Origin of the sequence: Parasphingomonas halimpatiens (assembly GCF_036663795.1) — a bacterium.
Taxonomy (GTDB): domain Bacteria; phylum Pseudomonadota; class Alphaproteobacteria; order Sphingomonadales; family Sphingomonadaceae; genus Sphingomonas.
On the sequence record NZ_JAXOJP010000032.1, the window covers coordinates 1 to 49663 of the forward strand.

General features: G+C 65.7%; 44 protein-coding genes, 1 tRNA gene and 2 pseudogenes. 18 read left to right on the forward strand and 29 right to left on the reverse strand.

The annotated features are described in order from the left end of the window. The 4 genes and pseudogenes from U1839_RS21795 to U1839_RS21810 all read left to right on the forward strand — a co-directional run. Nucleotides 1-93 (forward strand): annotated as a pseudogene (locus U1839_RS21795) (IS5/IS1182 family transposase); the annotation flags it as partial. A gap of 527 nt (nt 94-620) precedes the next feature. Continuing rightward, on the forward strand, nt 621-845 hold the full coding sequence (locus U1839_RS21800) for a hypothetical protein (protein WP_332805680.1): 225 nt from the start codon (nt 621-623) through the stop codon (nt 843-845). A gap of 412 nt (nt 846-1257) precedes the next feature. Continuing rightward, nucleotides 1258-1461 carry a helix-turn-helix domain-containing protein gene (locus U1839_RS21805; RefSeq protein WP_332805723.1) on the forward strand — a complete coding sequence of 68 codons (204 nt, stop codon included), beginning with the start codon at nt 1258-1260 and terminating at the stop codon, nt 1459-1461. A gap of 187 nt (nt 1462-1648) precedes the next feature. Next, on the forward strand, nt 1649-1837 hold the full coding sequence (locus tag U1839_RS21810) for a hypothetical protein (protein ID WP_332805681.1): 189 nt from the start codon (nt 1649-1651) through the stop codon (nt 1835-1837). 163 nt (nt 1838-2000) lie between these two features. On the opposite strand, the gene U1839_RS21815 is transcribed toward U1839_RS21810, so the two are convergent. The 5 genes from U1839_RS21815 to U1839_RS21835 form a co-directional block, all read right to left on the reverse strand. Next, entirely contained in the window at nt 2001-2276 is a 276-nt protein-coding gene (locus U1839_RS21815; protein WP_332805682.1) for a hypothetical protein, read from the reverse strand. Nucleotides 2277-2579: 303 nt separating this feature from the next. Beyond that, nucleotides 2580-2807 (reverse strand): hypothetical protein, encoded by a 228-nt coding sequence (locus tag U1839_RS21820; RefSeq protein WP_332805683.1) that lies wholly within the window; start codon nt 2805-2807, stop codon nt 2580-2582. Nucleotides 2808-3055: 248 nt separating this feature from the next. After that, entirely contained in the window at nt 3056-3328 is a 273-nt protein-coding gene (locus U1839_RS21825) for a hypothetical protein (protein ID WP_332805684.1), read from the reverse strand. A gap of 210 nt (nt 3329-3538) precedes the next feature. Continuing rightward, entirely contained in the window at nt 3539-5056 is a 1518-nt protein-coding gene (locus U1839_RS21830) for a DUF6538 domain-containing protein (protein WP_332805685.1), read from the reverse strand. A 91-nt stretch (nt 5057-5147) separates the two neighbouring features. Then, nucleotides 5148-5223 (reverse strand) — tRNA-Ala (locus U1839_RS21835). A 202-nt stretch (nt 5224-5425) separates the two neighbouring features. Between U1839_RS21835 and U1839_RS21840 the strand changes: the two genes are divergently transcribed. Beyond that, a complete protein-coding gene (locus U1839_RS21840; RefSeq protein WP_332805686.1) occupies nt 5426-6415 on the forward strand; it encodes an NADP-dependent oxidoreductase in 990 nt (329 codons plus the stop codon). A 21-nt stretch (nt 6416-6436) separates the two neighbouring features. Then, entirely contained in the window at nt 6437-6937 is a 501-nt protein-coding gene (locus U1839_RS21845; protein WP_332805687.1) for a hypothetical protein, read from the forward strand. 1 nt (nt 6938) lies between these two features. Here U1839_RS21845 and U1839_RS21850 read toward each other — a convergent pair whose 3' ends face one another. Both U1839_RS21850 and ypfJ read right to left on the reverse strand, forming a co-directional pair. Continuing rightward, nucleotides 6939-8420, reverse strand: a complete 1482-nt coding sequence (locus U1839_RS21850; RefSeq protein ID WP_332805688.1) for a hypothetical protein — start codon at nt 8418-8420, stop codon at nt 6939-6941. Nucleotides 8421-8428: 8 nt separating this feature from the next. Next, the gene (ypfJ, locus tag U1839_RS21855) at nt 8429-9355 is read right to left on the reverse strand and encodes a KPN_02809 family neutral zinc metallopeptidase (RefSeq protein WP_332805689.1); all 927 of its coding nucleotides are present in this window, start codon (nt 9353-9355) and stop codon (nt 8429-8431) included. 134 nt (nt 9356-9489) lie between these two features. On the opposite strand from ypfJ, the gene U1839_RS21860 reads away from it, so the two are divergent. From U1839_RS21860 to U1839_RS21870, 3 genes are all read left to right on the forward strand, one after another. Continuing rightward, on the forward strand, nt 9490-10674 hold the full coding sequence (locus U1839_RS21860; protein ID WP_332805690.1) for a patatin-like phospholipase family protein: 1185 nt from the start codon (nt 9490-9492) through the stop codon (nt 10672-10674). A gap of 3 nt (nt 10675-10677) precedes the next feature. Next, the gene (locus U1839_RS21865; protein WP_332805691.1) at nt 10678-11463 is read left to right on the forward strand and encodes a 3-hydroxybutyrate dehydrogenase; all 786 of its coding nucleotides are present in this window, start codon (nt 10678-10680) and stop codon (nt 11461-11463) included. A gap of 63 nt (nt 11464-11526) precedes the next feature. Continuing rightward, complete coding sequence (locus U1839_RS21870; RefSeq protein ID WP_332805692.1) at nt 11527-12156, forward strand: DUF4893 domain-containing protein; 630 nt, start codon at nt 11527-11529, stop codon at nt 12154-12156. 12 nt (nt 12157-12168) lie between these two features. On the opposite strand, the gene U1839_RS21875 is transcribed toward U1839_RS21870, so the two are convergent. From U1839_RS21875 to U1839_RS21955, 18 genes and pseudogenes are all read right to left on the reverse strand, one after another. Continuing rightward, nucleotides 12169-13122 carry a cation diffusion facilitator family transporter gene (locus U1839_RS21875; RefSeq protein ID WP_332805693.1) on the reverse strand — a complete coding sequence of 318 codons (954 nt, stop codon included), beginning with the start codon at nt 13120-13122 and terminating at the stop codon, nt 12169-12171. A 118-nt stretch (nt 13123-13240) separates the two neighbouring features. Continuing rightward, nucleotides 13241-13912 carry a hypothetical protein gene (locus tag U1839_RS21880; protein ID WP_332805694.1) on the reverse strand — a complete coding sequence of 224 codons (672 nt, stop codon included), beginning with the start codon at nt 13910-13912 and terminating at the stop codon, nt 13241-13243. Between the two features lie 90 nt (nt 13913-14002). Further along, nucleotides 14003-17500, reverse strand: a complete 3498-nt coding sequence (locus U1839_RS21885) for a hypothetical protein (RefSeq protein WP_332805695.1) — start codon at nt 17498-17500, stop codon at nt 14003-14005. Then, nucleotides 17497-20628, reverse strand: a complete 3132-nt coding sequence (locus U1839_RS21890; protein ID WP_332805696.1) for a hypothetical protein — start codon at nt 20626-20628, stop codon at nt 17497-17499. The genes U1839_RS21885 and U1839_RS21890 overlap by 4 nt, the downstream gene beginning before the upstream one ends. Nucleotides 20629-20757: 129 nt before the next feature. Then, complete coding sequence (locus tag U1839_RS21895) at nt 20758-22170, reverse strand: amino acid permease (RefSeq protein WP_332805697.1); 1413 nt, start codon at nt 22168-22170, stop codon at nt 20758-20760. Nucleotides 22171-22208: 38 nt separating this feature from the next. Further along, nucleotides 22209-22793 (reverse strand): hypothetical protein, encoded by a 585-nt coding sequence (locus tag U1839_RS21900; protein WP_332805698.1) that lies wholly within the window; start codon nt 22791-22793, stop codon nt 22209-22211. An 82-nt stretch (nt 22794-22875) separates the two neighbouring features. Continuing rightward, nucleotides 22876-25782, reverse strand: coding sequence for a TonB-dependent receptor (locus tag U1839_RS21905; protein WP_332805699.1), 2907 nt, complete (start codon nt 25780-25782; stop codon nt 22876-22878). Nucleotides 25783-25871: 89 nt separating this feature from the next. Beyond that, on the reverse strand, nt 25872-26864 hold the full coding sequence (locus tag U1839_RS21910) for a lysylphosphatidylglycerol synthase domain-containing protein (RefSeq protein WP_332805700.1): 993 nt from the start codon (nt 26862-26864) through the stop codon (nt 25872-25874). Next, nucleotides 26861-27064 (reverse strand): hypothetical protein, encoded by a 204-nt coding sequence (locus U1839_RS21915; RefSeq protein WP_332805701.1) that lies wholly within the window; start codon nt 27062-27064, stop codon nt 26861-26863. Before U1839_RS21915 ends, U1839_RS21910 begins: the two co-directional genes overlap by 4 nt. Nucleotides 27065-27071: 7 nt before the next feature. After that, nucleotides 27072-27911 (reverse strand): hopanoid biosynthesis-associated protein HpnK, encoded by an 840-nt coding sequence (gene hpnK, locus U1839_RS21920; protein ID WP_332805702.1) that lies wholly within the window; start codon nt 27909-27911, stop codon nt 27072-27074. An 880-nt stretch (nt 27912-28791) separates the two neighbouring features. Next, nucleotides 28792-30237, reverse strand: coding sequence for a hopanoid biosynthesis associated radical SAM protein HpnJ (gene hpnJ / locus U1839_RS21925; protein ID WP_332805703.1), 1446 nt, complete (start codon nt 30235-30237; stop codon nt 28792-28794). Continuing rightward, nucleotides 30234-31379 carry a bacteriohopanetetrol glucosamine biosynthesis glycosyltransferase HpnI gene (gene hpnI / locus U1839_RS21930; protein ID WP_332805704.1) on the reverse strand — a complete coding sequence of 382 codons (1146 nt, stop codon included), beginning with the start codon at nt 31377-31379 and terminating at the stop codon, nt 30234-30236. Before hpnI ends, hpnJ begins: the two co-directional genes overlap by 4 nt. 162 nt (nt 31380-31541) lie before the next feature. Then, on the reverse strand, nt 31542-32417 hold the full coding sequence (locus U1839_RS21935; RefSeq protein WP_332805705.1) for a hypothetical protein: 876 nt from the start codon (nt 32415-32417) through the stop codon (nt 31542-31544). After that, nucleotides 32414-32890: a hypothetical protein gene (locus U1839_RS21940; RefSeq protein ID WP_332805706.1), complete on the reverse strand. Its 477-nt coding sequence runs from the start codon at nt 32888-32890 to the stop codon at nt 32414-32416. Before U1839_RS21940 ends, U1839_RS21935 begins: the two co-directional genes overlap by 4 nt. A 146-nt stretch (nt 32891-33036) precedes the next feature. Then, on the reverse strand, nt 33037-33381 hold the full coding sequence (locus U1839_RS21945; RefSeq protein WP_332805707.1) for a hypothetical protein: 345 nt from the start codon (nt 33379-33381) through the stop codon (nt 33037-33039). Between the two features lie 178 nt (nt 33382-33559). Then, a complete protein-coding gene (locus tag U1839_RS21950; RefSeq protein WP_332805708.1) occupies nt 33560-33718 on the reverse strand; it encodes a hypothetical protein in 159 nt (52 codons plus the stop codon). Nucleotides 33719-33739: 21 nt separating this feature from the next. Further along, nucleotides 33740-33961 (reverse strand): annotated as a pseudogene (locus U1839_RS26850) (GFA family protein); the annotation flags it as partial. Next, nucleotides 33909-34352 (reverse strand): hypothetical protein, encoded by a 444-nt coding sequence (locus U1839_RS21955; protein WP_332805709.1) that lies wholly within the window; start codon nt 34350-34352, stop codon nt 33909-33911. The gene U1839_RS21955 and the pseudogene U1839_RS26850, both read right to left, overlap by 53 nt. Before the next feature lie 311 nt (nt 34353-34663). On the opposite strand from U1839_RS21955, the gene hpnA reads away from it, so the two are divergent. Genes hpnA through U1839_RS21990 form a run of 7 tightly spaced genes read left to right on the forward strand, consistent with a single transcriptional unit; the run spans nt 34664 to nt 42574 of the window. Further along, nucleotides 34664-35677: a hopanoid-associated sugar epimerase gene (gene hpnA / locus U1839_RS21960; protein ID WP_332805710.1), complete on the forward strand. Its 1014-nt coding sequence runs from the start codon at nt 34664-34666 to the stop codon at nt 35675-35677. Further along, nucleotides 35674-36915: a glycosyltransferase gene (locus U1839_RS21965; protein ID WP_332805711.1), complete on the forward strand. Its 1242-nt coding sequence runs from the start codon at nt 35674-35676 to the stop codon at nt 36913-36915. The genes hpnA and U1839_RS21965 overlap by 4 nt, the downstream gene beginning before the upstream one ends. Beyond that, the gene (gene hpnC, locus U1839_RS21970) at nt 36912-37751 is read left to right on the forward strand and encodes a squalene synthase HpnC (RefSeq protein ID WP_332805712.1); all 840 of its coding nucleotides are present in this window, start codon (nt 36912-36914) and stop codon (nt 37749-37751) included. The genes U1839_RS21965 and hpnC overlap by 4 nt, the downstream gene beginning before the upstream one ends. After that, complete coding sequence (gene hpnD, locus U1839_RS21975) at nt 37748-38587, forward strand: presqualene diphosphate synthase HpnD (protein ID WP_332805713.1); 840 nt, start codon at nt 37748-37750, stop codon at nt 38585-38587. Before hpnC ends, hpnD begins: the two co-directional genes overlap by 4 nt. Further along, on the forward strand, nt 38584-39837 hold the full coding sequence (hpnE, locus tag U1839_RS21980) for a hydroxysqualene dehydroxylase HpnE (protein ID WP_332805714.1): 1254 nt from the start codon (nt 38584-38586) through the stop codon (nt 39835-39837). The genes hpnD and hpnE overlap by 4 nt, the downstream gene beginning before the upstream one ends. A gap of 8 nt (nt 39838-39845) precedes the next feature. Further along, the gene (gene shc / locus U1839_RS21985) at nt 39846-41792 is read left to right on the forward strand and encodes a squalene--hopene cyclase (RefSeq protein ID WP_332805715.1); all 1947 of its coding nucleotides are present in this window, start codon (nt 39846-39848) and stop codon (nt 41790-41792) included. Continuing rightward, nucleotides 41789-42574, forward strand: a complete 786-nt coding sequence (locus U1839_RS21990) for a phosphorylase family protein (RefSeq protein WP_332805716.1) — start codon at nt 41789-41791, stop codon at nt 42572-42574. The genes shc and U1839_RS21990 overlap by 4 nt, the downstream gene beginning before the upstream one ends. Here the strand turns inward: U1839_RS21990 and hpnH are convergent. Both hpnH and ispH read right to left on the reverse strand, forming a co-directional pair. Beyond that, nucleotides 42494-43639: an adenosyl-hopene transferase HpnH gene (gene hpnH / locus U1839_RS21995; RefSeq protein ID WP_332805717.1), complete on the reverse strand. Its 1146-nt coding sequence runs from the start codon at nt 43637-43639 to the stop codon at nt 42494-42496. The genes U1839_RS21990 and hpnH overlap by 81 nt on opposite strands. A 9-nt stretch (nt 43640-43648) precedes the next feature. Beyond that, complete coding sequence (gene ispH / locus U1839_RS22000) at nt 43649-44617, reverse strand: 4-hydroxy-3-methylbut-2-enyl diphosphate reductase (protein WP_332805718.1); 969 nt, start codon at nt 44615-44617, stop codon at nt 43649-43651. A gap of 228 nt (nt 44618-44845) precedes the next feature. On the opposite strand from ispH, the gene U1839_RS22005 reads away from it, so the two are divergent. After that, nucleotides 44846-45451, forward strand: coding sequence for an ABC transporter substrate-binding protein (locus tag U1839_RS22005; protein ID WP_332805719.1), 606 nt, complete (start codon nt 44846-44848; stop codon nt 45449-45451). 77 nt (nt 45452-45528) lie between these two features. Next, nucleotides 45529-46458 carry an MlaA family lipoprotein gene (locus U1839_RS22010; protein WP_332805720.1) on the forward strand — a complete coding sequence of 310 codons (930 nt, stop codon included), beginning with the start codon at nt 45529-45531 and terminating at the stop codon, nt 46456-46458. On the opposite strand, the gene hpnN is transcribed toward U1839_RS22010, so the two are convergent. Beyond that, the gene (hpnN, locus tag U1839_RS22015; RefSeq protein ID WP_332805721.1) at nt 46448-49048 is read right to left on the reverse strand and encodes a hopanoid transporter HpnN; all 2601 of its coding nucleotides are present in this window, start codon (nt 49046-49048) and stop codon (nt 46448-46450) included. The genes U1839_RS22010 and hpnN overlap by 11 nt on opposite strands. 4 nt (nt 49049-49052) lie before the next feature. Next, nucleotides 49053-49490, reverse strand: a complete 438-nt coding sequence (locus U1839_RS22020; protein WP_332805722.1) for a DUF2141 domain-containing protein — start codon at nt 49488-49490, stop codon at nt 49053-49055. Between the last annotated feature and the right edge of the window lie 173 nt (nt 49491-49663).

The window sequence follows — 49663 nt, forward strand, 5'->3', positions numbered from 1 at the left end:
TGGGAACGATCCATCGAAAGCTCGACCGCATGGGCAACCATCGCCAGCATCCGCATGATCACCCGCAGAATCGCAAGAGTCTCAATCAGTTGAGAAACTTTTGAATCAGGCTCTAAGAGATATGCGTTCATACCTGATATTCGCTGAGGAGGCCCCATTATTCCCGGGGGGGCCACGGGACCATAACTAAGAGCCGTAAGCATCGCGCATCCATGAAGCGTATACATGGGGCGAGATTCCCCCGAAAGCAGCCCAATATGACAAACCCGAGCCCCACCACCGGCATCACCACTGACCCGCGTTTTCAGCTTCACCACGTACAGCCAAGGGCGAACAAGCTGGACGCTCAGCAGCGGCGCTTGTGCAACGCTGACGCGGCCTTCAGGGAGGCTCTGCGGGGCCGGGTGCGAAATGCCGATCGCTTCACAGCTTTCCTTGCCGGGGCGACATCATACATCGTCCTGGGCTCCCAGTGCCACCAATGCGGCAGCCTCATGAAGCGCACCCGGGACAGGTCCTGCCATGGCTGCCACTTGAGCCGGGGCAGGCCCAACTTCGAACGGATAAAGGCAGGGGTCCCGCCAATTGTTGCCCGCAATTTGGATAGCCACCTAGACCTTTTGGAACGAGCCAAGGCTGAGCGCGAAGGGGAATTTGCAGAGATGCAATTTGAGGGGCTGACCGCACGCCGCTTACCAATGGGGAGGCTAGCCGTCACCTTCCCCGATGGTCACCATGAGGACGATCTGGGCAAGCTGCGTTATCCCGAGATAATAAACGCCATCGCTGAATTTCCGATGTTGCGGGACGCCTTGCGCTGGGCTGGATGGACCGTGCCCGGGTAGCGTTCCAATGGGATGTCCTCGCGCAACCAATCATGCGGCTGCCGTTTGGTGTGCCACCTTAGTTGCTAGCGGCGCCGCCCACGGCGCTTTGCCCGCTCTATAAGCGCCTCTCGCTCCTTGATGCAGTGGGCAATGACGGCAGGGGCAAAGTTGAGCAAGTCTCCAGCAGTGATGCTATCATAGATGGTGTGCCCGGGCTGAACGCTTGGGCACGCCTTCCCCGTGTACGAGTCCACCATCGGACCGTAGCCCGGGGCACTAATCATCATGAGCAAAGCTGAAATCACGGGGACCTCCGGGTTAGCACCCCGGCCAATCGCCGCAGCCTATCCCCTCCACGCACCCAAAAAGCCAAAATGTCCACTATAGAGGGTGGAAGCGCTAGCGCGCTCCCCGCCAGTCATTGCGGGCAATGGACCTATGCCGTCGATTTGGATTGAACGTGAAGCGGCTGCGAAAGCAGGCTGGGGTGTCGCAAGAGTCCTTCGCGGACACTGCCGAAATCGCTCGCTCGTATATGTCTGACATCGAGCGCGGCGTCCGTAACCCCACGCTTCAAGTGGTTGCCCGTATTGCCCAAGCTTTAGGGGTTAGTCCCGGCAGCCTTCTCGACTAGATATACGTTGCACACGTCCGTGTAGCCGCTGCACTCAACGCCAAGCCATCGGAATTGTTAGGCGCAGCCGGGTTACAGCACGGGCCTTGCGGCTATGGGGGCCGGATGGGCGCCGATAGCGACAAACGGTGGCGGGCGTCGCAACCGCAGCGCCGCGTCAGTCGTTGCCTTCTGCTTAGGGAAAAGCATGGAGCTTTTTGTGAGACCCGAAGAATTGAAGGCTGTCGAAGCAGTGATCCGAGCCGGGATCGCGCCCACCGTTTTTGCCGTTGCTAAGTTGGACAAGGATCCCCACCGCGACTGCCGATTAATCGCGGCATCGGCTTTGGCGTCCCTGTTCAATGCGGGCTTTACGATCGTTCGCCGCGATGCCTAAGCACGCCGGCAATCACCAGCGAACCGATGGCCGCGATCCACCATTGCTTGGAGGTCACTCCGGTTTCTCTAACGGCTTATGCTTCACCAGTTCTTTCATCGCTCAATGCTGGCAGGCAACTGGCAAGTCCGCAAGCAGTAGAGAACGGACATTGCCTGTCGGCTCAATCGACCCTTCGGACGTGACCACGAAGGTCGTTTAGATGAACAACGAGCATGACGATTTGCGTGGCGGCAAACCCAAGCAGTACTGGCACCGCCACTATCCAGAGAGCCGTTACTCGGTAGGGCCCGGAAAGCAGCGAGGCTGGCACGGCAAGCGCCAGCGCGACCAGCACCCAAGGGAGCGCCTCCTTTGAAGAAGCTACATACCATTGTAGCCGAGACAAGCCGGTTGCTCTTCGTTTCAGATAAGCGAGATATCGTCCCAACAGGCTCATTGAACTCGTCTGACCGTTCCACGGAATTTCTGCAAGTGGGCGGCTGCTGCCCGTCCGCTTTCACATTGCACCCAACACGGCGCCACTGGTGGTAACAAAGCGAGGTACGCAATGTCACCCTGCTCAACATCGTCCGAGTAGCGGCTGCACTCAACGCCAAGCCATCGGAGTTGTTAGACGCGGCCGGACTGTAAAATGGGCCTTGCGGCTATGGGGTCCGATGCGCGCCAATGGCAACAAGTGGTGGAAAGCGGTGGCTCGCCAGTCTCTAAAGGTTTGGCGATTGCTTAGTTTACAAACCCCTCATTTTGAAGATTGGAAGTGCTTTTCGAACACTTCGACGACTGCTCGCATGATCCCTTCATCCCAGATCGAAACCCAGTTGTCCGGGTGCACGTCGATCTGGAACGGGAAATCATCATCTAACGTGACTAGCGCCTCACCTCCCGCCGGGATGTCATATTGGTCGCAGTACGGCTCAATGAAGATCGTCAACGGAGTTGGTAAGTAATTTCGGATCGGGATTTTCACTCCGTCATCTCCACCGGGTTATGCTTCACCAGCTTCCCGAGCCGCTCCTTGAGCGCTCCGGGTCATCATCCGATAGGTTGGCATAAGCGGGCATGTCGGGATTACACCATGTTCTGGCGATGGCGGCAACTGGGGCGCCTGCTGCCCGCCTGCTTTCCGTTCCGAAACCTGCCAGTCCGTTTTCAGGGCAGTCGTTTCGATCGATGGCACCGGGACGGCAACACGTGGTGGGAAGCGGACGTTCCGGTCTAGTCCTCCGCATCCATAATCGGCTGTCGATTTCGCAAGCGGCGAACAATGTGGACGCCGGTAAAACTGAACAGGATGATCCCATAGCTTCCACCAAGGAGCACGGCTGCCGCGATCAGCACGGTGGACCAAAACCGGGTCAGTTCAACGCCGACGAAGCGGACGATGAAGGCAGCAGCGAGTATGTAGAGAAACGCCAGTATGATGCCGCTACCTAAGAAGTAGCCCCGCATGCGTCGGCGAGCGCGTTTCAGGCGTGCAGCTTCCATCATCTTGGGTAGGATGCCAGCGCGTTGCAATGTCCGCAACTGGGCGGCTCCTGCCCGTCCGCTTTTCCTCGCGAAACCGCCAACGCGCCGCTGCTGGTGCTGACAAGGGGTTGAACGCAATGTTATCCCGTTCGACATCATCCGGGTAGCCGCTGCACTCAACGCCGAGCCATCGGACCTGTTATGCGCGGCGGGGCTTTAGCGGGAAGCTGCCTATCTGAGGGTAGGTGGCGGCGCGGGCAGCACAAAGCCCGGAACCCGGTAAAGTGCCATTCCCTCAACCAACTGATGAAGCGTGTGGCCGCTGCCATAATCGTCCGCCGAGTCCGAACTGCTGTGGCCCATAAGCTGCCGCTGTACCCCCTCGACGATGCCGACATGCCGGGCATAGTGTTTGAACGTATGCCGGAATGAGTGAAAAACCATGCGCTTATCGGTGATGCCGCATTCCGCCCTCTTATAGAGGCTGAACCACTCGCCCCATTTTGCGGTCACCCGTCCGTAAACGTTGGCCTTTAGGGCTGGGAATAACCGCTCCTGGCCTGCGCTTTTTGCCGCCGCGACGAACCTTAGAAACCCAAGCCGTTCCAATGTCGCATGGACAGGCACGCATCGCTCGCTTGCCGCGTTCTTGATGCGCAAACCCTCGTTCCGATCCTCTTTGATAACGATCACCCATGCGGCTAGCTCTTGGCCGTCGGCATCGGGATACGCGACCTTGTCCACATCGGACGGCCGCAACTGGCCTAACTCTTCAAGCCGCGCACCCGTGAAGATTGCCAGCAAGGGTAGCCAATAGGCGGCTTCGCCCCGCCCCATCGTCGGGCGCGCACCTTCGCTATATACGGGGCTGGCAAACACCGCATTCAACGACGCGAGATCGAACTCCCTACGCTTGTTCCTCGCGGCGTCGGGGTCGAGCATGGTTATGCCCTTTGCCGGATTGTCGCTGGCGTAGTCATTGTCCATTGCCCAGCTTAGCAGCGTGCCGAGGCGAGAGAGCTTCACGCGGATATTAGCCGGAGACTGCCCCTCAGAGACGAGCTTCGCCTTGAACGCGATTACATCCTTACGGGCGATTTTATGGACCGGCTTGGTGCCGACCCGCTCATAGAACCAACGCGCTACGGCGCGGTGTGTATCAATCCCTTTGGGGTCAACCTTTCGCTCAGCTGCCCATAAATCCACAATAACCCCATCGAGCATGGCGGACTGTCCGTTAGGCGCCACCACGTTGGCAAGGGTCCGGGTCAGCCCCGCCACCGCGTTGCCGTCAAGGATGCTCAGCCGCGCCTCTAATTCCGATATCGTGGAGTCGCGCTGCCTCAGGATATCGCGAGCGACCTGTTCGGTTCGGGTCAATTCCCCCGAGCCCCAATCCATTCGCCGACGGAATATGTCACGCTCGGGCTTGCGTGCGAGTCGGCGGGCCTCGGCCTCGCGGATTTGATCGGCCCGGCTATCGAATTCCTCCTGTTGTGCAGGCGTCAAAGCGGGCCGTTGGAATGGGAGGTTGGCATCCGGCAACGATGCCCGCAACGCATCCTCAGCATCTTCGAGGATGCGGCTCGTCCGAACTCCCTCGATTTGAGCCATTCGTTTTGCGGTTGGGTAGTCCTTGGTCCTAAGGCTGTAGGTCCAGCCGATTTGGCCGATGAACCCTTGCAGGGCAGCGGGGATTACACGCCGAAAATAGTAGGTTGAGCCGCGCTGGCTAAGGTAGTCACACATCGGTTTATCTCCGGTTCCGATGTAACACCCTTCTGTCATTAAGCGCTTGTTTTCCCAAGTTTCTAAGCTGAATTAACAGCTTAGCTACCCGTGGTGGAGCTGAGGGGAATCGAACCCCTGACCTCTGCAGTGCGATTGCAGCGCTCTCCCATCTGAGCTACAGCCCCGCTCCACGGCGCAACGGGCACAGCCCGTCGGGAGCGACGCCTCTAGCTTCCCTTTTCGGGTGATGCAACTGGCCTCCCCTGCCACCGCGCAACTTTCCGCACGACCCGAACACACCGCACATTCGCATCGCCGCGCCCTTTGCGTTGCCCGGCGTGTTGCGCCATACCGCTCCCTCGAAAACACCCCGAAGGAGAGTCGCACATGGCACGCGCATGGAGCCTGAAGTCACGCCCGCACGGCATGCCGGTTCATACCGATTTCGCGATGATCGATCTGCCGGTCGCGGCGCTCAACGAGGGCGAGGTACGCATCGCCAATCGCTGGCTCTCGGTCGACCCCTATATGCGCGGCCGCATGAACGACGTGAAGAGCTATGCCCCGCCCTTCGTCCTCGGCGAGGCGATGCAGGGCGGCGCGGTCGGCGAGGTGGTCGAGAGCCGCGCCGAGAACCTGGCGGTCGGCGACATGGTGCTGCACATGGCCGGCTGGCGCGACGAGGCCGTGCTGCCGGGCAACCAGGTACAGAAGTTGCCGCCGCTCGCCGTGCCGCCCCAGGCATTTCTCGGCCAGCTCGGCATGCCCGGCATGACCGCCTATTTCGGCCTGCTGACCGTCGCCGCAGCGAAGGAAGGCGACGTCGTGTTCGTCTCGGCCGCGGCGGGTGCGGTCGGCTCGACCGTGGTACAGGTCGCCAAGGCGCGCGGCATGACGGTGATCGGCTCGGCCGGAGGCGCCGAGAAATGCGCCTGGGTCGCGTCGCTGGGCGCCGACCATGTCATCGACTACAAGGCCCCGGGCAGCATCGTGAAGAAGCTGATGGCCGCCACGCCGGACGGCATCGACGTCTATTTCGACAATGTCGGCGGCGAGCATCTCGACGCCGCACTGGCGACCGCCAATCTCCACGCGCGCTTCGCGATCTGCGGCATGATCGACATCTATAATGACGGCAAGCCGACCGAACTGCGCTATCTCGCCCGGCTGATCGGCATGCGCATCACGATGACCGGCCTGCTCGTCAGCGACCACATGCACCGCGCGGCCGAATTCTATCAGGAAATGGGCGGCTGGCTCGCCGCGGGCAAGCTCAAGAGCGAGGAGACCGTGTTCGATGGCCTCGACGCCATGCCCGATGCGTTTCTCGGCCTGTTCACCGGCGGCAATACCGGCAAGATGCTGGTCAAGGTCTGAACTCTCGAAAGGATGACGCCGATGTTGCTGCTCCTGCTCGCCGCCGCGCTCGGCCTCGACGATCCGCTCGCGCCGGCGGCGGCAGGAAAACTGCAATGTCACTCACCCGATGTTGCCAACAAGACCTGCAAATCGATCGCAAGCTATCAAACCGGCGCCGACGGCGTCATCCGCAACACCGCGCGCCTGCCGCTGGCCAACGAGCCACCCGTCGCCCTCACCCTGGTCTCGACGGTCACCGTGCGCGACGGCGCGGTATGCGGCTTCATTGCGGCGAGCGATTTCGATCGCGGCATCATCGACGCGAACGGTCAGGCACTCGCGGCGGAAAAGGCGCAGCCGATCATCGCCAAGGTCGCGGCGGCGATGGCACCGTTCATCGGCAAGGAAATCTGCACACGTTACACCGCCAACGGTGCCGCGCTCGTAGCGCACGTAACCATCGACGGCGTGGCACAACCGGCCTTCGACCAGCTGGTGATCTGGGTCGATCCCGCCGAAGGGTATCGCGTCAAAGCATAGGCTAACGCCAGGTTTCCGGTAATGGCTCACCGGGGTCGCGTAGCGGGCCGACATACAGTCCATTGGCCTTGCGTCGATCGAGATATTTCTGCCGCCCCGCCGCGTCGCGCGGGAAGATTGAATCCAGCTGCTCGATATTGTGATCAAGGCGCGAACGCGCGATTGCCGCCTGCCAGGCCGTGTCTGTCACGCCATCCGGCTTGCCTCCGTAGAGCGGGGCGCGCCGTTCGAACGATGTTGCGCGTGTCATCAGGTCCCGAAAGGCATCTGGATCGCTACCGGCCCATCCGTTGATTACCGGGCCAAGCGCTGCCGAAAATGCACCGCGCAGCGCGGGATATCCATCGGGCGGGCCAAATTTGGCCCAGGGCGCACTTCTGATTTGCCAGAAATAATACCAGAAGGCGGCATGCATCATATCGCCGCGTCGCATCAGTTTCGAGATGATCAGCGGCAACATCATGGGATTGACCGATTCCGGGTGAATTTCGGTATAGTGAACCGCGTCCTGACTTTGCTCTTCCGACCCGCCCAGCATCAATTCCAGCTGCTTCTCGGTCAGAACGTCGCGATCCGAATATTCATTGCCGATGAAGCGCAGCGAATTCGCAAAGGCCGGCAGCACCCGGTCGACTTCGAGACAATCGGCACCGTTCGGCGACCGAAATTCGTCCAACCGAACGGCATCTGAAAATATCTTCCGGGCAAAGCCGATTAGGTCCTGATCACTGGTAGCGCCGCCGCTTACTGATGCCGGGTAATCCAGCGAGGTCGAAGCAGAACAGCCGACCAGATCGGCTTGTCCGTCACCATCCGAATCCGGTTCGCGCACGAACAGCGCCAAGGGCGCGCCCCCGGCATTTGGCCAACCGATGAACACAGCACGCATCGAACGCGATTTGGAGCGGTAGCCATCGACCACCGCGATCGGTGTGTCGATCCGCTGCGACGCGTCCACCCCCATTGCCAGCCGCATCAGCTTGTCATGACGGGTGGCGACTTCTCGTCGAACCGTTGCGAAATACGCTGCGTCACCGCTCTTTAGCCCAGCGCCGAGGAGCAGAAGCATGTTGCGACGAATCAAGGGCGCCGATGGTTCTGTGCTCGCCGGCGCCAATTGCGCGGCGGCGCCGGTGAAATCTCCCGCAGCAATGCGCAATTCCGCCGACAGCGATCGCAGATTCGCCATTATCGCGGGATTTTCCGCGCACAGGCCAAGCAGATGATCGGTGCTCGCCAACGCGCCTCGAAGGTGGCCCCGGGCAGCGGGCTGGCTCTCGGCGACGCCCTCGCTGGCATCAAATGTCGACAGTCGTGCGGGCGCCGGTTGCTCATGCGGCGCTTCGACCAAGCTCGGCCAGGCTAATGCCACTTCTGCTCGGCACGAAGCAGTCGGCACGCTTGCATGTGGCACTTGCATGGCGTTGGCGCTCGATACGCCGAGCAACGTGACAAGGACCAGAAAGAAGCCGCCCCGCGCCATTACCGCGCTCAAATCCCCCCGCTGAAGGTATCGCACTGCGCCGGATCGCCCGTGTCGAGCCCCTTGCGCAGCCACGCCATGCGCTGCGCCGAGGTGCCGTGGGTGAAGCTGGCTTCCACCACCCGCCCCTGCGCCTCGCGCTGCAGCGTGTCGTCGCCGATCGCATGCGCCGCCGTCATCCCCTCTTCGAGGTCGCCCGGCTCCATCCGGTCGCGGTTCTTCGCCGCCCACACGCCGGCAAAGCAATCCGCCTGCAGCTCGAGCCGCACCGACAAGGCGTTGCCTTCGGTCTCGCTGGCGCGGCGCTGCGCCGAGGCGACCTTGTCCGAGGTGCCCAGTAGGTTCTGGATATGGTGGCCGAATTCGTGCGCGATGACATAATCCTGCGCGAAATCGCCCTTGGCGCCGAAGCGATTGGCCAGTTCGTCGAAGAAGCTCGTGTCGAGATAGATGCCGCGATCCTGCGGGCAGTAGAACGGCCCCATCGCGCTCTGCGCCGCGCCGCAGCCCGACTGGCCTTCGCTGCCGTAGAACACCAGCTTCGGCCGGGTGAAGCTCTCGCCTGATTGCTGGAAGATCGCCGCCCAGGTCTTGTCGGCCGAGCTCAGCGCATTGCACGCCGCCTTGCTCGCCGCGTTGAGCGTGCAGCTCGATTGCGTGTCATGCCCGCCCTGTGCGCCGCCCGGCGCCCCGACCTGCGCGGTCGGGGCCGACAATTGTCCGCCACCACCGCCGAGCAGGTTGAGCCCGCCGCCGAACACCGCAAAGACGATCAACAGCACCGCCACGCCGCCACAGCCAAAGCGGCTGAACACCAGCGGCAACAGCCCGAGCAGCATCCCGCCGCCCCCGCCGCCGCCGCCGAACCCCAGCCCGCCGCCGCGCCCGCGCTGATCCTCCACATCGATATTGGGATCGAAATCGTCGAGCCGCATGGCATCCTCCCCGCAGGATCATTTACCGTCGCGGCATGAATGCGCGGGGCGGCGCGGGGTTGCAAGGCCGCGCGAATGAGTCGGATGACGGCGATTTCACCAAACGCCCGTTGATCGCAGCGCCGCCCGGGGCCATGAGCGAGGCGATGGCCGACATCGATCACCCGTACCATGGACGCAAAGGGCGCAAGGCCGCCGCGCTGCCGCTGCCCGATTGCGTCGCGCTGGTGCTGCAGGGCGGCGGCGCGCTCGGCAGCTACCAGGCCGGGGTGATCGAGGGGCTCGCGGCAAGCGGCATCGAGATCGACTGGGTCGCCGGAATTTCGATCGGCGCGGTCAACGCCGCAATCGTCGCGGGCAACCCGCCCGAGCGTCGCGTCGAGCGGTTGACCTTGTTCTGGGAGAAGCTGTCGAGCTCGCTGCCCAGCTTCCCGATCTTCCCCAATGATCAGTTGCGCGAGTGGCTGCACGAATGGTCGGCGAGCTTCGTCATGGTCGCCGGCGTGCCGGGCTTCTTCACCCCGCGCGTGGTGCCGCCGTTGATGGCCACGCCCGGTTCACCCGGCGCGCTGAGTTTCTACGATTCGGCGCCGCTCGCAAAGACGCTCGACGCATTGATCGACTGGGACCTTCTCAACACCGGGCCGGTGCGGCTTTCGGTCGGCGCGGTCGACGTCGAGAGCGGCAATTTCAGCTATTTCGACACCACTGAAACGCGCATCGATGCGCGGCACATCATGGCCTCAGGGGCGCTGCCGCCGGGCCTGCCGCCGATCGAGATCGACGGGCGGTTGTGGTGGGATGGCGGCCTGGTCTCCAACACGCCGCTGACACATGTGCTCGACCATCAGACCGATCCGCTGCTCGCCTTCCAGGTCGATTTGTTCGCCGCCGCGACCGAGCGACCCAGAACGATCATGGACGTGATGGCGCGCGAGAAGGAAATCCGCTTCTCCAGCCGCACGCGGCAGATTTCCGCGCAGGTGATGAAGCTGCGCCAGGAACGCGAGGCGATCCGCAAGGTCATCGCCAAGCTGCCGCCGGAACTGCGCGACGACGCCGATGTGCGCGCGCTCGCCGCCCGCGCCGCCGAACAACCGGTCAACCTCGTCCAGCTGATCTACCGCGCCAATGCGTGGGAAGGCGGCAGCCGCGACTTCGAATTCTCGGCCCGTACTATGCGCGAGCATTGGGCCGCCGGCCGCCTCGCCGTCGACGAGAGCATGGCCAATGCCGAGCTCGTCGCCAACAATATCGAAACCGGCCACAGCGCGTCGTTCGACCTCGTGCGCCGCCCGCAACCCCTCGTCACGGAGTAGACCATGTTTCTCAAGGGCAAGACCGCCATCGTCACCGGTTCCACCTCGGGCATCGGCCTGGCCTATGCCAAGGCCTTCGCCGCCGAGGGGGCGAGCGTGGTGATCAACGGCTTCGGCGACGCCGCCGCGATCGAGACCGAACGCACCGCGCTCGAAGCAACCAGCGGCGCCAAGGCGCTGTACGACGCCGCCGACATGACCAAGCCCGAGCAGATCCAGGCGATGGTCATGCGCTGCCATGACGAGATCGGCGGCCCCGACATCATCGTCAACAATGCCGGCATCCAGCACGTCGCGCCGATCGAGGATTTCCCGGCCGACAAGTTCGAGGCGATCATCAAGATCAACCTCACTTCGGCCTGGTACCTGATCCAGGCCGCCGTGCCGCTGATGAAGGCGGCGAAATGGGGCCGCATCATCTCGACCGCCTCGGCGCACAGCCTCGTCGCCAGCCCGAACAAGAGCGCCTATGTCATGGCCAAGCACGGCATTGCCGGCCTGACCAAGACGATCGCGCTCGAAACTGCGACCGCCGGGATCACCGTCAACTGCATCTCGCCCGGTTATGTCTGGACGCCGCTGGTCGAGAGCCAGATCCCGGACACGATGAAGACCCGCGGTCTGACGCGCGAGCAGGTGATGAACGACGTGCTGCTCGCCGCGCAGCCGACCAAGGAGTTCGTCACGCCGGAACAGGTCGCCGCGCTCGCGCTGTTCCTGTGCCGCGACGAGGCGAAATCGATCACCGGTGCCAATCTCTCGGTCGATGGAGGGTGGACCGCTGCCTGATCGCCATGGCCAGCGCGCCCGGCACGGCGTAGAGTGCATCACTGCCCAACGAAAAACGGTCGCGTGAACAGATCAGCCCTTACCCTCGCTCTATGCGCCGCCGTGTCGCTCGGCGCGTGCCATCGCCGCGACAGCCATGTCGCAAGCGCGCCGGCACCAGCCGACTGGCACCGCGTCGTCACCGATGCCGATCGCGAGCGCCTGCGCACCTGGCGCGAGAGTTGGGTCACCGCCCTTGCCAAGGCACGCGCCGCCGGACGCGGCGGCCAGATCGACGCGCTCGGCGCGCTGTTCGATCCCGACCGCGCCATGGCCGATGGCCCGATTCCGCCGCCCGGCCATTATCATTGCAAGGTCTACAAGATCGGCGCCAACGGCCCGGCGATGCAGGACTTCACGGTCTATCCCGCCGCCGATTGCGCGGTCGAGGCCGAGGGCGAGGTCTCGAGCCTCTACAAGGTCGCCGGGCCGCAGCGCCCGGTCGGCCTGTTGTTCAACGACGTGCCGGGTCGCGCGGTGTTTCTCGGTACGCTGGTGCTCGGCGACGAGACCAAGCCGATGGTCTATGGCCAGGACACGCAGCGCGATCTCGCCGGCTATGTCGAACGCATCGGCCCGAAACGCTGGCGGATGATCTTCCCGTCGCCGCGCTTCGAATCGCTGCTCGACGTGGTGGAGTTGACGCCGGCCTGATCGCAGGCTCCGTCAGGGCTCCACCGGCGTCGGCCGCAGGATCGCCGCGTCCTCGCGCTTCTCGGGCCGGATATAGATCGACGACAATTCCGGGATCGCCTGTTTGAGCGTGGTCTCGATTCCCTCGATCATCGTTTCCGCCTCGCCCATCGTCAGGCTGTCGCGAAAATCGGCGCTGATCGCGACGAAGATGCTGGTCGGCGCGGTGTGGATCGTGCGGACATGGTTGACCGAGGTGATCGCCGGATGCCCGTCGACGATCGCGTGAACCCGCGCGACGATCTCCGGATCGGCGCCCTCGCCGATCAGCAGCCCCTTGGCCTCGCGCGCGAGGAAAGCCGCGACCACGCCGAGCAGCACGCCGATGACGATCGACGCCACGCCATCGATCCGCGGATCGTTATATTCATGGCTGGCCCAGATGCCGATCCCGGCGATCACCAGCCCGGCCAGCGCGGCGCTGTCCTCGAACAACACGATGAAACCCGCCGGATCCTTCGAGCGCCGCACCGCGCCCCACCAGCTGCCCTTGCGGTTGGTCGCGGCGAACTCGCGCATCGCGACGAACCATGATCCGCCCTCCATCGCCAGCGCGACGCCGAGCACGATATAGTTGATCAGCGGGCTGGTCAGCGGCTCGGGGTCCTTGATGTGGACCAGCCCCTCATAGATCGACACGCCGGCGCCGACCGCGAAGATCAGGATCGCGACGACGAAGCTCCAGAAATACAGCTCGCGGCCATAGCCGAACGGATGCGCCTCGTCGGGCGGCTTGCGTCCCTGCTTCTGGCCGTAGAGGAGGAGTATCTGGTTGACGCTGTCGACGACCGAATGGAAGCCTTCGGTGAGCATCGACGACGATCCCGTGATCCCCGCCGCGATGAACTTTGCCACCGCGATGCCGAGATTGGCGGCGAGCGCCGACAACAGAACGAGGTTGGATTCGCCTTCTTTGACCGCCGACACTGTAGCTTGCTCCCGGTTGCCCGTCGGCGCCTAGCGCACGAAGCGTTATTGTCCAGCCGCGCATCCGCGAAAAAGAACGCGCGATCGAGCGCGCGACTGTTTTTCTACAGACGGCACTTTAGCGCGAAAACGCCGTCCAGGCAGATGTTCCCCCGGATCGTTCCATCGGCGGAAACAGCGCCAAGGGAGAGTCGCCCGCCGTCACGCAGTCATAGCCATAGACGGGCGCTCCGGCGCCAAGCCTGAAGCCATAGTCGGGAAACCCATCATGCTGGGCGGAAAGGATATAGTGCGTCACGCTGCCGGTCATGCGCAGTCCGAGCACGAATTTGGCGTCGATTGCCGGTGCTGCCGGCACCAGCGGATTGGCGGCGTTGACGGTTAGCGTCAGGCCGTGCGTGGCGCCGGGCGGCGGGGTCCAGGCAACGCCAAGCGACGTGTCGTTGACCACGGCCTGACCGGTTTTGGTCGGCACGGCGCCTGGCTTTATCCCGACGAACCAGCTTGGCTTGCCGGCCAGCGCGACGGCATCCGGCGCGGCATATTGCCTGGTCGCGCCGAGGAAACGAGTCGTGACCGACATTGCCGCCGCTCCAGACCTGGCAAGGTCGATGGTGCCCTCGATCAGCGCCTTGACGCCGCCGCCAAACAACAGGCCGCCATAAAGCACGCCGCTCGACGGGATCGCGACACGCAACTGAAAGGGCACGATCGCCGTTGCCGGCCGTGCAAAGGCGGGCGAGGCGACGACCAGCACGCTACCGAGCATCACCTGCCGGCGGCTCGCCATATGCCCTGCCCTGTTCCCCATCGTCGCTATGCCCCTCATCGATCGGCTGATGTCATTTGTTCGTGGTCGGCCTCGCGCTGCCATTGCCGCCTACAGCCGGTGCACCTGCAACTTGTCCTCGCCAGTATCGACAACGACCAGGTTCTTGCGCAGCACGAGGACACGACCGAGGCGTACGCGGAGCAATTCGGCCCCGGTATCGAGCGACAATATCACCGTCTCGTCGCCGTCCGGCTTCGCCAGCAGCTTGCCCTCGCGATCGACCATCACGAGATTTCTCGTGTCGATCTGCACCGGCCCGTCTTCGGTCCGCCCCTGATCACCGGTGCGCAGACGCGTGCTGATGGCGGTGGCCGCGGCATAGACGTTGATGCCCGAGCACGCCGGGCAGGCCGACCGTTGTCCCCCGCCCGGCAACAGGCGGATGAGATCGGCGCCCGGGCCGCTGCTGTCCGATGGGTTCAGCAGTACCAGCACGCTTCCGTCGGGCATGACGCTGCTTTCACCGATCATCCCGATACCGGGTTGGATGCCCCCGTCGATCCACGCGCCGTTGCGGAGCCATTTGATCCGAAACTGCGAAGCCTGCGGCGTGGTCGGCTCGCGCGTCAGAATAGTCGGCTTGTCGCCGTCAACCACGGTGGCGGACATGCAGTCGAACGCATCTGCCTTTTCCAGAACCGGCTTGCCGTCCCGAAAACTATAGAGCTCCGAAGGCAAAGCGCCGGGCGGCAGGCTGAGCGGCAGCGGCAGGACTGTCCCCGCCTGGGCCCGGCCAAGCAGGCTGACACACAGACCGATCGCACCGCGCCCACCCGAGCTCGCCAACGAACCGGTCGTCGTCATCAGCGATCGTTGCAGCGACAGACGATCGGGCGATTCCACCAGATAGTGCAGATCGGGCGGCGGAAAGAACGGATAGCCCGGCGGGACGGGAAAAGCCTGCGGGGGATTGTCATGCACAATCTTGGCGATCGCACCCGCGACCCGGCTTCGGTCTGCCGCGCCCAGATCGCCGAAGGTCGCTGTCTGCACCAGCGTCGCCTTGCGATAGATTTCGATCGCGACCGGCGGCTTTAACGCAAAGAAGGGAGTCGCGCCGCCGGATGGCGGAGGCGCGAAACGCACCGCAGCCCAGCCATCGACGCCGTCGATGCCAAAGGGTCTGCCGAGCGCCGCACCGATCGGCGTGGCACGCCCCGTCGCGAGATCAGTTACCACCGATTCCGAAAAATTGAGATCCGACGACAGCAAGGTCTGACCGCTGTTCAGCAACGTCGATTCAAAGAATCGCGTCCCGGGAAGAAAGACAATCGTCTGCGACGCCGCCACGGCCTCGCCAAGCTGACGCGGAATAGCCCGCCGCGCCGATTTGGCCACCCGCGGTGTGGCGCCCGGGGTCACGCCCGAAAAGGCGAACTCCATCTTCGGCGCGGACGCATAAACGGAATCCGTCATGCCCAGGGGATAGGCTTTGGTCTCGGCGCGCGCCGTGTCCATCACGAGCAAGCGAGAACCATCGAAATCGGCAACCGACAGAAAGTCCTTGTCCAGCCATTGCATGTTCAGGAATTCGGTCGGCATTTGCGGCTTGGAACTGCGCGGGGGGAGCTTGATTTTGCCCACGGCGCTGCCGGCACAGCTGAAGAGTTCGGCGTCCATGTCGGATCGGACGACGAGGATCCGCCCGTCTGCGGTGAAGGTCGGATAAGCCATTTTGGGCAAACCGAAACTCGGGAATGGTGTCGATGGCGCGGCGGGCGGCACTGCGGTCAGGGAAAGGCTGACTCGCCCCCCGTCGAGCCGCACCAGCGTCACGCTGATGACCGCCGGACCGCCATTATTCTCCATCTTGGCGATGGCGACTCCGCAATTTGCCGGCCCGGCGACAATTTTCAGCGAGCCGAAATTGGCCCCGCCGTTAACGGGCAGGGCGACGGTCTGAACGAGCGACGGAACGCCGCCGACAATTTTGTAAATCTGCAACGTATCGTTGCAATAGGTAGCTGCGAGCTCGCCGGAACGCGCGATGCTCCCCAACACGAAGGGTTGAACGGTAAGCGCGGTCGGTCGCCCCAGTCCCGGTGGCAGGATGACGTCGGGACACCGCGCCGCTCCCTTGAACGAGAGCGGCGTGATCGTTCCATTCGCCGCAAAATGGGTCGCGGTACCGCCAGCATTGATCGTGATCGCCGCGCCGCCGGCGACCTCCAGCCCCCAACGTTGTCGGCTCAACAGCGGCCCCGGCTGCGCGACCGCATCGGGCGCAAGGCTGCGCCACTGGAACGCTATCCCGTTGCGCGATTCGAGTACCTTTTGATCGACCGGATCCCAGGCAAGCGGCACCGCGTCGGCGATCCATGGACTGTCGTCGGCGGCGGCCCCAAGCGTCGGCGTGCGATAACCGTCCGCCCAATCGAGCAACTGCAGGCTCTTGCCATCCGGACTCTCGAACGCGCCACGGGCCCTGACCATTTCGGGGGCAAGGTCGCGCGCACGCTGAAACGCCGCGATCGCGTCAGCCAGCGCCGCCGGCGTGCGTGTACCGCGTAACAGTCGCGCGCGGCGCACGAGGGTATCGGAAAGGAAATCGCGACGGCCAACCGCCTCGAACAATTCTATCGACTTGGCGTAATAAGCCAACGCATCCTCGACCGCGGTCGGACTCACGCCGCCACTGGCGACCAGACCGGCATCCGCACGCCCGACATAGGCCTTAGCCAACAGGAATCGCGAGTGCGAATCGGTCTTCGCCTCGAGATCGTTGATCACCTTGTTGAGCACCGCGTCGGCCTGGGCATTCAGTCCCACGGCGCGAAAGAAATTGGCCAACGCCATGGCATTGGCGGGGTCTCCGGGCGCGATCTCCATGGCCTTGCGGACGAGCGTTTCATAGGAGCTGCGCAACGCGACATTCGCCAGCGGGAAACGCGAAGCCGCATAACTGCGCAGCGCGCCCGCCGTCTGTTCCGGGCGGCTTTGCAGCAGGGCCTGATCGAGGACTTCGGCCGACGTGGCCAGATCGGCTGTCGGCTTGGTTCCGGTAAGCCAGCTGGAAAAGGCATCCGCGCGTGCCGTTGCGTCGATCGTCAGGCTGACCGTGTAGCTTCCGGCGCTGCGCGCCGGGTCGATCGCGGTGCCGACACCGGCCAGGCTCGCAACCACTTCATAGCGTTTGCCGAAGTCGGTCGTATCGACCGGCACCGTCAGCCCGGAAAACTGGGCATTGACCACCTGGCTGGCGATGACCTGGCCCGAACCGATCGCGCGAATCTGGATCAGGACGGGTGCGCTATCCGGCCCGTTCCAATGGTGCTCGGTCCAGTCGATATTTTTGCACGACAGGCCGAACCAGCTGCAATCGCGGCGGTGCTTCTGTTCGAAATTGATGTCGACCTGGCCGGTAACGGTAATGCGCACCTTGTGACCGGGGCGCAGGACGGCATCGGGCGACGGTGTGACGAGCCTCGCTGCGCTCCAGTCTGCGCTGACCGATCCGGTCACGGAAAGGTCGCTCGCGCGGGCGCTGGTCGCGCTCGCAGCCGCGGCGATTCCCGCAACGACAATGGCGATCCGTTGCCAGATCACGGCCGGTTCTCCGCCAATGTGCAAGTAGATCCCCCGTCCAGCTTGGAGAGCAGGCCGTTGCTGTCGCGACGGAGCAGCAGTCGCACGTCCGACATTTCGATGCCGCGCGGGTCGGCCTGACCGGCACATTGGACCGTCGCGGTCGGCAACCGTGCATCGACCGGGATCGCGTTACGGGGATGCTGATAGAAGAAGGTCAGTTCCAGCGACTGCTTTGCGGGATCGAAGGAAGCCGGGAGCGATATCTGATACAGGCCGAACAGCGCATAGCCCTCGAGCGGCCCCAGCTTGGGACTGGTGCTCCACCTGGTCTGGAGATCGTTGCGGCGCTCGCTCAGGGCCGACGCGTCATCGATGAAATCGGGCGTGAAGGAGTCCGACGAGTCGAAGGTTTCGGTCTGCCCTTGGCCATCGACCATCAGAAAGCCTAGCCCGGAATGACGAATGCGGATGTTGAGGGGTGAGCTTGTCCTATCGGTCTGTCGATTGCGCACCACACCGGCCACGCTCACCAGTCGCAACCCCTCCAGATCGCCAAGGTCGGGCAGATGCCGCGGGAGCAGGGTAAAGGACAGTTCACGTGTCGCCCCGGCCGGGGGAATATCACCGAGCAGCTCGTCGAGACTGACCTTCTCGGTGACCTCGACGATGCCAACATCGCGCGCGTTGTTGTCACAACCCAGCGTGTTGCAGACCTGGGTCGCCACCGTGGCGAGGCGATTCCAATGCTGCGACAGTTGATCCAGATCGCGCCGTTGGCCCTCGGAATTGCGCGCGAACCAGTCGTACAGCTGGATATCGGGATCGAGCGCGAGACGCGCCGTCCGCGGGTCGCCGCGCAAGAGATTTTCGATCCGCGACCCGGCTGAGCCGATCTGACCGGTCCATAGCGCCAGCGACTGATCGAGCCGGTCATATTGCTCGCGCATCAACTCGGCCAGATAGTAGCTGAGCGGCAAGCGGCTGCGGATCTTGGCCGCCAGCTCGGTCTGCACCTGGCCATCCTCGCGCAGCGCCGCCTGCAATATCTGCGAGCGGCTTGCGGCCATCGCGTTGCGCAGCTGGGCGGATCGCTGGGCGAGCTGCGCGAGGCTTTCGTCGCGATCAACGTCAAGCCGCAGCGGCGCCAGATGCAGCAACTCGACCGACAGCGATCGGTCTTCCTTGTCGAGCCGGTCCGCCTGGTCGGCAAGGGCCGAGAGCTCGCTCATGCCGCGCAATGCCTGCAACGCAATGCTCGCCGCGACGCCATAAGGCCCCGCTGCCGCAAGCGCGTTGAGTGCCGCCTGTTCCGCCGGCGATGGCGGGGTCGTGAGATCCGGAACGGGTGCCGCGGTCGCTGGCGCCAGGACGGTCCTCCGCGCCAGATCGCCGCCCAGCGACAAACTCGCCAGCCCCCGCGCCAGTTCGCCTGCCGCCGGTGAGTCCACCGGCCCGGTAATTGCCTGGAAGGCGGCGCCGGCGTCGGGTGCTGCCAGCGTCCTGAGCTTGTCATTCACGACCCGGTCGAACGTCGCGTCGGGCAGCAGGTCCAGCAAGCGGCCCATTGCCAGACCCTGCTGCTCGTCGAGTCGCTTGAGCACGGCATTGACATCCTGCCGCAGGACGGCGCGCTGCTGCTCGACCGGGCGCCGTATCAGGGTGTTGGCGAGCTCCGGCAGGCTGAACCGCGCGACTTGCTGCCCCGTTGCCGGGTTCACGATTTGCACCGCGCCGCCCGACGAGACCGTCACCGGGGCGCCGGTCAGGCCGCGTGCCTGCAACTGCGTGATGAGGAACTTGCGGCAGTCTGCCAGCACCTTGCACGGCGAACCCAGCAGCACCGCCACCGCGACGATCGCGACCGGATCCTTGAGCGCCTGATCGACGACGCTTTCGCTCCACGCCTTGCTGATCCAGACCAAGGCTCTGGTCTGGTCGTCCACGGTGCGCGCCGCGGCGATCGTCGCGCTCAGTGCCAGCGCATAATGCGCATCGAATTGCTCTGACGCCGTATCCAGCAGCCCGGCGACGACCGGTCGTACCGCGTCGGAAATCTTTGCCGTGCTGCGGACGAATTCGATCACCTGCCCGCGAAGTTGCGTACCCTTGCGCGCGAGCGTGACGACCGCCTTGAGATCGGCGTTCTCGCGCACGGACGCCAGCATCTTTGCCTGCACCTCAGGCGGCAGATTCTGGAAGACGGTCGTCCCGGCCTCCAGCACCTTCGACACGTCGCCCGACTGAATCGCCCGGAACAGCAACGCGCCCTCGTTGGCGCGCGCGACGAGGTTCGTCACCTTGCCTTGCAGCGCGGTATAATCCTGCGCCGCCAGCCGCGCGTCCTCGGCAAAGCTTCCCAGCGACTTTGTCAGCGCCGGGTCGGCCGACCCATAGGCGGTGACCGCAAGGTTGAGCGCCGAATCGACATCCCCGCGGGACGCGGCATCGACCAGTTCCACCGCATTGGGCGGCAGGCCGACCGCCTGCTGGACCGCGCTCAGCAGCAGCTTGTTCATGCCGGCCTGATTGGCATCCAGTTGCGACAAAACGCTTTCGCGCTCGGCCGCGATGGCTTGCTGGCGTTGGGCGATGGCACCGACGCGGTCCTCGATCATCGTGCGCCGCAACCCCGCATTCCGCAGGTTGGTGTCGGCAACCTGCCCATCGAGCACCGCAACCACCTTTTGCTCCTGCTCCTGCAGCGCGGACCGTTCGTCCTGCAAGGCGCTGCGATTGTTGTTCGCGATCTTCGTCGCCAGGTCGTCGATCTTGACGACCTCGTTCTGGAACTGGGTCGCCGTCTCGGAAAACTGCGTCATGGCGAGCACGGGGCTGATCGGTCGCATCTGGTGCTCGAAGCCCCAGAAACTGGCGTTGGAATCGAGCAGCAGTCTGCGATAGCCGATTTCGGCCTTGAGCAGTTGCACCTGCTCCTCGGTCACCAGCCCCGCCACGGGTTTCAACACGTCGGCCTGTACCGAGGCCGTGTTGTAATTGCCGCGCGCGGCATCCCGCTGGTTGTTCAGGAATTGCTCGTCCGCAAGAATCCGATAGGTGTTTGCAAGTTCATACGAAATCTCTTCACGGCTCAGCGGCGCAACTTCCTGCGCATGGGCAGGCGCGGCCAGAAGCGAGCTGCTCGCCAATGCCGCGAAAACAATGCTTTTGCCGAATCCCCCCCGCATTGATCCGATCTTATCGGAAATTTCATATTTGCAAACTGCAGGCGTAACGATTCTATGAAATAGCGAGCAATGCCGTGTTTGCAGGCAAGCCTAAAGCACCGCTCGTGCCCGGCCATAAGCGAAATACACCAGCAACCCGAAGGCGTTCCACACCAGGAACGAAATCTGCGTCACCTTTTGCAGGCTGGTGAACAGATAGAGGCAACCGAGGATCGCCCCCGGCGCGACGATCCACGCCAGCGGGGTCCGGAACGGCCGCCGCGCAGCCGGATCGCGGCGCCGCAGCACGAGCACGCACGCCGCCACCGCGATGAACGCGCACAGCGTGCCGGCGTTCGCCAGGCTGGCTATGACGTCGAGCGGGACGAGCGCGGCGAAGATGCCGACGAAAATTGCGGTCACCGCCGTGATCCGCGCCGGCGTCCCGCGCGTCGATATCCTGGCCAGCGCCGGCGGCAGGAAGCCGTCGCGCGCCATGACGAGGAAGATGCGGCTCTGGCCGTAGAGGAATCCGAGGATCACCGTCGGCAGCGCGATCGCCGCCGCCGCCGCGACAACGGTTGCAACCTTGGGCTGGCCGAGCGAGCGCAGGATCAGCGCGAGCGGCTCGGCGCTCTTGCCGAACACCTGGAAATGCACCGCGCCGACCGCCGCCGCAGCGACGATCATGTAGATAAGCGTGCACGCGACCATCGAACCGACGATGCCGATCGCCAGGTCGCGCTCGGGGTTCTTCGCCTCCTCCGCTGCGGTCGAGATCGCGTCGAAGCCGTAAAAGGCGAAGAAGATGATCGCCGCAGCGCCCATCATCCCGTACTTCACGCCGCCCGCGCCGGCCGCGCTGGCATAGCCGTACGGTGCGAACGGATGCAGGTTCGCGGCGTCGAAATGCGGCAGAGCAACGAAAACGAACAGCGCCAGCGTAACGATCTTCAACACCACCAGCCCGGTGTTGATCCGCGCGCTTTCATGCGTGCCGAGCGTCAGCAGTCCCGCGACAACCGCGATGATGAATACCGCCGGCAGGTTGATCCCCCAGCGCGCGACCTGCCACCAGCCGGCCATCTCCGGACCGTGCGTCAGCCATTCGGGCAAGTTGATCCCGAGGCCGCCGAGAAACCCGACCGCATAGCCCGACCAGCCGACCGCCACGGTCGAGACGACCAGCGAATATTCGAGGATCAGGCTCCACCCGACGACCCAGGCGATGCTCTCGCCGAGCACGGCATAGCTATAGGTATAGGCGCTGCCCGAGGCCGGGATCATCGTCGCCATCTCGGCGTAGCACAGTGCCGCGCAAGCGCAGATCGCGCCCGCCACGACGAAGCTCAGCAGCACCGCCGGCCCGGCGCGATCGGCCCCGACCCCGATCAGCGTAAGGATGCCCGTCCCGACGATCGAGCCGACGCCAAGTGCGACGAGATGCGGCCAGCTCAGCGTCCGCGCCAATTGGTGCTCTAGCCGCGCCTCGGTGATGAGTTTGCGGCGGAAAAGACTGTTCATGCGGCCCCCGGGAAAACGTTACAGTCGAGACTAGCTGCTCACAGCACCTTGGCAAAGGCCGCGATCAGCATCAGCGCGATCTCGATGCCGAGCAGCGCGACGTTGAGCCGCCGCGACTTGATGATCAGCAACAGGATCAGCAGCGGGATGTGCAGCAGTGCCGCGAGCGCCGTGACCCAGCCAAAGGCGCCCGCCGGCGTATCCGCCTTGACCGTCAACCCCATCATCGTCGTGATCACCGAAACGCCGACCAGCGCCAGCGTCAGCGTCAGCATGCCGCCCAGGACCTGGCGATTGTGGCGATCGTAATAGACGTCGAAATCGGGCCACTCTTCCGGATCGTCGGGGAAGATCAACGTCGAGATCAGATAGTAGCTGCCGACAAAGGCGAGCACGACGAGCAAGGTGGCGAGGTTGGCGTGCAGGTGCTCGCGGTGCCCATAGACCACGTTCCAGAAGGTCGTCATGTCGATCAGCACGAAGGTGCCGAGCAACGGGGTCAGCCAGCCGACATGCGCCTTGCGCCGCATCTTGATGATCCGCGCGAAGCCGGCCAGCACCTCGGTGACGGCGAGCCCGAGCACGAGCCCGAACATCGCAAAGACCAGATCGAACCCGTTCATCCGCCGCCCCCCGACTGCCAACCGACGCGACCGTGCGGGTCGGGACCGCCGCCGTCAAGCGCTCGGCAATGCGCGAGCGCCGTCAGAACAACAGCTTACGCACCGTTAGCCGAACCGCGCGACCCTGCGGGTCGAGATAAGCGCCCTGATAGCTCAGCGGCACGGCGCCGTTCTGGTCGGTGACGCGCTGGCGGGTGTTGAGGATGTTGGTCACCGCCAGCCCGATCCGCATGCCCTTCGCCCAATGGTGCTTCTTGAGGAAATCGAGATTCTGCGTGAGGTCGTCGAACAGCCGCAGGTCGAACTTGGCGAGGCTGCCGAAGCGCAGCGTATTGGACGCGCCGACCGTGCCGCCGATGACCTGTGTCGCGCTCTGCCAATTGGCGCTCAGCCGGAAGCCGAGGCCATTGTTGCTGTAGCCGGCCTGCCCCTCGATCTCGTGGCGCGGCTGGCCGCCGCCGCTGCCGGTTGCGCCGCCGTTGAGCAGGTCGATCGGCGCGACGCCCTGCGCGACCGTCACCCGGTCGACGAAGTGCCAGGTATGGTAGAGCGCGAACTGCAAGCGCCCGCCGGTCGCGCCGGCCAGGCGATTGGCGAAACCGCCGCCGCCACCGCCGCCGCCACGCCCGCCGAACCCGCCGCCGCCAAAGCCGCCGGGACGACCGCCGCCCGGTCCATCACCGCCCGCGGGCGGCGGACCGCCCGGTACAGCGCCATCGGCTGGCGGCGGCGTGGCGCCCGGGGGAGGTGCGGCGTTGCCGGGGCGCGGCCCGTCGCCACCCTGGCCACCGCCCTGCCCGCCATTGGGCCGCCGGCCGAAGATACCGGCGAGCCCGGTAAACGGGTTTGCCCCCTTGCCGGCGCGGAACGCCTCGAACTGCTTTTGCAGCTTCGACTTGAGCGGGATCGAGAAGTCGATGCCGTAGCGCAGCTCCTGCGTGTCCTCGCGCAGGAAGTTAACCGGCCGGGTGTCGATCTGCGTCAGTACGCCGATCGTCATGCCCGGAGCTGGCGCGGCGCGTGTGAAGCGGCCGGGAAAGGCCGCCTCGATCGCCGGGGTATCCGACGGAAAGCCGGCGATCGGATGGTCGGTGCCACTCTTCACATAATTGGCGGTGAAGGTGAGATCTTTCGTCGCCGACGGTTTGAAGGTCGCGCCGAGCTTGAACACGTGCCGCTCGCTGGAGATCAGCGCGCGGTTGCCACCAGCCGTCTGCGTGACGTCGGCGGTCTGGCCGAGCACATAGTCGAACACCCGGACATTGGGCGTGACGATCACCGGATTGCCGAGCTGCTGCGAGCTCGGCGCCTGGTCCTGGTCAGTAAACGAGGCGAGCAGCCGCAGCGACGGCGTCGGCGACCAGTTCAGGCCATAACCGATCGTCCACAGCGTGCCGAAGTCCGACAGCTGGTTGACCGCGAGATTGCCGTTGAGCGACAGGTCGCCGATCGCGTCGAGGAACTTGTTGCGGCGGCCGGTCAGCGGCACGTCGACATTGATCTGGCCGTTGACGATGTTGCGGGTCAGCGCGCCCGTCGTCGTGCCGCCGCGCACCGAGCGTGTGTCGAAGCTGGTCGCCTGCGCACCGATATGCACCGCGGTCGACACCGCACCGGCGGGCAGCTTGAACAACGGCCCGTTGAGCAGCACATCGCCACCGACCGCGTTCGAGGTCGAATAGGCCTGGTTCGCCGGCAGCACGCCGAACTGCGTCGGTGCGAGCGGGCCGAACGGATTGAACGTCGGGTCACCGGCATTGAGCCGCGCCTGCAAGGCGGATTTGTCGAGCCCGGCTTCGGTGAAGGTCTCGTTGTAATTACGATCGTAATTGCCGGTGAACGACCAGCGCCACTTTGCACTGATATTGCCGTTCAGCCCGACACCCAGATGCGTCGCCAGCGTCGATGTCCGCTGGACGAGCGGCGCGCCATCGACATAGCGATTGACCGTCACCGCCTGGCCGAAAGGCGAAAAGGGATTGCCCGCCGGCAGCGTGAACGACACGCCCGGCAGCCCCTGATAGGCGGTCGTCGCATCGGTCTGGACACGCGCGTTGATCGTCGCGTTTACCTTGCCGATCGGTCGGCTGTAGACGAGGTTACCCGAGAAGGTGTGCGACGAAGGCCGCAATGTGCGATCACTCGACAAGTCGCTGACATTGTACTTGTTCGCGGTGCCGACAAAGTCGCCAAGCGCCGGCCGCCCAGTTGCTGCAGAGATCGGAATGCCGCCATACTTCACGGGAGAACCGGCCAGCGCGCTCAACGCCGGATCAACTTCAGGAAACGCCTTCAACGAGCTGTCGAGGCCGGGCGTGACATTGCCGCGAATGTCGTACACCCCACCCGCCGAGCGGCTGATCAGGGTACGCTCGCTCTCGAACAGCGGGTCGCTTGCCGTATAGCTGAGATCGAGGTTTAGGCGCGTGTCGCCGGCAATCTTGAGGCCGTCGACATGGCCGAGCGGGGTGTTGCGACCGCCATCGGTCGCCAGTGTGTCGGCCGCTTCCAGCGTGGCGGCGCGAAAGCGGCGGCGCAGCACGACGTTCACCACGCGCTGGTCGGCGCTGTAGCCGTATTTGAGCGCGACCTCCTCGGGCAGGATGTCGATCCGCGCGATCGCCTCGGTCGGGAGGTCGCGGATCTCGGCGAAGCTCGAGATGCGCCGGCCGTTGAGCAGTACCACCGGCGCGCCATTGCCACGGCCGCTGCGCGTCTGCGGCGCCAGTTCGGTCAGCAGGTCGGTCAGCGAACTGACGCCATAGGAACGGATGTCGGCCGGGGTGAGCACTTGCTCGGGCGGGATGTCGCCGGTGACCGAGCCGGGCGGCAGACGGCTGCCCTCGACCACGACATCGGGCCCGGCATCGTCGCCCGCCTCGGGCGCGGGCGGCGGCGCGGGGCGCGTCGGACGTGCCGTCTGCGCGGCAAGCGGGCTTGCGAGCGAGCCGAGCGCCAATGCCGTCATGCCGATCGTGATACCGCGCAAACTTTAGAGCCTTTCGAAATGGATATGTCGCGTGCCGAGGCGGCGGTTGCGCCGCCTAACCGCGAATTGTCGCAAGATTGTGCCAGCGTCTAGGCGGCGGCGCGCAACCTCCGCGCCAGCGCCCGTCCCTCGCCCGCCTGCCACAGGATAAGCGCGGGCACGCCGATCAACAGGTCTCGCGCACGCTTGAGCAGCGACAGCGCCAGCGCGGTTGCCGGCGGGATGCCGAACAGCGGCCCGAGCAACGCATAGGTCGCCTCCTGCACGCCGAGCGCGCCGGGGATGGCGAAGGCGACGCTGCGCAGCGTGAAGATCAGCGCCTCCTGCGCGATCACCGCCCATAACGGCACGTCACAACCCATGAAGCGCAGCGCGATCCACGCCGTCGCGGCGCTGGCGAACCACGCCAGCAGGTTGAGCAGGAACGCTGCGATCATGCGGCGCGGCGCGCGGTAGACCGCGTCGAGCTGCTCCCGCACCGCCGCCATCGCCGCGCCCGAGCCGGGCAGGATACGCGCGCCGAGCTTGCCGGCCAGCCGCAGGAGCGGCCGCTGCGCGACGACGAAGGCGATGATGATCGCGACCATGCCGCCAAGGCCGGCCAGCGCGAGCGGCACGATGTCGTGCTGCACCGGGCGATGCGCCAGCACCATCAGCAGCGTGGCGACCCCGCCGAGCGTGAACAGCAGCTGCGCCGCCATCTCGGTCGTCATATCGGCGACCATCGAGGCATAGACCACCCGGTCCGGTACGCCGGCGGCGGTGAGCGTTCGCGCGCCGACGACCAGCCCGCCGAGCTGCGAGAAGGGCAGCACATCGGTCGCTGCCTCGCGCGTCGTCCGCGCCCAAACGAACAGCCAGGCACGCGACAGCGGCTCCCCTGGCGCGACCGCGAACCAGGCGAGTCCGAGGATCGACAGCACGCCGAGCGAGGTAGCCGTGAAGACGAGCATGCCGAGCCATCCGATCGCGCGCATCGCATCGAGAATGTCGCGCAGCCCGACCGCACCGATCGCCCAGCCAGCGATGGCGATGCCAACCAGCGTCGCAACGAGCAGCCCTACCCGGGCGTAATGCTTCATGCCGCCACCGCCCGCCGGCGCATCAGCCGCAGCGCGCCGGGCACGAAGAGCAACCGGTCGATCAGCGCCGGGCGATAGGGATCGTGGGTATCGAGCATCGTGCGGCAGAACAGGATGCGCTGCGCATCGCTGCCACGGCGGACCGGCGCGTCGGGCGGCGGGGCGGCAGGCCTGGGGGCGGTCGAGACATAATAGTTCATGAGGGTCCTACCTCCGTACCGTGAGATCGGCGAAGCGCGCCAATGTGATGCCCTGTTCCCGAACCAGCGCGCGGGCGTCAAGCAGCGCGGCGAGCTCGTCGGCGTAGCGATACCCGGGCGCGTGACCCGGCCAGTCGTCATGCGTCGCGGGGTGGGTGTAGATCTCGCTTACACCATCGGGCAGCGCGGCGATCAGGCCGCGCATGCGGGCGGTGTCCATCGCGCCGCTCCAGGCGAGGCCGAAGACCTGATCGGGCACGGCCATACCGGCGTGGACGAAGCGGCGGCGCACCAGCTTCGCCCATAGCGTGGCGGGATCGCGGCGCGGCGCGCGGCCGGGTTCGATCGCGGCGATGATCGCGCGCGGTTCGACCGGGGCGCGGGCGGCACGCATGCCGTGGCGCCTGCCGATCTTGAGGACGAGCGAAGCGATCACCGGGTGGAGGTGGAAATGCTTATGCGCGTTGACATGGTCGAGCGGCAGGCCGGTCGCGGCGAAGGCGGCAAATTGCGCTTCGATCTCGGCGGCGAGTTGGCGCCGGGCGCGCGTGTTGAAGGTCATGTTGACGGCGGACATCACCATGTCGGTGCGGAAATGGCCGCTGGCGTCGACCAGCTCGGAGACCTGATCGGCCGGTAGCGCGGGGCGGCCCTCGACCAGGACGAGGTGGAGCCCGACGCCGAGTGTCGGCAGGCGGCGGGCGCGCGTGACCGCATCCGACGCGGCATCGCCGGCGACCATCAGGCTGGCGGCGGTGAGGATGCCGTCGACATGCGCGCGCTCGACGGCGCCGTTGACCGCGAGCGAGGCGCCGAAATCGTCGGCGGTGACGATGAGGGTCTTCATGCCGCCACCATGGCGAGTCGCGGATGATGGGAATTCCCTGCCGGGCAGGGAATGGCAGGGAATATTCTATGTTTTTTCGGGTTGGGGTTTTGGTCGGGCGCCGTGGTCGGCGGGAACGATTGGGTGGAATGTTGAATCACGGGGGCGTGGTTGTCGCTAACCCGAGTCTCCGCGGCTTCGCGTGAGCAAAAGAATTTGTTCGCGCGGAGGCGCGGAGGCGCGGAGGGGTTGCGCTTGCGGCTGGCGGAGGCGCTGCACCCGCTGCGGGGCGTTTGCGGCGAACCAATGCATTTTTGCTCATCAGCCGCGGCGAACGTGAGAGGGCCTCGTGTCGTCGCCGCGAAAGACATTCTCTGCGCCTCTGTGCCTCTGTGCGAACCACTTGGTCGGGCGGCGACTGGGCGTAGCGCAGGGTTGTCGTGCATTGCCGTTCGGGCTGGAGATACATCGGGCTTCAGCATTTGCGGCACGCCCCCTCTCCCCGACCAGTGTCGGTCGGCTATCAAGTATGGAATGCCCCCGGCATTCCATAGATTGTGCCGGGGGCACAATCGACTTGATGGCCGACCGGCACTCCCCGCAAGCGGGGAGAGGGAGAAGGTCGGTCCGCTTTCTTGCGGCGGCGCATGGTCCGGGTGCGGGGGTGGCATGGCGGGTAGCAAACATAGCTGCGTGCGTTTTTGAATCAGCGCGTGGCGGCTTTCATTCCTCCGCGCCTCCGCGCCTCCGCGTGAATCAACTCTATTGTTCGCGCGGAGGCGCGGAGACACGGAGATTTTTCGGCGTTTCAGGGGAAAACAGTTTCGGGATTCTTCGGGCGACATCGTTTGCGGCACGGCCCCTCTCCCCGGCCCTCTCCCCAAAGGGGAGAGGGAGAAGGTCAGACCGCTTCCTTGCGGCGGCGGAGGAAGTCGAAGAATTCGACGCCTTCGCGCAGGCGGCGTTTCATCATGTTCCAGTCGCGCAACATTTCCGAGACGATCGACCAGATTTTCGACGGGCGGAAATAGAAGCGTTTGTAGAATTCCTCGACCTTGTCGAAGATCACGCTGGCCGGGAGATGCGGGTAGCTGAGCTGGGCGATCTGGTTGCCGCCGTCGGTCAGCAGATCGTTGCTGTTGTCGAACCAGCCATTCTCGGTCGCCTGCTTGTAGAGGAAGGTGCCCGGATAGGGCGCGGCGAGCGACACCTGGATGGTGTGCGGGTCGATCTCCTTGGCGTAGTTGATCGTCTCCTCAATCGTTTCCTCGGTCTCGCCGGGCAAGCCGAGGATGAAGGTGCCGTGGATGACGATGCCGAGTTCGTGACAGTCCTTCGTGAACTGCTTCGCGACATCAATCCGCAGGCCTTTCTTGATGTTATGCAGGATCTGTTGATTCCCGCTCTCATAACCGACCAATAACAGGCGGAGGCCATTGGCCTTGAGGATTTCCAATGTCTTGCGCGGCACATTGGCCTTGGCGTTGCAACTCCACGAGACGGGGAAACCCTTCTTGCCGAAGCCGAGCTTGCCCAGCGCGATGGCCAGTTCCTCGACGCGGGCATGGTTGTCGGTCAGCGTGTCGTCGTCGAAGAAGATCTCCTTGGTCTCGGGGATTTCCTTCAGGATATACTGCACCTCCTCGATCACCTTGGGGACCGAGCGGAAGCGGTAATTGTGCCCGCTGATCGTCTGCGGCCACAGGCAGAAGGTGCAGCGGCTCTTGCAGCCGCGCCCGGTGTAGAAGCTGACATAGGGGTGGAGCAAATAGCCGCCGAAATATTTGTCGATCGTCAGGTCGCGCTTGTAGATCGGCGAGACCATCGGGAGGACGTCCATGTCCTCGATGATGGCGCGATCCTTGTTGCGGATGAAGGCGCCGTCGGGCGCGCGCCACGTGATGCCGTCGACCTCGGCGAGCGGCTTGCCCTGGGCGATCTCGAGGACCGTGAAATCATATTCCTCGCGCGCGACGAAATCGACGTGCGGCGTGGCGGCGAGGCTCTTGTCGGGCTCGACCGCGACCTTGGCGCCGACGAAGCCGATCAGGATATTCGAGTTGCGCGCCTTGATCAGCGCGGCGGTGCGGATGTCCTGGTTGAAGCTCGGCGTCGAGGTGTGGAGGATGACGAGGTCGCGCGTGTCGAACTCGTGCGCGATGTCGTCCCAACTCTGGTCGTGCGCGGGCGCGTCGATCAGCTTCGAGCCTTCGACCATCGCGGCGGGCTGGGCAAGCCAGGTCGGATACCAGAAGGATTTGACCTCGCGCTTCATCTGGTAGCGCGCGCCGGCGCCGCCATCATAGCCGTCGAACGAGGGTGCCTGGAGGAAAAGGGTACGCATCATGATCGCTTATCCTGCTGGGCCGACAACAAGCCCTTTGCATCGACTGTAAAACTTGCGCCGCGCCAATCAACCGAACGCCCGAAAAATGTGGCCAGAAAGAGGACGAAGGACAAAAGATCGCGCGCCGGAATCCACCAAAGAGGTGCCGTGCGCTCTCCTGCCGCACGATCGACCAGCAAGGCAAGTGCAAGGCGCGTACCGAGCGCGGCGGCGATGGCCGCGAGTGCTGTCGGCGCGAAACCGGTCAGCAACCCTCCGGCCAGCGCGAAGGGCAAGGGGTGGAGAATGACGCTGCCGGCGAACCCGACCGGATCGAGCCGCGCGATGGTGCGATTGGCGCGCAGCTCGCGCCGGGCGAGCGTGGCGAAGCTGATCTCGACGCAGCCATGCGTCAGCAACATGTCGGGCAGCGCGATGCGCCCGCCCTGCGCGCGGATCGCCGCGCCCATGGCATAATCGTCGGCGAGCAGATCGGCGAAGGCGGCCATCCCGCCGATAGCGTCGAGCGTCGCGCGACGCAGCGCGATGGTCGAGCCCATGCAGGGCGAGGCCAGCCCGAGCACGGTGCCGAGCAGAACTTCGGGCAGAAAATGCTGGCTGATTCCCATCGCCGCGAGCCGCGACCATGGTCCGGCATCACCGCGCCCACGATAAAGACAGGTGACCGCGGCGACGCCGGGAGCGTCGAGCGCGGCGATGACGCGCGCGATGTAATCAGGTGCGACCGCCATGTCGCTGTCGCTGAGAATGAGCAGATCGTGGCGCGCATGCGCCACCATGTTGGTGAGGTTGGAGATTTTGGCGTTGCTGCCATGGCGGGTCGGGTCGACGACGAGGCTGATGTCGGCGTCGGGATGCGCGGCGCGGAGTGCTTCGACGGCGGCGATCGCGGGATCGGCAGGGTTCTGCACGCCGCAGATCATTTGCAGCGGGCCGTCATGGGTCTGGGTGATGAAGCTGGTGAGGTTGGCGAGCAGGGCTGGTTCGGCGCCGTGCAAGGGTTTGAGCAGCGTTACCGGCCGATCGCTCGCCGCTACCGCGGGCGCGCGCGATCCGAGCCGCCACGCACGCCGGGCGGCGATTATCAGGCAACAGGTACCGATCGCGGAGACCAGCAGCAGGATGTAGCCGACAAGGACCATCGCCGCGTCATGCCGCAGCGCGTGACAAAGGTCGATGATGGTGCTTGGTGAAAGAATGAACGCTGCTGCTCCCGTTGCCACGGCCTGCAGCCCAAGCCAGCCAACCCCGATGCAGTCCGTTCCTTCTATCGATGTGCGGAGAGTGCAACGGCTGATGCGGCGCTAATATTGGTTCGGTGCGATGCTATTGTTCGCGAGATCCAGCACGTTGCCCCTATCGTAACCAAGAACGCCCGGGATTGGCGCGAGGCGGTTCACGTTGAACGCAAAGCCGGCAACAAACTTGCCCGTGGCGCGATAGTTGGCGGGCACAAGCGGCTTGCCAGCCAGCAGCGGTGGCACCGGTGTCGACGCCGTGGCGGGGCGGACCGCTGCGGACCAGGTCACGCTGTGCCCGTTCATGCTTGGGCCGAAGCCGGTCTCGCTGGCAAGTTCCGGGATGTCCGACTTCTCCGACGCCAACGCCACGAACAGCGTGCCAAGATCCGCGATCTGGCCGGGCTTCGCCGTGAATGACACCGTTCCAAGGCACAGGCAGGTATGAAAGATCTCGCCATAGCCAAGCCCGTAAAGAACGTACTGGCCGGGCAGCGCCTCGATCAGCATCATCTTCTCTTTGCCCGTGGTTTCGAACGGCTGGCTCATCCTGATGGTCTGGGCATTGCGCACCTCGCCATAGACGAAATTAAACTCGTCCAGCGTCGGCACGGGCGGAATCGCGATGTCGGACTTCTGGCCGGCCGCTTCGGCGGCTTCCGTGCGCGCGATCGCGCTCTGGCGCTTGCGGATCAGTTCGGGCTCCGCCTTGGCGAAGGCTTCGCGCCGCCCCGCGTCATAGGCTTGCATCTCGGCATCGGTGGGAATGCGCAGGAAAACCGGGCTGACGGGGAAACTGGTACGGAACAGAAAATAAGCGCGGTCCGCGCGCAGCGTGACCGGCTTGTCGCCGCGGATCTCTGTCATCTCGTCAGCCGGTTTCGCAAAGGCGGCGGGCGAGGAGGCAAGGGCCAGGCTAAGGGCCAGCACGAGCTTCTTCATTTGACCGGCACCTTTCCGCCGAAATCCGGACTGGAAGCGATCTTCGCCTGGACCGCGACCCACTGGTCGAGCGGAAGTTTGGAAACGCACTCCCAAATTTCCTCGGCGACCCCGTAGCGCGTATATCCGCGCGGCTCCATGCAGCGCCGCATCTTGGCCTGATAATCGCGGCGAACCAGCGTGCCTTCGATCATCCCGCCGATCAGCGCGCCGACCAGCCCGTACGGGTTGGGCAGATTCTCGGCCTTCTTGCCGGGCGTGCCGTTCCACGGGACGAAGCGGTTCAACTTCACCGTTGTCCAGTCATTGGGCTGCAGGAAGCGGTGGCAATCCGCGAAATCTGCATAGGCTTCTTCAAAGCTGACGCCATTCCGCTGGAAGAAGAAATATTTCCAACCGTCGCTGACGACCGCCGGGTCTGCCGATCCTGACAGGTTCGGCATCACGATCGTCGCAGCGTCCGGAACCGGCACAGTCTGCGCCTGCGCGGTGCAAGGTAGCGACGCCGCCATCAAAGCGACTGACGCGAATTTCCACATATTTCCCTCATCATGGCTTTGCATTTTCGGGTCGGGACCGCGTCCGGAGCGCGCACGCGACCGCGTGAGCAGTGTGCCTGTTAGTGGCGGTTGATCAAGTCGGCGGCGCCGTGGAGGGCGACGCCGACCGGTTTGAGCGCGCCTCTGCACTGCGCGCGTTCCGCCGGCGACAGCCTCCGCGCCATTGGTGCTGCGTGCAAAATTATTGCCTGTAGATCCGCCGCCGGATCACGGCCACTGATGCGACCCGCATAATATAACGCAGCCGACTTGGCGAACGCGGCATCCCAATATTGATCAGGCCAATATTGATCAGGCTTGCTTTCGAGAATGAGGAACCATGCGAGGCAGCGTGCGTCAGCAGTGTCGGCTTGGTCAATTGCGGAGGCGGAAAGCGCAAGCGCGAGGAAGGTCGGAATGATCATGTTCGCAGGCTGGCGATCACCCTAATGCCCGTCAAGTCGATCGGCAAAACGCGTGCACGCCCAGGCCTGAGGCAGGCCTTTGCGGTCAGCGAGGTCCGCTCTTGGGGACTTACTGCCAGGCAGTTTTCCGATCCCAGACCTGCCGGTCGGATTTCAGACGCCGCGCTGGAGCGCGTCGTCAGGCCCAGAGGTCGCGCACGGTCTTTCCGCTGGGAGGAAGGTCCTCGAAGGTATCGAAGCCGTCGAAATGATCGATCGGAAGGTCCCCGACGGCTTCGAGGTCAGCGAGCCGCACGTTCACCGCCATGCGCCGCCGGCCATCCTCTTCCAGCCGCAAGCCGCGCCACGCCAGGGCTCCGGCACAGGATGGGCAAAACAGGATCTCCAGCGCCGGATCATCCTTGCCGGGCCGACGAAAGCGCGATGTCGGTCCGGCGACGCTGATCCGCCCTCCTTCGAAATCATAGGCCCACAGGGCGCCGTAGCGGTGACATAAGGTGCAGTTGCAGGCGGTAACGGAGCCGGGGTCACCCGTGAGGGTCCAGGCTGCCGCACCACAATGGCATGATCCCTTCAACATGCGGGCCTCCGGCTGTGTGCTGACTACCCTGCCAGTGCCGATCGATGTCTTCAATTGCGGCGGGTTCCGCCGGGCAGGCTTTCGCCCCGTTACCTGCCGGTCGGCTTACAGGCGGGTCGCGTCGATCGACGACGCCAGAACGGGGAAAGTGGTGGATAGCGGAGATTGCGCCCTCGGCACCGGCGAGCCATAACAACGCATGGGCGACGAGAACGGGGCGACTGATCACGCGGTGATCCACTTGGACGCGGATCATGCCATTGTGTTTTTCGAGTTTCTCTCGGAGCGAGCTGCGACGGAAGAAGCCTCTGCCGCCACGGCAGAGTCGACGGTTCTTGATGCGGTCCTTGGCCAGCTTGAACGTCAACTGGTCGCGCCATTCTGCGCTCATTACGCTCACCAACTGTCTGCCGCTCGATCCCGCCTCAATCCACCAGTAGGCGTTTAAGCGTTTCCGCTATTGGAGCGGCTGCCGACCGAGCGCTTTCCGATCCGAAATCTGCTGGTCGGCGGCAAGGCACGGTGCCTTGCCCGTCGCGCGGCATCGGCTGATGATGGTTTCCCGCGCGCAACAACCCGGCTAGGAGGTCGGTCCTTCTCGGCCCTCCCTCGCGGCGGACGGGTTTGGGGTGAGGCAATCGCGACCACATCGTGCGTGGATGGCCCCCACCCCAGCCCCTCCCCTGAAGGGGGGGGGCTAAATTGGAGCCCGACCTGACCGCACCCCCCGCCCCTGTCCTGCTCACCGGCGCCTCGGGCTTTGTCGGCGCGGCGGTGGCGCGGGCGTTGCTACGGCATGGTTATCGCGTGCGGGCGATGGTGCGGGCGTCGAGCCCGCGCGGCAACCTAGAAGGGCTCGATGCCGAGATCGTCACCGGCGACCTGCTCGACCGCGCCTCGCTCGACCGCGCGATGGCGGGGGTCGGCGCGGTGGTGCATGTCGCGGCCGATTACCGGATCTGGGCGGCGGACCCCGAGGAAATCGTGCGCAACAACCGCGCGGGCACGGGCAATATCGTCGCGGCGGCGCTGGCCGCCGGCGTCGAACGGCTGGTCTATACCAGCAGCGTTGCGACGTTGCGACCCGACGACCACGCACCCGCAGACGAAAGCCGCACCGCGACACCCGACCAGGCGGTCGGCGCGTACAAGCGCAGCAAGGTCGAGGCAGAGCGGATGGTGATCGACGCGGTGGCGCGGGACGGCCTGGCGGCGGTGCTGGTGCTGCCCTCGACACCAATTGGCCCGCGCGACGTGCGGCCGACGCCGACCGGGCGGATCGTGATCGAGGCCGCGTCTGGCCAGATGCCGGCGTTCGTCGACAGCGGGCTCAACCTCGTCCATGTCGACGACGTCGCCGAGGGGCATGTGCTGGCGCTGCAGCGCGGGCGGATCGGCGAGCGTTATATTCTCGGCGGGCAGGACGTGTCGTTGCGCGCGATGCTGGCGACGATCGCCGGGCTGGTCGGGCGGAAACCGCCGACGGTGAGCCTGCCGCGCGCGCCGCTGTTCCCGCTCGCCTGGGCCAATGAGCAACTGGCGCGGGTGACCGGGCGCGAGCCCTTCCTGACGCTCGACGGGCTGCGCATGGCGGCGCACAATATGTATTTCACCAGCGCCAAGGCCGAGGCCGAGCTGGGCTATCGCGCGCGGCCGCATGAAGAAGCACTGCGGGATGCGATCGCGTGGTTTCGCGACGCGGGGAAGATTTCGTGATCCTGACGATCCTCGGCGGGGTGACGCTGGCGATCTGGCTGGTGCTGATCTTCGCGCGCGGCGGCTTCTGGCTGGCGCGCGAGCGCGACACACGCGGCGTGCCGCCGCTGCCCGAGCACTGGCCCGAGGTGGTCGCGGTGGTGCCGGCGCGTGACGAGGCGGCGGTGATTGGCGAGTCGATCGGCAGCTTGCTGGCGCAGGATTATCCTGGTGCTTTTCGGATCATTCTGGTCGATGACTCGAGCAGCGATGGGACGGCGGAGATTGCGCGCGCGCTTCGTGTTCCTTCTCGCCCCTCCCCTTCAGGGGAGGGGTTGGGGGTGGGGCGTCTCAATCTCATCGAGACCAGCGCGCGCGTGGATGGCCCCCACCCCAACCCCTCCCCTGAAGGGGAGGGGCTTGCGTTGGAAGTGCTACGCGGCGCCCCGCTCGCGCCGGGCTGGACCGGCAAGCTGTGGGCGGTTTCGCAGGGTGTCGCGCTTGCCAGCGATTCACCGCGTTATCTCTGGCTGACCGATGCCGACATCGCGCATGACCCCGACACGCTGACCAGCCTCGTCGCGCGCGCCGAGGCGGGCGGGCTGGCGATGGTATCGCTGATGGCCAAGCTGCGCTGCGAGAGCATGGCCGAGCGCGGGCTGATCCCGGCCTTCGTGTTCTTCTTCCAGCTGCTCTACCCGTTCCGCTGGGTGAACCGGCCGGGCGGCGTCGGCGCGGCGGCGGGTGGGTGCATGCTGGTGCGGCGCGAGGCGCTCGACGCGGTGGGCGGGATCGCCGCGATCCGCACCGCGCTGATCGATGATTGCGCGCTGGGCGCCGCGCTCAAGCGGCAGGGGCCGATCTGGCTCGGCCTGACCGAACGCTCGCGCAGCATCCGGCCCTATGAGACGCTTGCCAGCGTCGCGGCGATGATCTCGCGTTCGGCCTATGCCCAGCTCAACTATAATCCGTTGCTGCTGCTCGGCACGCTGCTGGGTCTTGCGCTAGTCTATGGCGCGCCGCCGGCGCTGACGCTGCTGGCGAGCGGCTGGCCGCAATGGCTCGGGGGCGCGGCATGGGTGCTGATGGCGCTGTCGTTCCAGCCGATGCTTTCCTTCTATCGCCGGCCCTGGGGCTGGGGCATGTCGTTGCCGGGAATCGCTGCTTTCTACGCCGCTTGCACCTTGCTATCGGCGTGGCAGCACCATCGGGGACGTGGCGGAATGTGGAAGGGCCGAGCCCAGGCAGCGACACGGTGAACCAGGCCGCGATCGCACTCGCCTCGGGCAAGGGGCACAAGGACGAGAATTTCCCCGTCGCCTCGGCGATCCTCAAGCCGGCGCACCGTGCGCCGGTGATGGCCTTCTACCGCTTCGCGCGCGCCGCCGACGATATCGCCGACAATGGCAGCGCGAGCAGCGCCGAGCGGCTGGCACTGCTCGGCGAAATGCGCGCGACGCTTTCGGGGCTCAGCAACGGCAGCGACACCGCGCTGGCGCTGCGCGAGACGCTGGCCGAACGCGGGCTGTCGCCGCGCCACGGGCTCGACCTGTTGACCGCGTTCGAGCGCGACTGCCGCGTGAATCGCTGCGCCGACTGGGACGCGCTGCTCGATTATTGCCGTTATTCGGCGATGCCGGTCGGGCGCTATGTGCTCGACGTGCATGGTGAATCCGAGGCACTCTGGCCGGCCTCCGACGCACTGTGCGCCGCCTTGCAGGTGATCAACCATCTGCAGGATTGCCCGAAGGATTACCGCACGATCGACCGCGTCTATCTGCCGCTCGACATGCTCGCCGCGCATGGCGCGACGGTCGAGGATCTCGCCGCGCCGGCGGCAAGCGCGGGGCTGCGCGCGACGATCGTCGAGCTCGCCGAAATGACCGAGGAGTTGCTCGCGCAATCGCGCGGTTTTGCGGGCGCGATCCGCGACCGGCGGCTGGCGCTGGAAGTGGCGGTGATCCACCGGCTCGCGACGAGCCTGACGCAGCGGCTGAAGACGCGCGACCCGCTCGCCGAGCGCGTCCATCACCGCCCGGTCGAGGCGCTGGGGCTTGCGTCGCTGGCGGTGCTTGGACGACTGGTGGGGCGATGAACCCGAAATCCACCCCCGCGTCGCTCCAGGCACAGGTTTCGGGCAGTTCCTTCTATGCCGGGATGCGCGTGCTGCCCAAGGCCGAGCGCGAGGCGATGTACGCGATCTACGCCTTTTGCCGCGCCGTCGACGACATTGCCGACGACGAGATCGGCGAGCGGCCGGCACGCGCCGCCGAACTGGAGTTGTGGCGCGCCGACATCGCCTCGCTCTACGCCGGCGGCGATCCCGGCCGCGCGGTGCTGGTCGCCGAGGCGGTCAGGCGGTTCGACCTCGACATGACCGATTTCATGGCCGTGATCGACGGCATGGCGATGGACGTGGCGGAGGACATCCAGTTCCCGCCGCTCGCCACGCTCGAGCTCTATTGCGACCGCGTCGCCTCGGCGGTGGGGCGGTTGTCGGTGCGGATCTTCGGCATGCCGCGCGACGACGGGATCGCGCTGGCGCATCATCTCGGCCGCGCCTTGCAGCTGACCAACATATTGCGCGACATCGACGAGGATGCCGCGATCGGCCGGGCCTATCTTGCGCGCGAGCATGTCGAGGCGGTCGGGATCGCGCTGCGGACGCCGCTCGCGGTGATCGCCGATCCGCGCATCGACATGGTGTGCCGCCAGCTCGCCGCGATCGCACGCGACCATTATCGCGCCGCCGCCGCGATCCTGCGCCGCAAGCCGCCGGGCCATTTGCTCGCGCCGCGGCTGATGGAGGCGGTCTATGCCCAGATCCTGCGGCGCATGGAGCAGGCCGGCTGGGTGCCACCGCGCGCGCGGATCAAGGTCAACAAGCCGGCCTTGCTGTTCACCGTGCTGCGGTTGTGGCTGCTGCGTTGAGCAGGCGAGCATGGGTGATCGGCGCGGGGCTGGCTGGCCTGTCGGCGGCCGTAGCGCTGACCGAAGCGGGATTCGCGGTGACGCTGGTCGACGGCGCGGCGCAGGCGGGCGGGCGCTGTCGAAGCTATCACGACCCGCAGCTCGGGCGGATGATCGACAATGGCAATCACCTCGTGCTGTCGGGCAATCGCGCGGTCGCCTCCTACCTCGCCACGATCGGTGCATCGGACCGGCTGAGCGGACCTGACGCCGCCGACTTCGCCTTTGTCGACCGGGCGAGCGGCGAGCGCTGGTCGTTCCGGCCCAATGACGGGCGGCTGCCCTGGTGGGTGCTGGCGCCGGCGCGGCGCGTGCCGGGGACCCGGCTGAACGACTATCTGCGCCTCGCGCCGCTGATGCGCGGCGGGAGGGACGACACCGTCGGCGATCGGGTCGATTCGCACGGGCGGGTGTGGACGCGGCTGATCGAGCCGGTGCTGCTCGCCGCGCTCAACACCGCGCCGGCCGAAGGGTCGGCACGGCTGACCGCAGCGGTGCTGCGCGAATCGCTCGCGCGCGGCGGTGCGGCGATGCAGCCGCGGATTGCCGAGCCGACGCTGGCGGCGGCGTTCGTCGACCCTGCCCTCGCCTGGCTGGCGCGCGGCGGGGCCAGCGTGACGCTCGGGCAAAGGTTGCGCGGGCTGACGTTCGACGGGTTACGTGTTTCCGCGCTCGATTTCGGCGACGGGCTCGTAGCGGTGGCGGCGGACGAGCGGGTCGTGCTGGCAGTGCCGCCCTGGGTGGCGGCGACTTTGGTGCCCGACCTGACTGTGCCCGACGACTTCCGCGCGATCGTCAATGCGCATTTCGCGTTCACGCCGCCACCGGGCACCCCGGCGATGCTCGGGGTGATCGGCGGGACGGCGGAATGGATCTTCGCCTTTCCCAATCGGCTGTCAGTAACGGTCAGCGCCGCGGAGCATCTCGTCGATCGCGACCGCGAAGAGCTCGCCCGTGCCTTCTGGGCCGATATCGCCGCAGTGCACGGGCTGCCGGCCGCGTTGCCGCCATGGCAGATCGTCAAGGAAAAGCGCGCGACCTTCGCCGCGACGCCGGCGCAGGATGCCAAACGGCCACCGGCCCGGACCCGATGGAACAATCTCTTCTTGGCCGGCGACTGGACGCAGACCGGGCTGCCGGCGACGATCGAGGGTGCGCTGCGCTCGGGCACGGTCGCGGCACGCTTGGCGTCGGCCACCGTGGCGGTATAGTCCGACCCATGGCCACCCTCCTCGAACCACCGATCGATATCGTCAGCGCCGCCGATGCGAGCGCCGCCCGCGCCGCCGCCGCACTCGCCGCGCGCCAGAAGGACGATGGCCATTGGGTGTTCGAACTCGAGGCCGATGCAACAATACCGGCCGAATATGTATTACTGCGACATTATCTCGGCGAACCGCGCGATGCCGTGATCGAGGCGAAGATCGGGAACTATCTGCGCCGTATCCAGGCCGATCATGGCGGCTGGCCGCTGTTCCATGGCGGCGCGTTCGACGTCAGCGCGACGGTGAAGGCCTATTATGCGCTCAAGATGATCGGTGACGATATCGGAGCGCCGCACATGGCGCGGGCGCGCGCCGCGATCCATGACGCGGGCGGGGCCGAGGCGGTCAATGTCTTCACCAAGATCCAGCTCGCGCTGTTCGCGGCCGGGCCATGGTCCGTCGTGCCGACGCTGCCGGTCGAGCTGATCCTGCTGCCGCGCTGGTTCCCGGTACATCTGTCAAAAATGTCCTACTGGGCGCGCACGGTGATCGTGCCGCTGCTCGTCCTCGCTGCGCTGAAGCCGGTCGCGCGCAACGAGAGCGGCGTGAAGGTCGACGAGCTCTATATCGGCAGGCAGGCGCGGCTGGTCAGCAAGGCGGCCGACACCAAGCGCGGCTGGACAATGTTCTTCAACGGCCTCGACACGGTGCTCAAGCTGGTCGAGCCGCTGTGGCCGCGTGGCACGCGGCAGCGCGCGATCCAGGCCTGTGTCGATTTCGTCACCGAGCGGCTCAACGGCGAGGACGGGCTCGGCGCGATCTATCCTGCGATGGCCAACAGCGTGATGATGTTCGACTGCCTCGGCTATGCCCCCGACCATCCGCACCGCGCCATCGCGCGGACCTCGGTCGAGAAGTTGCTCGTGGTCGGTGACGACGAGGCCTATTGCCAGCCCTGCGTCTCGCCGGTGTGGGACACCGCGCTCGCCGCGCATGCGATGATGGAGGCCGGCGGCGACGACAATGAGCGCCGCGCGGCGGCGGCGCTGGCGTGGCTCAAGCCGCTGCAGGTGCTCGACGTCAAGGGCGACTGGGCCGAGGAGAAACCCGGCGTGCGGCCGGGCGGTTGGGCGTTCCAGTACAACAATGCGCATTATCCCGATCTCGACGACACCGCCGTGGTGGTGATGGCGATGGACCGCGCACACGCCAAAACCGGCGCCGATTATGACGAGGCGATCGCGCGCGGCCGCGAATGGACCGTCGGCCTGCAAAGCCGCGACGGCGGCTGGGGCGCGTTCGACGCCGACAACAGCTATCATTATCTGAACAACATCCCCTTCGCCGACCATGGCGCGCTGCTCGACCCGCCGACCGCCGATGTCAGCGCGCGCTGCATCTCGATGCTGGCGCAGCTCGGCGAGACCGACACGCCGGCGATGAAGGCCGCACTGGGCTATCTCGAAAAGGAGCAGGCGCCGGACGGCAGCTGGTTCGGGCGCTGGGGCGTGAATTACATCTATGGCACCTGGTCGGCGCTGTGCGCGCTCAATGCCGCCGGGGTCGACCCGCAGGCGCCGGTGGTGCGTAAGGGCGCCGGCTGGCTGATTGCGACGCAAAATGCCGATGGCGGCTGGGGCGAGGACTGCGACAGCTATGACCTGGCGTACAAGGGCTACACCCCTGCCCCCTCGACCGCGTCGCAGACCGGCTGGGCGCTGCTCGGGCTGATGGCGGCGGGCGAGGTCGATCACCCCGCGGTCGAGCGTGGCGTACGTTACCTGATGGCGACGCAGCAGGATGACGGGCTGTGGGGGCAGGAACATTATACCGGCGGGGGTTTCCCGCGCGTCTTCTATCTGCGCTATCACGGCTACCCGGCTTACTTCCCGCTCTGGGCGGTGGCGCGTTATCGCAACCTCAAGCGCTCCAACGCGGCGCATGTGGCGTTCGGGATGTGACGATCCTCGTCGCGTGCGGGTTGACGCGCGAAGCACGGATCATCGCGCGGCCCGGGCTGACGGTGGTGGCCGGCGGCGGCGATGCCGCGCGGCTGGAGGCGGCGCTGGAGGCGGCGGCAGGCGGGTCGACGATGCTTTTGTCGAGCGGGTTGGCGGGGGCGCTGGATCCGGCGCTGAAGGCTGGAGATGTGGTTGTTGGCAGCCTCTTCTCACACCTCCCCGGCACGGGGAGGGGGACCGCTCGCGAAGCGAGTGGTGGTGGGGGTGAGCCGCAAACGCTGCGCGCGGGGCAATCCCCCTCCACCAGCTTCGCTGGTCCCCCTCCCCGTTCCGGGGAGGTATTTTTTGGATGGCTCGCCAGCCAGCTGCCCGAAGCGACCGTTGGCACCATTCTCGCCACCGACTCCATCATCGCCAGCGCGGCCGAAAAACGCGACCTCTTCGCCCGCACCGGCGCCATCGCCGTGGACATGGAATCGCACATCGCCGCGCGCGTCGCCGCGCGGCATGGCCTGCCCTTTGCGATCGTCAGGACGATCTCCGACAGCGCCGATCAGGCGCTGCCGCCGGCCGCGCTGGTGGGCATGAAGCCCGATGGCAGCGTGGCGCTGGGCGCGGTGCTCGCCTCACTCGCGCGGCACCCAGCGCAGCTCCCGGCGCTGATCGCGACCGGGCGAAGCGCGGGACGCGCCTTTGCCGCGCTAAGCCGCGTTTACGACGTGCTTGGACGCGGCGGGATTGGCGGCCTTGATCTTGGCCAGCTCGCGCTCGACATGGCTTGAATGGACATGCTCGGCCGGGCGCTGGTGCGTCAGGTCGATATCGGGTGCCATCGGCCCTTCGGTGCGCACGCCCTTGCGGCCGATGGCGAACATCTTGAGCGGGTGACGGATCGAGTCCGTCGCCGCGGTGCCCTCGAAGCCGCAATGGACCATGCAGTCGGCACATTTTTCATATTTGCCGACACCATATTGGTCCCATTCGGTGCCTTCCATCAGCTCCTTGAAGCTCGCTACATAGCCTTCGCCGACGAGGTAGCAGGGCTTCTGCCAACCGAACACGGTGCGCAGCGGCATCGACCAGGGCGTGCATTCATAGGTCTGGTTGCCGGCGAGGAAGTCGAGGAACAGCGGCGAATTGGTGAAGTTCCACGCCTTGCCGCCATCGCCGCGCTTGAACACGTCGCGGAAGAACTGGCGGGTCTTCTGGCGGTTGAGGAAATGCTCCTGGTCGGCGGCGCGCTCATAGGCATAGCCGGGCGAGATGGTGATCTCGACGCCGAGCTCCTTCATCGTGTCGAAATAGCTGGCGAGCCGCTCAGGGCTGGCGCCGTCGAACACGGTGCAATTGACCTGGACGCGGAAGCCCCTGGCCTTGGCCAGCTGGATCGCCTCGATCGCGACCTCATAGGTGCCGTCCTGATCGACGGCATGGTCGTGCATGCCCTTGTCGCCATCGAGATGGATCGACCAGGTGAAGAAGGGCGACGGCGCATAATCGTCGATCTTCTTCTTCATCAGCAGCGCGTTGGTGCACAGGATGACGAACTTCTTCTTGGCGATGTAACCCTTGACGATCTGCGGCATGTCGCGATGCAACAGCGGCTCGCCGCCGGCGATCGATACCGCCGGCGCGCCGCACTCGTCGATCGCCTCCATGCACTGGTCATAGGACAGGCGCTGGTTGAGGATCGCATCGGGATAGTCGATCTTGCCGCAGCCCGGGCAGGCGAGATTGCAGCGCAACAGCGGCTCGAGCATCAGCACGAGCGGATATTTGCCGCCCTTGAGGTGCTGGCGAACGGTGTAGCTGCCGATCCGGAGCAGCGGCGAAAGGGGAAGGCCCATGAAGTTTTCCTAGTTCGCCGCAACGCGCGCGGCGATGTGCGCCTGTTGCGGGGGGACGTCTCTTAACTCGCGCGGCAAGGCGAATTCCAGCCTTTCCTCGACGCCGTCGAGCTCCGACACAGTAACCGGTGCGATCCTGCGCAACGCGGTGATGACGCTCTCGACCAGTTCGTCGGGCGCCGAGGCGCCCGCCGTCAGCCCGACGGCTTCGACGCCTTCGAACCAGGCCGGATCGATCGCGCTGCCATCGGCGACGAGATAGCTCGGCAGCCCCTGCGCCACGCCGATTTCACGCAGCCGGCTGGAATTGGAACTGTTCTCCGAGCCAACCACCAGCAGAACCTGCGCCACACGACACAGGTCGCGCACCGCGGTCTGGCGGTTCTGCGTGGCGTAGCAGATCTCCGACACGTCGGGGCCGAGTACGTCGTCGAAACGCGCGTGGAGCGCCTCGATCGTGTCGCGCGTATCGTCGACGCTGAGCGTGGTCTGGGTGATATAGGCGACTGGCGTTTCGCGCGGCAGCTGAAGAGCGGCGACGTCCTCGACCGATTCGACGAGATGGATCGGTACGCCGACTTGGCCGCGCGTCCCGTCCACCTCGGCATGGCCGGCATGGCCGATCATCACCAGCGTGCGACCCGTGGCGGCGTAGCGGCGCCCCTGGAGATGCACCTTGGTGACCAGCGGGCAGGTCGCATCGAGCACCGGGAGGCCGCGCGCCTTGGCCTCTTCCTCGACGCTGCGCGCCACACCGTGCGCGCTGAATACCGTCATCGCGCCCGCCGGCACGTCGGATAATTCCTCGACGAACACCGCGCCCTTGCGCCGCAAGGTATCGACGACATGACGATTGTGGACGATCTCATGGCGGACATAGATCGGGGCGCCGTACTTCTCGAGCGCGCGCTCGACGATTTCGATCGCGCGGACGACGCCAGCGCAAAATCCGCGTGGTTTGGCGAGGATCACTTGCAAGGATGGTGTCCTTTCAACCCGGCCCCAGCATTCCGCCCCCCCGGCAAGAATGACTCATTCCGGTACGAGCGATCGGTGATAGCCGCACTGCGGCACAAAAAAAAGCGTTCGATCCAACACCGTTGCGGTGCCGCCGTCACGGGCACGCCATTGCGCGTTGCCGAGACGGGGTGGCAGCAACGACGGCGAGCCCCTATAAACGTCCCACGACCATCGCGGAGCTTCCTTATGAGCCTTTCGTCCCGACATCTGGCGGGCGCCTTTTTGATCGCCGTGGCGTCGCCCGTCATCGCGCAGGCGCAGGAGCCCGGCGTCGCGCCGATTCAGGCGCTCGACGATGGTCTACTGGCGATCATGAAGGGCGGAAAGTCGCTGGGGTTTGCCGGGCGCGCGGCGCGCATCTCGCCGGTCGTCGACCAGGCGTTCGACCTGCCGCTGATGACGCGATTGTCGGTCGGCCCAGCCTGGACCGGCATGTCCGCGACCGATCAGGCCGCGCTTTCGGCCGCGTTCCGGCGCATGACCATCGCGCAATATGCCGACAATTTCGACGGATGGTCGGGCGAGAGCTTCGTCATCGACCCCAAGGTCGAGGTGCGCGGGACCGATCGACTGGTCAAGACGACGCTGAAATCGCCACATGATGCGCCCGTGAACCTCGCCTACCGGCTTCGACAGACCGGCGGCAGCTGGCGGATCATCGACGTGTTCTACAAGAATTCGATCAGCCAGTTGGCGACACGCCGTTCCGATTTCGCGCGCATCCTGTCGACCGGTGGCGCCAAGGCGCTGGTCGCGCATCTCAACGCCCTGTCCGAAAAGGCAGCGCGCTGAGCCCCCCGCACGCCGTACGGCTGCTGCGCCATGGCTGGCTTGCGACGACGGCGCTGCTGTTGTCGCCCGGCGCCGCTATGGCGCAAGCTACCGTCGCGCCCGCCATTGTCCCGGTGACTGCGGTGCCGGCCGCGCCTGCACCGGCCGTTCCACCGGCAAGGCGCGCCCACCGCCACGCACCGGGCGACCCGCTCGAGGGCGCCAACCGCACGCTGTTCTCGATCCACAATTTCCTCGACCGCATCCTGTTCCGGCCGATCTCGCGGGTCTACAAGGCGATCATCCCCAAGCCGCTGCGCACCGGCATTCGCCATGTCTTCTCGAATCTCGACGAGCCGGTGGTGTTCGTCAACGACGTGCTGCAGCTCAAGCCCAAGCGCGCGGTCCGCACCTTTGCGCGCTTTGCGATCAACTCGACCGTCGGCATCGGCGGCGTGCTCGACGTCGCGAAGAAGGCGGACCTGTCGCATCGTCCGAACGGCTTTGGCGACACACTTGGGCGCTATGGCGTCGGCCCAGGCCCCTATATCTTCATTCCCTTCATCGGCCCCACCACCCTGCGCGATCTGCTCGGGACCACCGCCGACGACGCGCTGTTGCCGGTCACAATCCCCGAGCCCTTCTCGCGCAAGGAATATACGCTGACGCGGGGCGTGGTCACGGGAATCGACCTGCGCGTCGAATCCGATGCCGATCTCAAGGCGCTCTATGCCGGCGCCGCCGATCGCTATGCCTCGCTGCGCTCGGTCTATCTGCAGGATCGCGCAGCCGAGATCGACGAAATCCGGCATGGCGTGGCGACGCCAAAGCTCGACGACCCGTTGCTCGATCCCGACACGAGCACGACACCGCCAGCGACTCCGCCGGCCGTCGATTTTGCCCCGCCCGCCGCGGCCACCGCCTCCCCTGCGACCGATCCGGCCGCTACGTCATCGACCGCGCCGACCTCGCCCGACACATCGGATCCGTTGAGCGATCCGGCGAAGGGGACGCCGCCTAAGCCTTGACGGCAGCGCGACCGCGCGGCGGGCCGAGCAGCGCCGGCTCGAAGATCAGCGCGCAGACCAGGGTCCAGGCCAGCGAGATCATCAGGATCTTGCCCATGCTCGCCGTGCCGGGATGTTGCGACAGCCACAGGCTGCCGAACGCGCTTCCCGTCGCGAGCGCGCTGAACAGCACGGCACGCGCCAGGCTCGACTGGAGCAGGTTGGTCGCGCCCTCGCGCCATGCCATCACGAAATAGATATGGAAGGCGACACCCACGCCGAACAGCAACGGGAAAGCGATGATGTTGGCGAAGTTGATCGGCTGCCCGATCAGCACGCAGGTGCCGAGCGTGAGAAAACCCGACAGCACCACCGGCGCGAGCGTGAACGCCACCTCGCGTATGTCGCGCAGGACGACGAACAGCAACAGGCAGACCAGCGCCAGCGCCAGCAGCCCGGCCTCGATGAACGCCCAGGCGACGGTCTTCGCCGCCTCCTGCGTCGCGACCGGCAGGCCGCTCGCGCTCGGCGCCACGGCGCGCACCGCTTGGGTGAAGCGGGCAAGCACGCGATTGTCGTTGCTGTCGCCGCGCGGAAAAACCTGGACCAGCGCGCGCCCGTCGCGCGCGACCCAGTCGCCGGCGATTTCGGGCGGCAACGTGTCGCGCGTCACCGCCTCGGCCTGAAGCGAGGCGCGGACCTGGTCGAGCATCGTGACGAGCGGCGTGACCAGCAATGTCGCGGCACGTTCGCGCATGGCCGGGCTCGCTCCGGCCAATCGCTCGAAACTCTGCCCGAGCGCCAGCGCATCGCGCGCCGCCTGCCCGCCCTGAGCGCCACCAACCGCGCGCAATTGCACGGCGGCGCTGCGCAATGCGGCGACGGTATCGGCATCGCTCGGTGGCGCGGCGGTGTCGAACGGATTGATCGTCGTATCGAGCAGCAGCCCGGCATCCTGGATCGCCGCGAGCTTGTCGGGCTGGTCGGCGGGAACGAAGCTGTCGACCGAGACTGCCTCGGCCACCTCGGGCAGCTTCGCCAGGCGCGCGGCCAGCAACGCGGCCTCTTCCGGGTTCTTCGCCAGCAGGTTGATCGTGTTGGGGGTGCGCAGCGGATCATGCATCAGATCGGCGAGCGCCTTCATCGCCGGCCCGTCGGGGCTGCGCAAATGCAGCGGGTTGAAGTCGAAGCGGACGAACGGCAGCAGCGCGATGCTGACCAGCATCGACAAGGCGAAAGCCCACAACACGGTGCGGCGGTGCCGCGCGAGCCAGCGATCGACTGGCGCGGCCGCGCTGAACCCGACCTCGGCGGCGGGTACGCCGGGCTGGAACATGACGATCAGCGCGGGCAACAGGCTGACGCTGAGCAGCAGGGCAATGATCATGCCGAGGCCGGCGATGATGCCGAGTTCGGCGATGCCGATATAATCGGTCGGCAGGAACGCGCCGAAGCCGAGAAACACCGCCCCCGCCGCCAGCGTCAGCGGCGCGACCAGCGCGACCGCGGCATGTTCGAGCGCGACCCCGACGGCAGCACCGGCGCGGCGCTCGGCATTGAAGCGCACGCTGATCTGGATGCCGAAATCGACCCCCAGGCCGACGAACAGCGGAATAAACGCGACCGAGATCAGGTTGAGCGTGCCGACCGCGAGCAGCCCGAGCGCGGTGGTCAGCGCGAGCCCGGCAAGGATCGTCATCACGATCGCGGCAACGATCTTCACCGAGCGCGTCGCGAGCCACAAGGTCAGCAGCATCATCGCCGCCATCACCAAACCGACGAAACCGATATTCTCCTGCAGCGTGGCAAATTCCTCGTCGGCGAGCGGCACTTCGCCGGTCGCGCGCACGCTCACGCCATGCGCCGCGTCGAGCCCGAGCGCGACGGCGTGGCCGGCGATCGCCGACACCGCGACGTCGCCCGGCTCGAGCGAGCCGTAATCGAGCTTGGGCTGGACGAGGATCAGCCGGCGCAGCGGTGGCGCGGTCGCGCTCCGCTGCGCGAACAGCGCCTGCCACGAGAACCAGGCCGGCCGGCCGGCGAGCGACTGGTCGAGGCTGCTATGCATCGCGCGCATCGGCGCATCGATCTGGTCGAGCGTCGCCGAGCCGTTGCGCACGCCGGTCAGCATCGTCGAGATCGCGCCTGCCACGCCGCGCAGCGACGGGTCCCCGGCCAGCGGACCGAGCAGCGGCTGCGCCTTGATCAGCGACGCCGTCGTCGCCCTGACCTCGGCCGGCGAACCGAACAACAGGCCGGCGCGATCGAAGAACGCGCCACCATCGGGGCGCCGCACGCGGCGGAAATGCGCGCTGTCCTCGGCCAGCCGCTGCGTAAGACGGATCGTCGCGCCCTCGGCCAGTTCGGGGGTCTTGCCGTCGACAATCACCAGCACCGCATCGGTCAGTTGCGGGAACGCCGTCTCGACCGCCTTCTCGTTGCGGCGCCAGTCGACATCGGGCGAGATCAACGTCGCCGTGTCGGTCGACATGGCAAAATGGCCTGCGGCGAACATCACCGCCCCCGCGACCAGCGCAAGGCACAGCAACGCGACGATCACGGGGCGGCGCACGCTATACGCCACGACACGAAGAATCTGGTGCGAAATCATCGGTTCAGCGCGGCGCGTCCGGCCCGATGAAATAGCGTAGCCGCAGCTTTATGACACGCGAACCGCCATCATAGTCGAACATCGCCTCTTCCCATTTGGGTGGCGAAAAACGAATCTTGGCGTCGTTCGAAAAACCGACGCCTTCCTTGGGAATGCCGAACAGCGCGCGATCGACCTTGTGGTTGCCATTCTCGTCGTAAAACACCTGTGCCGCATAACGACCGGGCGGCAGGCCATTGAGCGTGACGCGTGTCACCCCGACCACCGCCGCGGCATCGGCCGAGCGCGGGCAGTCCTTGAGGAACTGCGCCTGGGTACAGATATCGACATGGACGGTGCCGGTGTGGCCGCGCACATTGCTGACGTCGACATGCAGCACGGCCGGTGCGGGTGCCGCGCCGATCACGGCGAGCGACGAGAGCGCAAGCAGCGCGCGTTTCATGGACATGTTCCTTCGTTCAAGCCCGCGCTTCTTCGACCGCAAGCACGGCGCTATTGTGGCGCAGCGCCTTGAGCACGGTCTCGACGATGGCATCGGCATCGAGCCCGGCTTCGGCATATTGCAGCTCGGGCTTGTCCTGGTCCTGGAAGGTGTCGGGCAGGCGCATGGTGCGC

Bases quoted from the DNA above. Each gene is read 5' to 3' on its own strand.
- U1839_RS21805 (WP_332805723.1), top strand. From the start codon at position 1,258: ATGGACCTATGCCGTCGATTTGGATTGAACGTGAAGCGGCTGCGAAAG.
- U1839_RS21810 (WP_332805681.1), top strand. From the start codon at position 1,649: ATGGAGCTTTTTGTGAGACCCGAAGAATTGAAGGCTGTCGAAGCAGTG.
- U1839_RS21815 (WP_332805682.1), bottom strand. From the start codon at position 2,276: ATGAGCCTGTTGGGACGATATCTCGCTTATCTGAAACGAAGAGCAACC.
- U1839_RS21825 (WP_332805684.1), bottom strand. From the start codon at position 3,328: ATGATGGAAGCTGCACGCCTGAAACGCGCTCGCCGACGCATGCGGGGC.
- U1839_RS21830 (WP_332805685.1), bottom strand. From the start codon at position 5,056: ATGTGTGACTACCTTAGCCAGCGCGGCTCAACCTACTATTTTCGGCGT.
- U1839_RS21840 (WP_332805686.1), top strand. From the start codon at position 5,426: ATGGCACGCGCATGGAGCCTGAAGTCACGCCCGCACGGCATGCCGGTT.
- U1839_RS21845 (WP_332805687.1), top strand. From the start codon at position 6,437: ATGTTGCTGCTCCTGCTCGCCGCCGCGCTCGGCCTCGACGATCCGCTC.
- U1839_RS21850 (WP_332805688.1), bottom strand. From the start codon at position 8,420: ATGGCGCGGGGCGGCTTCTTTCTGGTCCTTGTCACGTTGCTCGGCGTA.
- ypfJ (WP_332805689.1), bottom strand. From the start codon at position 9,355: ATGCGGCTCGACGATTTCGATCCCAATATCGATGTGGAGGATCAGCGC.
- U1839_RS21860 (WP_332805690.1), top strand. From the start codon at position 9,490: ATGAGCGAGGCGATGGCCGACATCGATCACCCGTACCATGGACGCAAA.
- U1839_RS21865 (WP_332805691.1), top strand. From the start codon at position 10,678: ATGTTTCTCAAGGGCAAGACCGCCATCGTCACCGGTTCCACCTCGGGC.
- U1839_RS21880 (WP_332805694.1), bottom strand. From the start codon at position 13,912: ATGGCGAGCCGCCGGCAGGTGATGCTCGGTAGCGTGCTGGTCGTCGCC.
- U1839_RS21895 (WP_332805697.1), bottom strand. From the start codon at position 22,170: ATGAACAGTCTTTTCCGCCGCAAACTCATCACCGAGGCGCGGCTAGAG.
- U1839_RS21900 (WP_332805698.1), bottom strand. From the start codon at position 22,793: ATGAACGGGTTCGATCTGGTCTTTGCGATGTTCGGGCTCGTGCTCGGG.
- U1839_RS21910 (WP_332805700.1), bottom strand. From the start codon at position 26,864: ATGAAGCATTACGCCCGGGTAGGGCTGCTCGTTGCGACGCTGGTTGGC.
- U1839_RS21915 (WP_332805701.1), bottom strand. From the start codon at position 27,064: ATGAACTATTATGTCTCGACCGCCCCCAGGCCTGCCGCCCCGCCGCCC.
- hpnK (WP_332805702.1), bottom strand. From the start codon at position 27,911: ATGAAGACCCTCATCGTCACCGCCGACGATTTCGGCGCCTCGCTCGCG.
- hpnJ (WP_332805703.1), bottom strand. From the start codon at position 30,237: ATGATGCGTACCCTTTTCCTCCAGGCACCCTCGTTCGACGGCTATGAT.
- hpnI (WP_332805704.1), bottom strand. From the start codon at position 31,379: ATGGTCCTTGTCGGCTACATCCTGCTGCTGGTCTCCGCGATCGGTACC.
- U1839_RS21935 (WP_332805705.1), bottom strand. From the start codon at position 32,417: ATGAAGAAGCTCGTGCTGGCCCTTAGCCTGGCCCTTGCCTCCTCGCCC.
- U1839_RS21945 (WP_332805707.1), bottom strand. From the start codon at position 33,381: ATGATCATTCCGACCTTCCTCGCGCTTGCGCTTTCCGCCTCCGCAATT.
- U1839_RS21955 (WP_332805709.1), bottom strand. From the start codon at position 34,352: ATGAGCGCAGAATGGCGCGACCAGTTGACGTTCAAGCTGGCCAAGGAC.
- hpnD (WP_332805713.1), top strand. From the start codon at position 37,748: ATGAACCCGAAATCCACCCCCGCGTCGCTCCAGGCACAGGTTTCGGGC.
- shc (WP_332805715.1), top strand. From the start codon at position 39,846: ATGGCCACCCTCCTCGAACCACCGATCGATATCGTCAGCGCCGCCGAT.
- hpnH (WP_332805717.1), bottom strand. From the start codon at position 43,639: ATGGGCCTTCCCCTTTCGCCGCTGCTCCGGATCGGCAGCTACACCGTT.
- U1839_RS22005 (WP_332805719.1), top strand. From the start codon at position 44,846: ATGAGCCTTTCGTCCCGACATCTGGCGGGCGCCTTTTTGATCGCCGTG.
- U1839_RS22010 (WP_332805720.1), top strand. From the start codon at position 45,529: ATGGCGCAAGCTACCGTCGCGCCCGCCATTGTCCCGGTGACTGCGGTG.
- hpnN (WP_332805721.1), bottom strand. From the start codon at position 49,048: ATGATTTCGCACCAGATTCTTCGTGTCGTGGCGTATAGCGTGCGCCGC.
- U1839_RS22020 (WP_332805722.1), bottom strand. From the start codon at position 49,490: ATGAAACGCGCGCTGCTTGCGCTCTCGTCGCTCGCCGTGATCGGCGCG.